The organism is Shewanella sp. 0m-6, from assembly GCF_052977325.1.
This window is the reverse complement of record NZ_JBRIMD010000027.1, coordinates 1-55843: the sequence shown is the minus strand read 5'-3', so window position 1 is coordinate 55843 and position 55843 is coordinate 1. Positions and strand designations below refer to the sequence as shown.

Here is a 55843-nt window from a genome sequence, read left to right as displayed (position 1 = left end):
TTTAATGATGGCGACACCGTGACCCTGACGATCAACACTGTTGAATATCAAGGCACTGTGAATGCACAAGGTCAATTTAGTATCTTGGTTGAAGGCAGCGACTTAGCCGCTGACGCAGATCAAACCATCAATGCCAGCGTCACCAGCACTGACTTAGCAGGCAACAGCGCCACCGCGACCGATACTGAAGATTATGACGTTGATAACACTACACCAAACACCCCGACTGTAATTATTCTGGATGACAGTAACCCAATTATTGGTAATGCAAACCCTGGCGATGGCTGGTTAAACCCTGATGAAATAGTCAGTGGTGGCGCGAACATCCAGTTAAAGGTAGAAGTTAACCATACTGACTTATTAGCAGGTGGTTCAGTTTCTCTCAGCATCACTAATGGCACCTCAATTTCGACCGTGGTTCTTAGCTTAAGTGCTACTGGAGAGTTGATTGTTACAGGTGCGTCTTCAACCGCTACCAGCCAATTTAGTTACGATAATGGAGTGATTACGTGGTCTGAAGAGACACCAAATGAAACATCAAGCATTACTGTTGAAGCGACTCAAGCTGATCTTGCTGGTAACGAGTCCGGCCCTGGAAGTGATACGGCAGCGATCAACACTGTCGACGCCAATGATGATGCTCAAGGTAGCTCATTTAGTGCAAGTGCAAGCTCTAGCGATAACTGGGGAACCGAAAACGGTACTAAAGTTAATCCACTATTCACTATCAGCGCAATAAACGCTGATGGCTCTGAAGGAACGGTTAATTACGCAACTGGTGATAACAACAAACTTGGTGTTTCTGGCACTCCCAGAACCGAAGGCGCGACAGTAGGTCAAATAGAGTTCAACGCTGAAACGGGTCAATCTGAAGGATTAGTCTTTAGCTTTAATGGCCTCGTCAATAAGGCAACCTTCAATGTTAGCAACATGTTCGACACCGAAGAGGGCGGCGAACAAGGCGTTTGGAAGGCTTATTATCAAGGCCAACTCGTTGCTATGGAAACCTTTAAAACCGAAGGTAGCAAGAGCGGTGAGTTCAACATAGATACTGGCAACTTGGTATTTGATACTTTAGTGTTTGAAGCCACCTATACGCTAGGTGAAGAGTCACAGGCTAACCCAGGTGATGACTCATCCGATTACTACCTGACTTCAATTGTCGTTTCGGGTCCAGAACTAGGCGGCGATGCACTAGTTGTAAATGAAGGCGAAGTACTAACAGCATCAACTATCGAAGATGGATTATTGTGGAATGATAGCGATTTAGATCATGATACTAATGGTCATAACCATCAACATACTGACTCTTTCTCTATCACTGCGGTTAATGGTCAAGGGATCCAGGCTAGTAGCACTATTATCTTAGATAGTGGCGCAAAGCTCACAATCAATACTAATGGAACTTACAGCTACGATACCAATGGCGCCTTTGCATCTCTCGCCGCAGGAGAGGTTACTAAAGAAACCTTTACCTACACCATTACCGATGAGCACGGCGCGACTGATACCGCCACTGTCACCATTAATATTATTGGTACCAATGACGCTCCAGAAGCGTTTGCTAATCGCTACCAAGTTAATGAGAGCGAAACCATTACTGGTAACATCATCACTGACGATAATGATAATGACAGTACAAATGGCAGTGGTGTTGACTCCGATATCGATGGCAATCCTCTAAGCATTACCCATATCGATGGCGTAGAGCTGACATTTGTTAATGGCGCAGCAACTGTGTCTGTTAAAGATGGCAGCCTAACCATCAACCAAGATGGTAGCTTTAGCTATACCCATGATGGCTCGCAGACTGTACCGACTAGCTTTACCTATACAATCAGTGACGGCCAGGGTGGCAGCGATACGGCGAGTGTAAACTTCGATGTAGTGCAGACTCGAGATTACGGTTTTGTGGGCGGTACCGACGGCAACAACACTTTACAAGGTAGTGATAACCACGACATTATCGTTAGTGACACTAGCGGCTTACAGATTGTTGCTGGTGAAGATTATAATCTGGCCTTTATTCTCGATTCTTCTGGCAGTATGTCTGATGAAATCACTCAAGCAAAAATGCAATTAACGACTGTTTTCAACACGCTATTCAATAGTGCTAATGGCGAGCATGCTGGCACAGTCAATGTGCTGTTTGTTGATTTCGCAGCAAATACTAAGACAAATATTTCAGTCGATTTATCTAACGGTGATTCTCAAGCGGCACTTACGCAGTTACTCGCAGCGGTTAATGCAGTTAGTGCAGGCGGAAGCACAAATTATGAAGCATCATTTGAGAGCGTCATAGAATGGTTTGATAGCGCTGACATTGCTGGTAATGGTGCCAACAACCAAACATTCTTCATTACAGACGGGCAACCAACAGCAGATACCCACAGTGAGATAGACTCCCTATACGTTGGTGTCGATCCTCAAACTGGCAACTTCCTAACCTTAAGTGAAGTTCTCATCGCGAATTCTTATAGTTTTGGGGAAACAATCACATTAAATGGCAAGGTGTTAGTTGATTCAAGTGGCGATGTATATTCAGTCTATACCGATGTTCATGAAAAAATAGGCAGCATCGAACAAGATGGTAATACATTGAAATATGACGACGACCACAGTAATTCAGGCCTACATCAATTCAGTCTATTAAATGCCGTATCGATTGTTAATGCCATTGGTATTGGGAGTGGTGTTACAACTGATGTACTTAAGCTTTATGACACAGACGGAAACGTTCAGGCCGCTGTTGATGTCAGTAATCTTGCAAGTGTTATTTTGGGGAATACAGTCGAACTAACTCAAGGGCGAGACGACGCACTAGGTGGAGAAGGCAATGATATTATCTTTGGCGACCTTGTCCAATTAGATAATATTACTGGCCAAGGATTTACAGCCTTACAGAACTATGTAGCAATAAAAACCGGAACAGATACTGGCAGTATTGACTTGCAAGATATCCATAGTTACATCAGTACTCATATTGATGAATTTGATATATCAGATGCCAATGATGGCAACGATATCTTAAACGGTGGTGAAGGTAACGATACCTTATTCGGTCAAGGTGGTAATGATACCTTAATCGGTGGTCTGGGTGCAGATACGATGATTGGCGGTCTAGGGGACGATGAAATGACAGGTAATGAAGGAGCGGATACGTTCGTTTGGACCAGTGGTTCAGTAGATGGCTCTGATACCACCGACCATATTACCGACTTTGACTTAGCTGAAGATAAGCTTGATTTAAGCGATATCCTGCAAGGTGATACTGTCAGTGAACTTGCTCAACACCTGAGCTTTACAGATGAGAATGGCTCTACCAGTATCAATATTGATACTGATGGGGATGGCAGTTTTGATCAACACATTGTGCTCGATGGTGTCGACCTAATTGGTCAGTTCGGTAGTAATGAGGCCGACATTATATCTGGTCTATTAGGTAGTAACGGAGAGGGACCACTCATCGTCAGCACATCAACAGGAGATCCTGTGACTCAGGCGGTTAATCCCGATCCTTTAGATGATCCATTCAATCCAAATGGCTTTGCTATGCTGCCATAAAAAAAGAAGCAAGATAGTGGCCTGTGGAAAAACAGGCCACTATGACCGATACTTTTAATAATAAATATAAATAATAAAATCTTAAGGATAAGTCCCCAAGGTGTCAGTTTCAGATTCTAAGAACACTGAGCAATGGACGATTTCAGCCTCTCAACGAGTGATGGTCGACCCACTGCTAGACAGTTTAGTGTTACTCACCGAGCATTTCGGTAGCCCGTGCTCCAGCGACTCGCTGGCAGCAGGCTTGCCTATGCAAGGACACGTATTAACACCAGAATTATTGCCTCAAGCTGCCAGTCGCGCCGGACTAGCGGCTAAGTTGTCGCGCAAGGGCTTAAACGAAATATCCCCTATCCTGCTGCCCTGCATCTTATTGCTAAAAGACAAGAAAGCCTGCTTACTGCGTGAATTTGATATCGAACAAGATAAAGCGGTTATCCAGCTACCTGAAACCGGCGGCAAAGAAACGCTTTCGATTGAAGAGCTCGAAGCACTCTATGTGGGCTATCTGTTTTTAGTGAAGCAAGAATATCGTGGTGATATGGGCTTAGATGTTCATCTACACGAGAACAAATCCCACTGGTTACTACAAACAATTAAAGACTCAGCCCCCATTTACCGAGATGCCCTTATCGCATCGGTATTGGTTAACTTATTTGCCCTAGTGTCACCGTTATTTATTATGAATGTGTACGATAAAGTCGTACCGAATTTGGCATTCGACTCTTTATGGGTACTGGCTATCGGTGCCGGTATTGCTTATATCTTTGACTTAATCATGCGCCAACTTAGAAGCTACCTTATTGACGTTGCAGGTAAGAAAGTCGACATCATCGTATCTTCTCGACTATTTGCTAAAGCTATCGGTATCCCGCTTGAAAAGCGCTCTCCTAGCGTCGGCGGCATGGCTAAGCAACTTGGTGAATTTGATAGCATCCGCGATATTCTCACCTCGGCCACTATCACCACATTGGTTGATCTGCCTTTCGCGCTGTTTTTCTTAACCATTATCTATCTTGTTGCCGGCGATCTCGCCGTTATCCCATTGATTGGTAGCTTTATTATTATCGGCTACACCTTGATTATGCAGCCAAAGCTTAAGGCGGCAATTGATGAGAGTAATAAGTTTTCTGGCCTAAAACACGGCCACTTAATCGAGTCATTAGCCTCAATTGAATCAATCAAATCCAGCGGCGCCGAAGGTCTAGTGCAGAAAAGCTGGCAACAGATGATTGGCCATACGGCGAACTGGCAACTGAAATGCAAAAAAATAACTACCTCTGTGACCAATGTGGCGACATTTGTAGTGCAAACCTCCGTTATTTTTGTGGTGATTTTAGGGGTATACCGAGTCTCTGAAAATGAAATATCCATGGGTGGCATCATTGCTGCGGTGATTTTATCTAGCCGCGCAATTTCTCCCATGGCGCAACTTGCAGGCCTAATGACCCGTGGTAATCAAACCGCTAGTGCCCTGCGTCAACTTGATGAACTGATGACGCAAGAAGATGAATTTGAAAACAAAGGCCACCTGGTTAGCCGCCAACGTTTATTAGGCCAAATAACCGCGCACCATATCGGTTTTAGCTATCCAGGTTCAGAGCGCCCCATACTGCACCCATTATCGATAAATATCGCTCCCGGTGAGCGTGTAGCGATCATTGGTCGCAACGGTTCCGGTAAAAGTACCTTAGCCAAACTATTAGTCGGCCTATATCAGCCAACTAAAGGCAGCTTAACCTATGACGGTATCGATTCTGCGCAGATCCATCCTAGCGACTTAAGACGAAACTTCGGCTACTTGCCGCAAGATATCACTTTGTTTCATGGCACGATTCGCGACAATATTTTATTTGGTACCCGCCAAGTATCTGAGCACCAATTGATCCGAGCAGTGCAGCTTTCTGGGGTTAATTTATTTACTAACCTAGAAGCCGAAGGCCTAGATCAGCAAGTGGGTGAAGGTGGACGCGAGCTCTCACGCGGACAGAGACAAACTATCGCCCTCGCCCGTGCAACATTGAATGACCCGCCAGTATTGTTAATGGATGAGCCGACTGCCAGTCTCGATGCCCGTGCAGAAAAGCAGTTTATTCATGCCATGCACAATGTCAGTAAAGATAGAACCTTACTGCTCATTACTCATAAGATGCACCTACTCAACCTCGTCGATCGCATCATCGTTCTCGATCGCGGCCATATCGTTGCCGATGGCCCTAAGGCCGAAGTACTAAAGAAGCTAAATGATGGCTTATTAGCGGGAGCGGCGAAAAAATGAGTAAGCACTTAACTACACATGATTTAGAGATGGTCGATGACGTTTATGGTGCAATGATGACCGATGCACCTGCCAGCCATCGATTAACTATTTGGGCATTATCGGCACTGATTATAACCTTCCTGCTATGGGCCTACTTTGCAGAGTTAGATCAAGTCACTACTGGTTTGGGTAAAGTTATCCCTTCTTCTCAAGTGCAGGTTATCCAAAGTTTAGACGGCGGGATCTTACAAGAGATGTATGTCCAGGAGGGATTAATTGTCACCAAGGGGCAGCCTCTTGTTCGCATCGATGCCACCCGTTTTCAGTCTGACTTCGCTCAACAAGAGCAAGAAGTGAATAGTCTAGTCGCCAATGTGATCCGCTTAAATTCAGAGCTTAACAGTATCACCATTTCGTCAATAACCAATGATTGGCGCGAGCAGGTAAAAATCTCTCCTCTGGCATTAATATTCCCATCTGCTTTAGAAGAAAACGAGCCAGAGCTTACCAGCCGTCAGCGTGAAGAATATATTGGTCGTCTTGATAACCTAAGTAATCAACTCGAAATTCAAGCCAGACAGATCCAACAACGTAACCAAGAGATCCAAGAACTCGCTTCAAAAATCAGAACACTCACAACCAGCTTCCAGTTGGTCTCACGAGAGCTTGAACTGACTCGGCCATTGGCAGATAAAGGGATTGTTCCTGAAGTCGAGTTATTAAAACTACAGCGAGTCGTCAACGATATTCAAGGCGAGCTCTCTTCATTGCGCTTATTGCGCCCTAAAGTTAAGTCCACCATGGATGAAGCCATTCTTAAAAGGCGGGAGTCAGTACTTATTTATGCGGCTGATACCCGTGCCCAACTCAACGAGATGCAAACTAAACTCTCACGCATGAACGAGGCGCAAGTCGGTGCACAAGATAAAGTCAGCAAGGCCGAGATAGTATCTCCAGTCAATGGCACAGTCAAAACAGTGCATATCAATACCCTAGGCGGCGTTGTCCAGCCCGGTGTCGATATCATTGAAATTGTCCCGTCTGAAGACAAGCTATTGATTGAGACCAAAATTGTCCCTAAGGATATCGCATTCCTGCACCCTGGTTTACCCGCTGTCGTTAAAGTCACCGCGTATGACTTTACCCGCTATGGTGGTTTGAACGGTGTGGTCGAGCATATCAGTGCCGATACGACCCAAGATGAAGAGGGAAATAGCTTTTATATTGTCAAAGTTAGAACAGAGTTTTCTAGCTTAACGAAGGACGACGGCACCCAAATGCCTATCATACCAGGGATGTTAACCTCGGTTGATGTAATTACAGGGCAAAGATCCGTTTTAGAGTACATACTTAATCCAATATTACGGGCTAAAGATACGGCGCTCAGGGAGCGTTAAGCCCGATAAAAAACGACCAGGAGGGGTTAACATGGATAGCAGCACAATACGGCAGTTAAAGCGCAGTGCACTTGCACTTGCTGTCAGCGCGCTGATAATACCGGCATCGGCTTCTAGCCAAACACTAGAGCAAGCGGTAGCACACACACTGGATACCAATCCAGAGATAAAGATAGCATTTAACCGCTTTAAAGCGCGAGAGGAACAAGTCAATCAAGCAGTGGCAGGCTACATGCCAACGGTTGACATTAGCGCTGGCTATGGTTGGGAGCAAACCGATAGCCCATCGACGCGTCGACGCGCAGGTCAAGGTGATGTTAACGATGACGGTGTGATTGAACTCAAACGCGGTGAAGCGGGCTTTAGCATCAAGCAGATGCTATTTGATGGTTTCTATACTAGTAGTGAAGTTGATAGATACAGTTTCGAAGCTAGTGCTGAGCAGTGGGCACTATTTGCTGCAGCTGAAGATATGGCGCTAGATGTTGCTAAGGTCTATATCAACTATATTCGCAGCGAACAGGTACTGACTTTGGCAGAGAAAAACCTTCAAAGCCATAAAGAGATCTATGACCAAATTAAGCAACGTACCGATTCAGGCCTAGGGTCTACGGCAGATTTATCACAAATCACTGGCCGTTTGGCACGTGCTAACGCTAATGTTATCTCAGCCCGTAACAACTTCTATGATGCTAAATCTCAGTTTGTTCGTATCGTTGAGCAGCAACCTGAAGATATGATAGTACCAGTGCCTGATGCTGATATGCTACCAGCAGATCTCAGTACCAGCATTATGATGGCTCAAGATAATCACCCTATTCTCAAGTCTGCAGCAAGCGATATCAATGCTGCAGAAAATGAGAAAGACTCTGCACAGTCAAACTATTACCCGAAGCTCTCACTAGAGCTTGATGGTAACTGGAACAACAATGTCGATGGTGAAGATGGCTACTCACCTATTGTGACTAATAGTGTTGGTGGATATAACAATGACCTTGTTGCCATGGTGCGCCTCAAGTACAACCTATTTTCAGGTGGTAGTGATCTCGCACGCGAGAAAGAAGCCGCATATAAAGTAGGCGAGGCTAAAGAGATCCGTCAACGTGCCCACAGACAAGTCGTTGAAGGCGTCAATTTAGCGTGGAATGCTTACGAACTGCTTACCCCACAAAAAATGTATATCCGAGAACATGTTGTTGCGGCTAAAGACACCCAAGTTGCTTACAGCCAGCAATTTAACTTAGGTCAGCGAACTTTATTGGATCTACTCGATACAGAAAACGAGCTTTTTGAAGCTAGAAAAGACTATTTAGAATCTGAGTATGATGAAATCATTGCCCAGTATCGCGTATTAAATGCGACAGGCCAATTGCTCAACTCATTGCGCGTAACCAGACCAGATGTCTGGCAAGGTGAGAGAGACTACGAAGGAGGAGTCCCACAATGAAGACCATGATATTTATATTAAGTCTCGCTATGCTTGGCGGCTGCTCAATGCGTGACATAGCCACTATGGATCAACCGACAACGCAAGTTTACGATCTCAATGATATCGACCATGATGGGGTTATTGTTGCCAGAGAACGCTGCACAGAAACGACACTTGGTGCAACCATCGACAACTACGGCTGCGGTAAAATCAAGCCAATTAATGAGCGCCAGGAACTCAAAGTGCTATTTGCCAACGACTCTTACTATATCGATCCTCAGTATTATCCGCAGGTAGAAGTTATCGCAACCTTTATGCGCGATTATCCAAATACCCAAGCTGTCATTGAGGGACACTGCAGTAAGACAGGAAGCCATGAGCATAACCAAACACTATCTCAAAACCGTGCCAATGCAGTAAGTTCTTTGCTTGCTGAGCGTTTTGGTATTGAATCAGATAGACTCAGTGCGATAGGTTATAGCTTCGACCGCCCAATTGACCCGACTCATACCAAAGCGGCTCATAAGGTAAATCGTCGAGTTATCGCCGAACTAACAGGCGATGACACCACTGCAGACATGAAGTGGCACATCTATACGGTAGACGAAGAAGTTAATTAGCTGTAATAACGGAGCACCATGGTTGGCAGGCTTTATCAATTAAAAAAAATACGAAAAGTCTGCCAATTAAAGTTGACGGTGCTGGCCCTGTCCGTCTCCTGCCTTTATGCTGCCCCAGTTCAAAAGTTAGATTCAGTCCATATAACCCAAACCATTGAGTCGCAATATGGCGAACGTGCGGGTAAACGGATTAGGGCCTGGTTTAAGCTTTTAGATGAAGCAAAAGACTTACAAGATAGCGATAAAATACTAATGGTTAATAATTTTTTTAACCTATTTCATTTTATCGATGATATAAAACTTTGGGGAAATAAGAACTACTGGGCAACGCCCATGGAGTTTATTGGAGTCAGTGGTGGCGACTGTGAGGACTTCTCAATCGCTAAATACTTTACTCTACTTCAACTCGGTATTTCTGAGGATAAATTACGCATTACTATGGTTAAAGCGACCAGCGTAAATCAGTATCATATGGTACTAGCCTATTATGAAACGCCCTCTTCAATCCCCCTCGTTTTAGACAATCTTGATAAACAGATTAAACCGGCAACCCAACGAAAAGATCTGTTGCCAGTCTATAGTTTTAACGGTCGACAGCTGTGGTTAAACAAAGAAAAAGGACGAGGTGTTCTAGCAGGTTCCTCATCTAAACTTGCGAAATGGAATGACCTAAAACATCGCTTGGGTGTAGAGCGACTTAATCAACCCAAGATAAAACTGGAGTAGTTAACAAGATGACACTGTTTCGACAGATATACACACTACTGTTTGTGCTGTTTTTATTGGTTGTTGCGAGCTTAGGTTATGTACAGTTTACCGAAACTCAAAGCTTCCTTACGAAACAAATGGAATCAGATCTCAATAATACCAGTCATTCGCTCGGTATTATGCTGGTACCCGATCTCGAAGCGGGTGACATAGTCGGTGCAGAAACACTGATCAATGTGATTTTCGAGGGCGGTTACTATCAACAAGTCAAACTTACTTGGCTCGTCGATGGTAAACAGCAGGTATGGGAAAACCCGATGATAATCGAGGGGGTTCCACAGTGGTTTATCGACCTAGAGCTGTTCAATACGATCAAACGAGAAAGCATAATCACCTCAGGTTGGATCCAGTTAGCTCGCTTAGAGATTACTGCCCATCCGGGATTCGGATACCATGAGCTCTGGCGCACCATGACCAACGCCATCATCGTCTTTTCTATCCTATTTCTTATTGCGATTATTTTGGCCCGTGTCGGTCTCACTTGGATCTTAAAACCACTGCATGATATTGCCGAACACGCCAAAGAGGTAGCCAACCGTAAATTTGGTCCAGACATGAAAGTACCTAAAACTGTAGAACTTAAATCAGTGGTGCAAGCGTTTAATAGCATGTCTGAACAGCTAAAGCAGATCTTTAACTCTCTCGATGAAGAAGTGGGTGAATTGAGAAAGAAGAATCTTGTCGACCAAGTATCAGGTTTGCCTAATCGCCAATATATGATGGGGCGCTTAAACAGCTGGCTAAGCGAGCCTAAAAGTGGCGCACTGATGATGGCTAAGTTTGACTGGTTAGAAGAGGTCCATAGCAAATACGGTTATCAAGTCCGTGACGAAACCATTAAGTTGCTAGCAGATAAAATGAAGCAACATTTAGATGGCGTAACACCGTCAGTGATTGCGCGCATTGCAGCTTATGAGTTTGCTTTTCTCATCACCAGTTCAGAGCATGAGCAAACCAGTAAATATCTACAAACCCTGATCCGCACCATCAACCAGGAGATCTCAAAAGCTGGTTGCAAACCAAATGAAAGCTTTGCTATTGGTATTGCCGAGCGTATTGGGCAGATGTCTGTCACCGATATTCTCGCCCAAGCTGATAATGCACTGCAGAAGTCACTACAGGAAAATAAGGTATTCCATTGGTTTGAGACTAATGAAAAACAGTTATTTACCCGAGAACAGTGGCGCGAGCATTTAAGTAGCGCGATCACCGAAGGGAAATTCAAGTTTAAGTGGCAACCTATTTTATTAAATGATTCAGGCTCAATTTTACAAAGAGAGCTCTACTGCCAACTTGAGATCCACGACAAGATGGTACCCGCTGGACAGTTCATGCCCTATGTCGAACTGCTCTCATTGGGTAGCCTGTTAGATAAGTGCTTGATTGAAACAATCCATAGTAAGAAGCTACTTGAAAGAAACTTCGAACCGATTGCGATTAACTTAACCTTCCAGAGTATGGGGGATCCTGAATTCCATAAGTGGCTCAATAAATTCCTGCGCTTATCGCCACTACGTGAACGGATCTGTTTCGATATACCTGAAGCGGCTGTTTATAGCGATGCAGAAGCCTGTCAGGCACTTTGTGCTGTGATTCGGGATAATGGGGCGCATTTTGGTATTGACCACTTTGGGCGCCAGTTTGGCTCAATGTCATACCTACAAAACTTACGCCCAAGTTACGTCAAACTCGATCAGTCTTTCGCTTATTACGATGACAGCGAGCACAGCAGTGAGCTATGTCGTGCGCTCATTAACGTCGCAAAGGGATTAGATATCGAAGTGATAGCGACAGGAATAGAAGAAGAAGCCCAGCTTAAACGTTTCATACCGTTAAAGACTAACGCTTACATGGGCTTTATCTCACCGCCTATCGCAGTAGAATGATATAAGCAGTTAAAGGTGAAATAGCTAAAGGTCTCTCAGGAGGCCTTTTTTGATTTTTGATTCTAGGTTCTAGGTCCTAAAGAATCTACCTAACCTTCCATTTTCTAATTCGTTAACCTGAGATATCGTTCTCAGTTTCATTTATAGATCTTAGGTTCTAGAGCCTGCTTTGCTTTCTTTGCCTCAGTGAGCTTGCAAACGTTCCGTTATCCGTCAGCGAAGCGTTCGTCTTAGCTTTAGGCTCTCTAAAACCTGATATCAAAACCTCATTGACGGGCTAAAGCCCGACCTACAATAACCAAATCTTGTCCGGCCTTTCCTTCAGTGAGCTTGCAAACATTCCGTTATCCGCCAGCGAAGCTTTAGACTCTCTAAACCTGATATCAAAACCTCATTGACGGGTTAAAGCCCGACCTACAATAACCTAATCTTGTCCAGACTTTCCGTCAGTGAGCTTGCAAACGTTCCGTTATCCGTCAGCGAAGCGTTCGTCTTAGCTTTAGGTTTCCTAGGATCTAGTACCTTTCTCAGCTTTCCTAGGACCTTTTAAAACAAAAAAGCCTCTCGATTTCTCGAGAGGCTTCATGTAAAAGTGGTCGCATGAACGAAAGAGTGAGGATTCGAACTCTCTTTCAAACCATAAACGAAAAAAGCCTCTTGATTTCTCAAGAGGCTTTTCGAAAAGTGGTCGGTGATAGAGGATTCGAACCTCTGACCCTCTGGTCCCAAACCAGATGCGCTACCGGGCTGCGCTAATCACCGAAAATCTTTTATCTTACTTAACTTGCTAAATATCGAGTAAACTCGCTATTTATATATATGGTCGGTGATAGAGGATTCGAACCTCTGACCCTCTGGTCCCAAACCAGATGCGCTACCGGGCTGCGCTAATCACCGAGTCTTAGATGTTTAAAGAGGGTCACCCTCTGGTCCGCTTCTTATCACAATCCTGATACACTACCAAGTTGCGCTAATCACCGAGTCTTTACAACTTTAAAACGTTAGGAAAATGGGGTGACTGATGGGGTTCGAACCCACGACAACCGGAATCACAATCCGGGACTCTACCAACTGAGCTACAATCACCACTGATATTTCCTACTAACAAAACTGCCGTTTCCATTCTGGTGCACCCAGAAGGATTCGAACCCTCGGCCTCACCCTCCGGAGGGGTGCGCTCTATCCAGCTGAGCTATGGGTGCCTGCCTTGTTAGCGGGGCATATAATAGGTTTTAAACGCCCTGCCGTCTACACTTGTTTTGCTTTTTTTATGTATTTAATGTCCGTTCGCTCAAGATTTGAGTCATTCGCTCGGTTTTATACCAAAAAGCGTCAAAATAATGACTTGGATATGAGCTTATTTCATGTTATCAATATGCATTAGTCCAAATCCTAACCAAATTTAAAAAATAGTGATTGGCGGAAAAGCATGTTTAGGGAAGATTTATCTCAGTCTAAAAGCACACTGAGGTTACATAAAAGGATTACTCGTTTAAAAGCCTTAGCGCTAAAATACAAACGAGCTGAAATTACTCAAAATGCTCTACTGGAGCTCTCCAACTTTGCGGCGAGTGTAACCACACCTGCAGAGTTCTATTCGGCGCTACATCAGTCGATCAATAAACTGATCCCTGCTGATAATTTTTTCATCGCAACCCTAAATTCGAAAACATCAAAGATCGAAGTACCATTCTTTCTAGATGAAAAAGATCACCATCCAAATGATTGCTACCCAGAAGAAGACCTCTCCGATACCTTATACAGTGGGTTAACTGGCTATGTACTCAAGACTCAGCAGCCATTGATCTGTAATGATGAGACCTTCCAGCATTTGATTGAATCAAAGCAGATCACTGCTCGTGGTAGTGATTGTCACCAATGGATTGGCACCCCGATTAAAAGTGCCGAAAGCACCATAGGTGTATTGGTGGTACAGAGTTACAGCCCAAATATCATCTATAGCGAAATAGAAATAGAGCTCATGAATTTCATTAGCCATCATATCTCGGGTGTGATTCAGCGTTTAGAAAATCAAGAGCAGTTAGAGCTCGCGATTGATACTCGCACCCAAGAGTTGAGCATTGCTTATAACAAGCTTAAACAAGAAGTGTATGAGCGCCGCCGTGCAGAACGATTACAAAAATCACTATTTGAAATCGCTGATCTCGCTAATTCCAATATCGACAGTCAAGAATTCTACAGCGAAATTCATCGCGTCATTAGCCACTTATTACCAGTGAACAACTGTTTTATCTCATTGCTAAACGAGCAATGCGATGAGTTAACGTTCCCGTATTTCGTCTCTCAGTTTGAAATCCCCGAACCAAAGCCCCGTAAATTAAGCGATGGCTTAACTGAGTATATCTTACTGAATCACAAGCCTAGGTTACTCGATAGAGAGGATATCAAAGCACTTATAAAGACCGGAGAGCTATACAGCGAAGCACCTGAACTCAATGATACCCAAGAGATCAACCAGTGGATTGGTGTACCGCTATTTATCCACGGCAAGGTGAGTGGTGCGCTGACAATTTACAGCTATAACTATAACCAACATTACCAAGAGAAAGATCTAGAGCTACTCACCTTCGTTTCCCAGCATATTGCGACAGCAATAGAGAAGAAGCATTCGGCTGAATCACTCAAGCTCAGCTACGAACAACTCGAAGACAAGATCAATCTGCGAACACAAGCGCTAGCCAGTGCTAATAGTGATCTTGAAAAAGAGATTAGTCAGCGAAAACGCATTGAGCGCCAGCTCGTTCATGATGCAAAACATGACAACCTAACCGGTTTACCCAATCGTTCCATGTTTATGGAGCGCTTAACCCAAGCAATAAAACATATACGTAGGCACAGCCTAGAGAAGTTTGCCGTGTTATTTATCGATATGGACAGGTTTAAGCTGCTAAACGATACATTAGGGCATCTTGAAGGCGACCGCTTTTTAATTGAAACCGCCAAGCGCCTGAACCTGTGTATCCGTACCAACGATATGTTGGCCCGCTTAGGTGGAGATGAATTTGTGATCTTACTCGATACCATCAATGGCCAGGAAGATGCTAAAGATGTCGCAGAAAGAGTGCTTGCTGAACTCTCTCGCCCATATCAGCTTGCCAATCAACAATTCAACTCAAGTGCCTGCATCGGCTTAGCCATGAGTGGACAAAGCCGTTCCGACACCAGTGAATCGATATTGCGTGATGCCGATACCGCGATGTATCAGGCAAAATCTCAGGGGAAAAACTGCTACGCCATATTCAATCACGGTGCAGATAAGCAGCTAATCAAAGATATTAAACTCGAAAACGAACTGAAAAGTGCGATCAATAATAAGCAGCTGCAATTAAGCTATCTGCCCATTATGGCGTTAGATACTAAGCAACATATTGCGTTTGAGCCAAGACTCTTCTGGCATCACCCAAGCTTAGGCAAGGTAAAGCAGGCTCAGCTGCATAATATTGCAGAGCATTGCAATATGGTCATTGAACTCGATAATTACCTGCTAGCACAAGTGAATCAAAGTGCAGAAATGATGGAGCAAACCTATGGTGATGAGTTTCAACTGCAACTCCCTATATCAAGCCAACATCTAAACCATAAACACGCACTAAGGGCACTTAAAAACAAGCTCAAACAGTGCCGCTTCAATAGCAAAAAAATCACCCTGTTTTTTAACGAAAAGGCCTTTGTTCAAAATACCAATAATCATATTAGTGCCTTCGAGAGTCTGGCTAAACTTGATATTAACTTGGGGATAGAAGCTTACGGTAGCGCCCATAGCGCCATTAGCAGCCTCACCTTCCTACCAATAAAAGCGTTAAAGCTTGACCCTAGCTATACAGCCCACTTAGAGAGCAGCCAGCATATTAAGTTAATTACGGCTTATTTTTATGCCGCGCAAGCGCTAGAGCTGGATGTGTTCGCGGTTGGAGTCAATACCCTACAGCAGTGCCAAATATTACAAGATATCGGCTTTACCAAAGGGCAAGGTGTCGCATTAGGTCAGGTCATTGAGTTGGCTAAAAACACTATAACAATCAATCAAGCTAAAGTGTGCGCATAGCACTAGTATAGTGCCCATGCGCGCAGTGATTGATTAGCAAGTTGTAATAGCCAAAGTGTAATCGTTCAGTTACTTGTTTTTAAACATATCCCTAATATTGGCGATGTTGGTTTTGCCTGACTGCTGACGCTGCTCTACCGTTTGTGCCGGTTTGCGATTTTCCCAAATCAAATCATCTTGAGGCAGTTCCATCAAGAAGCGGCTCGGTTCGCAGCGAATCGTTTCACCAAACTGGCGTCGCTCACGGCAGATCACAAACCACAGCTCTTTTTGTGCGCGCGTAATACCCACGTAAGCTAAACGCCTCTCTTCCTCAACGTTATCTTCATCGATACTACTTTGATGCGGTAAAATCCGCTCTTCTGCGCCCACCATAAACACATAAGGGAACTCCAAACCTTTAGAGGCATGCAGTGTCATTAACTGTACTTGATCGCCCCCCTCATCCTCACTATTACGCTCCATCATGTCACGCAATGTCAGACGAGTGACCACCTCAGGTAGCGTCATGCCTTCATCCAGTTCATCACCTTCGAGCATTTCTGTCACCCAACGATACAGTTCTGAAATGTTCTTCATCCGCATTTCAGCCGCTTTAGCACTCGTGCTGGTCTCGTACAGGTAATCTTCGTAGTTAATCTTACGGATTAACTGCTTAACAGCCTCAACAGGGTCGCCACGCTCGGCGCAGTCACCCGTTTCAACCACAAAACGGCCAAATTGATACAAGCTTGACATGGCTGCAGGCGGTAACTCATGGTTTAAATCCGCCTCAAAGATCGCAGCAAACATAGAGATCTGCTTCTTATTGGCAAAGTTACCTAAACGCTCAAGTGTTGCTGGGCCAATCCCTCGCTTAGGGAGGTTAACAATACGCAAAAACGCATTATCGTCATCAGGATTCACGATTAAACGTAAGTAAGCCATGATGTCTTTAATTTCAGCACGACCAAAGAAAGAAGTACCACCACTTAACTTATACGGAATACGGTTGGTCATCAGTGCACGTTCAAGTAAACGTGACTGATGGTTACCACGATACAAAATCGCATAATCGCCAAAGCTTGTTCGCCCAACGAACTTATGACGGATCATTTCGGCTATGACTCGCTCCGCTTCTTGCTCTTCATTGGCAGCTATCAATACCCTAATGGGCTCACCATAGGCTAACTCACTGAATAAAGCCTTGTCGTAAACGTGAGGGTTATTAGCGATCAAGATGTTGGCGGCGCGCAAAATTCGTTGGCTAGAGCGATAATTCTGCTCTAGTTTAATCAGCTTTAATCTTGGAAAGTCTTTACCCAAGAGCACCAAGTTTTGCGGCTTAGCACCACGCCACGAGTAGATAGATTGATCATCGTCACCTACCACAGTAAACCGCGCACGCTCACCCACCAGTAACTTCACCATCTCATACTGACTGGTGTTGGTGTCTTGGTATTCGTCCACCAGCATGTATTGAATACGGGTTTGCCAGCGGGTTCTAACCTCTTCATTTTGCCTAAGCAGTAAAGTAGGTAATAAGATCAAATCATCAAAATCAAGCGCGTTATAGGCCTTCATATGCTGAGCATAACGTTGATACAACAAGGCAAAAAGTTGCTGTTGCTCGTCTTTAGCTATTTTTCGAGCTTGCTCAGGAATAACAAGATCACCTTTCCAATTAGAAATGGTACTGGCTAATAACTTAAGCAGATCTTTATCTTCGTCTAACTCATCTTGAGTCAGCTCTTTTAGCAGTGCAAAGGTATCTTGGTCATCAAACAGTGAAAAGCCAGGCTTTAAGCCCACGACTTTATGTTCGCGCTTGATAATCTCAAGCCCCAATGTGTGGAAGGTCGAGATCCATAATCCACGCGCCTCTTTGCGCCCCATAGACTGCGACACACGCTCTTTCATCTCGCGCGCCGCTTTATTAGTAAAGGTAACGGCAGCAATATTGCGTGCTTTGTAGCCACACTTTTCCACCAGGTAAGCAATTTTATTAATAATTACTCTGGTTTTGCCACTGCCAGCACCTGCAAGAACTAAGCAAGGGCCACTAACATAGTGAACGGCATCATTTTGTCCGGGATTGAGCTTCATGGGTGCGTTATAACCAAGATATTAAGGAAGGCTGTAAAACAGCAATAATAGCAGAAAGGCTTCAGGGATCGGAAAAGTTATCGACAATATCTCGACTGTGTTTATTAGTCACTCTGTTTTTCATTAATGTACTTATGAGCTTAATCACATAAAAGACAAAGTACTTAACACTGCTCTATTGCCAAGTTTTTGGATGAAGATTACACTAATGAATGAACGTTCATTCATTTTAGGCAATACCATGCACAATAAATACGATCTCATTCTTCGCGCAGCAGAAAAAATTATTGCAGCAGGTGGTATTCAAGGCTTATCCATGCAATTGGTAGCCACCGAAGCTGGCGTAGCAGCAGGCACTATCTATCGCTACTTCAAAGATAAAGACCAGCTTATCCTTGAACTCAGAAAAGATGTGCTATCACAAGTTGCTAGCGCCATATTGGAAGACCATCACATAGGTACGATTGAGCAAAGATTCAAACGGATCTGGATGAAAATGTACAACTACGGAAAACAGCCCTCTCCAGCCAATTTAAGCTACGAGCAATATGCCAATCTTCCGATGATCAATACCCAAGAGATCCGCCAGTTAGAGATGCAGCTTTTCGCACCACTGCAGCAACTATTTGAACAGGGAAAATCCCAAGGGCTAATCCAACCATTACACCCACGCATGCTTTACGCACTCGCGATGGAACCCGCGATGACCATGGCACGAACTTGCAGACGCGGCCTTATTGATTACCAACCTCAAGATATTACTTTCGCTTGCGATTTATGCTGGCGAGCCATACTCATCCCAAATACAACTACAGCGACAATCTAAAGGAGTTTCAGGACATGAAAAAATGGAGCCTAGTGATGATTATCATCGCAGTACTGGCCTTCGGTTCAGTCATTGGTTTTAATCTTTTTATAAAAGGAAAAATCGCCAATGCCATCGCTAATATGCCTGAAGCGGTGGCCCCAGTTACCGCAGTGGATGTCAAACAAAGTAAATGGCAACCAACAATCAACGCCATTGGATTTGTCGAGCCTAATCAAGGTGTGACCATTGCTAACCAAGTCTCTGGTGTGGTGTCTGCTATCCGCTTTGAAAATGGTAGTAAAGTTGAAGTCGGCCAAATGCTTATCGAGCTAGATTCTAAGGTAGAAAAAGCTAATCTTAAGAGCAAACAGGTTCAACTACCAGCAGCAGAAGCTGACTTTAAGCGCCTGAGTAAACTCTACAAACAGAACTCAGTCTCTAAACAAGATCTTGATAATAGCCAGTCTAAGTACTTAGCCTTAATGGCCGACATTGAAAGCTTAAGTGCCACAATAGATCGACGAGAGATCCAAGCTCCTTTTACGGGCTTAGTCGGTATTCGCAACGTCAATCTAGGTGAATATCTACAAACGGATACCGATATCGTCCGCCTTGAAGATATCAGCACCATGAAGCTGCGCTTCACCATTCCACAAACCCAGCTATCTCGCATTGAGACCGGCCAAAAAGTACACGTCTATGTGGATGCATACCCTACCGAGACATTTGAAGGCATTATCACAGCCATTGAGCCCGCAGTCTTCTATCAAAGTGGCTTAGTTCAGGTACAAGCTCAAATCCCTAACTCTGACCGCAAACTACGTAGTGGTATGTTCGCAAAAGTCGACATACAGCTGCCAGAACTTACTCAGCAAGTAGTACTGCCGCAAACGGCAATTAGCTTCACCCTTTACGGTGATTCAGTTTACGTGATTGAAGAGATCACTGAAAATGGCGAACAAGTAAAACGCGTTAAGCAAGTCAACGTCAAAGTGCTTGAGCGTAACGATGTCAATGCATTAGTCAGTGGAACAATAAAACCTGGCGACGTTATTGTTACCTCTGGTCAAGTCCGCTTAAGTAACAATAGTAAAGTCAAAGTGACTGAGGATGATGCACTCACCCCTCCAGCCACATTGCCAATGCTGTAAGCGGAGGATCTAGCGATGCGCTTTACAGATATATTTATACGTAGGCCAGTATTGGCGGCCTCAATTAGTTTTCTGATATTACTGCTGGGATCCTATGCCCTTAAAAGCATGCAGATACGTGAATATCCAGAAATGACCAATACCGTTGTGACGGTAACCACCAGCTACTATGGTGCCGACTCTAATTTGATCCAAGGTTTTATTACTCAACCGTTAGAACAAGCATTAGCTCAGGCTGACAACGTTGATTTCATGACATCAGACAGTTTTTTAGGAAGCTCAAAAATTTCTGTCTACATGAAGCTCAATACCGACCCCAATGGGGCTTTGGCGGATATTCTGGCTAAGGTAAATTCGGTACGTTCTCAGCTGCCAAAAGAAGCCGAAGACCCAACAGTAGAGATGTCTACTGGTGCGCAAACCTCAGCGCTTTACATCTCTTTTTATAGTGAGCAGATTAACTCAAGCCAGATAACCGACTACCTAGAACGTGTCGTTAAACCTGAGTTATTCACTATCGATGGGGTGGCTAAAGTTAACCTATATGGCGGCATAAAATACGCTATGCGTATATGGTTAGATCCAGCGCGGATGGGAGGTTTTAACCTATCATCAACTGATGTCATGAACGTCTTGCAGGCAAATAATTACCAGTCTGCTGTTGGCCAAACCAATAATACCTTCACCTTACTCAACGGCACCGCTGACACTCAGGTTGCTACCGTTGATGAGTTAAAAAAGCTGGTTATTGGTAGCAATAACGGCATGGTGATCCGCCTAGGTGATATCGCGGATATTAATCTAGAAAAGAGTCACGATGTGTACCGCGCATTAGCCGATGGTCAAGAAGCCGTTGTAGTCGGCCTTGACGTTACCCCAACAGCCAACCCATTAATCGTGGCTGCCGATGCACGAGCAATGATGCCTCAAATCGAACGCAGCCTACCTATTTCGATTAAGGCACGTATTCTTTATGATTCATCACTGGCTATTGATGAATCGATTAACGAGGTGATTAAAACCATTGCTGAAGCTGCATTTATTGTTATCGTGGTTATCACGCTGTTTTTGGGTTCATTCAGAGCGGTTATTATTCCAATTGTAACCATTCCACTGTCTTTAATCGGTGTCGCCATCATCATGCAGATGTTTGGCTTTACCCTTAACTTAATGACACTACTCGCGATGGTGCTCGCCATCGGTTTGGTGGTCGATGACGCTATTGTGGTGGTTGAAAACGTCGACCGTCATATCAAGCTTGGCGAACCGCCTTTTAGAGCTGCAATTATTGGTACTAGGGAGATTGCAGTTCCCGTTATCTCAATGACCATTACCCTAGCCGCAGTTTATGCGCCTATTGCCTTAATGGGCGGAGTGACAGGCTCGCTGTTTAAAGAATTTGCGTTAACACTAGCTGGCGCGGTATTTATCTCGGGGATCGTCGCGCTGACGCTGTCACCGATGATGTGCTCTAAAATTCTTAAGCCTCACTCAACACCTAACCGTTTTGAGAGTAGCGTTGAGAACTTTTTAGAAGGCTTAACCAGCCGCTACAATCGTATGCTTACCGCTGTACTTAATAAGCGCCCGGTCGTCATCGCCTTTGCTGTTATCGTATTTGCTTCACTACCTGTCATGTTTAGCTTTATTCCATCAGAACTGGCTCCCAGTGAAGATAAAAGTGTGGTGATGATGATGGGCACCGCACCATCGAGTGCCAATCTTGATTATATCCAAGCAAATATGAAAATCGTCACCGACATGATTAGTGCGCAGCCAGAATCTGCGGCATCGCTTGCATTCGTCGGTGTACCAAGTGCCAACCAAGCCTTTGGTATTGCACCTCTTGTGCCTTGGAGTGAGCGAGATAAAAGCCAGAAGCAGATGCAGGAACTCTTCGGCAAAGAGGTGAAGAATGTTCCCGGCATGGCGGTAACTACCTTCCAGATGCCTGAGCTTCCTGGTGCATCCAGCGGACTGCCGATTCAATTTGTGATCACCAGTTCCTCGTCATTTGAGAACTTATTCCAGATTGGTTCTGGCGTGCTTGAACAGGTGCAAAAAAGTCCACTTTTCGTCTATTCAGTAATCAACCTTAAATTTGATTCTGGCTCGATGAAAATCCACATCAAACGCGATGTGGCTGGTGCTTACGGTATTACCATGAAAGATATTGGCCTAACATTAACCACCATGATGAGTGATGGCTACGTTAACCGTATCAACTTAGATGGTCGCTCGTATGAGGTGATCCCGCAAGTTGAACGTAAACTACGTGCCAACCCTGAAGCGCTGGCCGGTTATTACTTAACCGCAGCCGATGGCCGCTCTATTCCGCTATCTAGCTTAGTCGATATCGAAATCGTGTCAGAGCCACGTTCACTGCCACACTTTAACCAGATGAATGCGGTTACTATCGGGGGCGTAGCAGCACCTGGCGTTGCAATTGGTGATGCTATCGCTTTCTTGCAGAATATCGGTGATAACGATCTTCCTAAGGGGTATAGCTATGATTTCCTCGGTGAAGCGCGTCAATATGTCACCGAAGGCACAGCACTTTATGCCACCTTCGGTTTGGCATTGGCGATTATCTTCTTAGTACTAGCGAGTCAATTTGAGAGCCTTAGGGATCCACTGGTGATCTTAGTCTCTGTACCGCTCGCCATTAGTGGTGCCTTGGTCGCTTTAGGTTGGACCCATGTTTTCGGCTTATCGTCGATGAACATCTACACTCAGGTGGGTCTTATCACCTTAGTCGGTCTTATCACTAAGCACGGTATTTTGATGTGTGAGGTTGCAAAAGAGGAACAGCTACATAATGGCTTGAATAAACTCGATGCCATTAAGCATGCGGCAACTATTCGTCTTCGTCCCATCCTAATGACGACTGCCGCGATGATAGCGGGTCTAATTCCGCTCCTATTTGCATCGGGTGCAGGCGCTGCAGCTCGCTTTAATATCGGTCTAGTGATTGTGTCAGGGTTAGCTATTGGCACTGTATTTACCCTGTTTGTACTGCCGGTTATTTACACCTATATCGCAGAGAGGCATCAACCTCTACCGGTATTTGATGAAGAGTTGAATAATACTGACCAGACTAAAGCACATGCTTAACATCTAAGCGCTAGATATTAATCTTAAAGAGCCTGTATTAATTGCAGGCTTTTTTATGCTAATTAGCCGCCTCAGCAAAAGCGGCGAATATTTTGGCAATATCAATTGCCTCAGGTACAATCACTGCCATAAAGCATTAAGCACTTGAGCGGATACAGACAATGATTAACCCAAAGAAAATTGAAGAAGTCGCAAAGCAATTGAGCGAGAATCTTCCTAGTGGATTAAAGCAGTTTGCTGGCGAATTTGAAGAACGCAGTAAGCAAGTTTTGCAAAATCAACTTCAAAAATTAGACGTAGTATCACGTGAAGAATTTGAAGTTCAGCAACACGTTTTGATTAGAACTCGTGAAAAGCTTGAAGCACTTCAAGCTCAAGTTGACGCACTTGAAGCCAAACTCAATTCAGCTGACTAACCACAACTAAACTGATTTAACGCCACGTTTACAGCGAATGGCGAAATCAGCAATAATAAAAAAGGGCATCTCTTCAGATGCTCTTTTTATTAATACTCCTCATGTAATCAGAGATATCGCTGCGAGTACTCACCGTTTCATAACCGTAAAACAATCACAACTAGGGCGTATTTAGGTACTGCTAGTATGGTAACTCACAATTAAACAAAAGCTATTCACCACGGAGATCACGGAGAAGAGCCACAGCTAGTTCTACATCTTTTCCTCTGTGTTCTTCGTCAAAGCACAGCCTTCCGTAGTGAGTGCAGTGCTTTGTCAAAAGCTAACACCAATCCAAAAAATGAATGCAATCAGCCTTCATTCGAAAGTCAGCACTGCTCACTTTCACTGAAGAATCGCTAATATGAATTAGGATTAATTTACACTTCATGCAAGTGCTCTAGTATAGCTGCGCACTGGCAGGTAACCTTGCCCAAACCATCTGCTTGTTAATCATCTACTCGTTAATTATCGACGGGTAGTCATTCACATACTGTTTTGAGGCCCTGCTTTGAACAAATCCTCTTTTCCGCCTCATCACACTAACAAAGCGCTCTTGGCTGCTTGGGCTGTGTTACTGGTCATTCCCGCTACCATCTACTTTAGTGCGGCGAGCTTATTTCCGACTATCGCCTTAAACTCAAATTTGGCTCAAGCGCTATATTGGCTAACCAGTACAGGTACTGCGCCCTATGGCATTATTACTGGGATACTTATTCTGCTTGCCTGCTATCGCAGCTTAAACCGTCAGCAATTTATGCAACTGGTGCTAGCGGTGTCCATTAGCATGGCTGCAACGCTTAGCCTCAACCACTTTCTTAAGCCCTACTTCGCCGAGGCTCGGCCCAACGCCGCCTTACTAGAACAAGAATACCTGCTTAATACCCAAGATTTTTATCAACAATCTAAAGCCGATAAAAGACAGCGAATTGGCACTGCCATTCATCAGTTAGAAGTCGCCCGCCCAGATCTAAGCTTAAGCCCTTCAATCAAGCGCCATTGGCAACATGAAGTCGGTTATGCCTTCCCTTCTGGACATACACTCTTTGCCGTCACACTGGCATTAACGGTGAGCTTCTATCTACTCGTAGCAGGGCAAACCTTACTGCCGTTGATATTATTTGGTTGGGCGATTGCGATGGGACTTAGCCGTATGCTACTGGGAATGCACTGGCCCCAAGATGTTCTCGCTTCAACTGCCATAGGTGGCAGCATCGCCTTTAGCAGTATCTATTTAACTCAAGCGCTATGGCCAAAAATAAATAATCGACTTGGATCTCGCCTAAAAACAGCTTAACAAAACCTATCAGTATCGACAGAGTTAAACCCTACCGAGCTGTAGGGTTTATTAACCTGCCCGCTTGCGCTTGCGCTTGATCTCAATTGCGGTATTCTGCCAGCAAACAAAATAATACTTTGAATAAACCCAAACTATTAACTCAAAACGATTAACCCAAACTTTGATGAGACCCAACCATGGCTGAACTGCAATTAGACAAGATTGACCTGAACATTCTCAAACTGATGCAGCAACATGGCAAATTGTCTAATCAGGAGCTGGCCGAAAAAGTCGGCTTGTCGCCTTCTCCTTGCTCAAGAAGGGTAAGATCCCTAGAAGAGGCTGGCTACATTGCAGGTTACGCCACCTTGCTCAGTGCCGAGCACTTCGATCTCGCACTTACGGCCTATATTCAAATTCGCTTAGAAAAACACTCCACCGATATTCTCGATGCCTTTGAAGAGAAAATAAGTAGCTATGATGAAGTACAAGAGTGCTGTCTACTCACGGGTAGCGATGCCGACTATCAAATCAAAGTGCTGGTTAGCGATATGAAACAATTTAAAGTCTTCCTGCTCGATAAGCTGACCTCCAACGATCATATCGCTGGTGTACGCTCAAGCTTCGTGTTGAAACAAGTGAAAAACCAAACCAGCATTCCACTGCCTATTTAGCTCTCTTTTTGTTTAACCTCGCTAGTTATCGTTAGTTATCGGCGGCAACATCTGCCGCCAAGCCCTCGCCATTACGACTATAATCTGTGCATTCAGTCCCATTTTCCTAATTAATCGCAGCATGATTTTATTGCGCACAGAGATAGATAAATCAGACGTCACGCAACCAGATATCAATAAAAAGCAAAAAATAAATAAATTACGTCAAAATAGTTCAACAATAAGAAATAAACTACCAACAAACTATAATAAAACGAGAATTCAAAGCGTTGACGTGTCATTTTAAAGCACTAGTATGCGCGCTCTTCTATCAGAAAGAGAGCTCCAATGAGTACAGTAAAACAAGGGCATTTTAGCTCGAAGATTGGCTTTATCATGGCCGCGGCAGGATCTGCTGTCGGTGTGGGTAATATCTGGGGGTTTCCCACTCAAGCTGCAACACATGGCGGCGGAGCTTTCTTGCTTGTTTACCTATTTCTGATCTTAGTACTCGGTTACCCCATGCTAATGGCAGAACTGATGATAGGTCGACATGGGCAAACCAATCCCGCCGATGCCATGGCCAATTTAGCTAATCGCCCTCTGAGTAAGAAAATAGGTAAGGCAATCGGCTTTATCTCTATCATGACCGCCACTCTAATTTGCACTTTCTACAGCATTTTATCGGGCTGGTTTGTCAGCTTTGCTATCGCCCCCGTTGCCGAATTAACAGGCCAAACTCAAGCCGCCGCATGGTTGATGGACTTTTCATTATCGCGCAACATAGTGTTCACGCTTATCTTTATTGCCATGGTCATTTTAGTGATCCGCCAAGGTGTACAAAAAGGCATTGAACGCTGGTCAAAACGTCTCATGCCGATGCTATTGCTTATCTTAGTCGCTGGGGTGATTTATATCTTAATGCAGCCAGGTGCGATGCAAGGTTTAGAGGTGTTATTAATCCCCGACTTCTCCCGCGTGTTCGAAGCAGATGTATTGATTGGTGCCCTAGGACAAACCTTCTTCTCTTTAACCATAGGCACAGCGGCTATGATGGTTTATGGCGCTTACTTAAGCCAAAAAGAAGATCTTGCAAAGCTAACCGCCTACGTGACACTCACCGATACCTCTGTGGCCTTTCTAGCGGCGCTAATGGTGATCCCAGCGATGTACGTTGCGCAGCATAACGGCGTACAAATTTTTGCAAAAGACGGTAGCCTATTAAACTCTGACACCTTAGTGTTTACCGTTCTGCCAGCCCTGTTCGACACAATAGGTGGCCTAAGCCAGTACCTGCTAGCCATTATCTTCTTTATTTTAATGACGATTGCAGGACTCACCTCTGCCATCTCAATTGTCGAGGTGCCCACCAGCTACTTAGTTGAAAAAACCAACTTAAGCCGTGATAAAGCCACCTTGATAGTGGGGAGTGTCATTGCGCTGTTATCTCTGGTTGTTGTATTTAATTTTGAGACACTATTTAGCTTTATGATCACCCTCACCACAGAACGGGCTCAGCCATTAATTGCTCTTGGTATCGCCATCTACTTAGGTTGGGTATGGAATCGAAATCAATTGATTAACGCTATTGCCCAGCAAGAGGGCGTCAATCCTAATAGCCTGTTTTGGAAGGTATGGCCTTGGTATGTTAAGTACATCTGTCCGTTGCTTATTATCCTGATCATTGTGCAGCTGATTAGCTAAGCTCAATTGAAAGCTTAAATACAAGTGATAACTTAAGTTCAACAGTAATAATCACTGATATCAAGGGGCGAGTTAATCGCCCCTTTTTTGTACGCCCCGCCCTGAAATAGTGAGGTGAGTCACACCCACCTGTGACCCTTTGTCGCACCTTGGTACAAATTGGTTTGCCGTCTTTATAAAGCCCTGTAAAACAGGCAAAAAATAAATAACGATAAGCAAACTATGATGAACAAGAAAAACATATTGGCGATCCCAGTCGTCACTTTAGGGTTGATTTCAAGTCCCGCTTTCGCCGAAAGCACCGCAAAAAGTACCGAGTCAGAGCCCGTTGAGCGCATTATTGTCACTGGTGAGCTGATGAAAGATCCCACTAAGACTTATACCGACCCCAAAAAGCCACGCCTACCGCTACCCGCTTATGATGGCGCGGGTTTTTTAAAGACCATTCCAGGTTTTAGTATTGGCCGCAAAGGGGGAGCTGGCGGAGATCCAAGTCTGCGAGGACTCGGTGGCTCACGCTTAAGTATTGTAGATGATGGCCAACATGTTTATGGCACCTGCGGTGGACGAATGGACCCACCAACCGCCTATATTTACCCAGAAGCCTACGACAATATTACTGTGATTAAAGGCCCGCAGACGGTTAAATATGGTCCAGTTGGCAGCGCGGGGACAGTGCTATTTGAAAAAGACCGTCACAGTTTTGATGAGCCGGGTTTAAATGGCCGCGCCAGCATGACGGCAGGAAGTTTTGGCCGATCAGACTATCTCGTCGAGTTAAAAGCCGGTGATGAGCAACACTACTTTGATATGGATGTTAACCAGTCATCGAGCGACCATTATAAAGACGGTGACGGCAATAAGGTGCAATCCAGTTATGACCGCTCAAACTATAACTTAGCCATTGGCTGGACGCCGACCGAAGAGACCGTTCTAGAGCTCGCTTATGGCAGTTCATCAGGTGAGGCCGAATATGCCGACCGCGCTAATAAGGCCCGTGAGATCAGTAATGAAAATCTCACGCTTTTGCTGCAGCATGAGTTTGATAGTCAATGGATAGATGCCATCGAATTCCAAGCCTACGCTAATGAAAATGACCATGTAATGGATGAATTCGATCAAGGCATAAATTCAGGTACCAACGTTAGGCGTGGCACTAAAGGCGGACATTTTTGGGCTGAATTCACCTTAGCCACAGACTGGTCCTTAACAGCCGGTACTGACTACATGGATAGCCTTCACAAAGGTCGCAGTATTAATCCGGCAGTTCCTGCTGTTCCTGGAAATAATGGCTTAGACGATCTACTCAACAAGCCATTTAAAGACAATATGCGCTATCAGGCTACGGGGCTTTTCCTAGAGTCGGCTTACAAGATGGGCACAGGTGAGCTATTTGCTGGTGTACGCTATGACCATTGGAAAACTGAATTGATGGTCGGACAAACAGGTGAGCGTAGCGACGATCTGTTCAGTGGCTATGGCCGCTATGAGCTCGCTTCAGGAAACAGCCAATACTACGCAGGTGTTGGTCATGCCCAGCGCATGCCTGATTATTGGGAGATCATGAAGTCGGATATTAATAATCTAAGCCAAAAAGCATTTGATCTCGCACCAGAAAAAACTACCCAGCTGGATATTGGTTGGATTTACGAAGCCGATATCGCTATTTCAACATCGCTATTTTACGGAGAGATCCGCGACTACATCTTAATCGATGCCAACACTAAGCCCACTTCAGCTTACAACATCGACGCTACCGTTTATGGCGGTGAGATTGCAGCAACAATTCCGCTAACTGAGCATTTCTCAACTCAAACAAGTGTCAGCTACAGCCATGGAGACAACGACACTGCCGGCACACCACTTGGGCAAATTCCTCCACTTGAAGGCCGTATCACTCTTGATTACCAATACGACCAGTGGACAGCAGGTCTGCTTTGGCGCTTAGTCGCAGCCCAAGATAGAGTTGCCATTGGCGAAGGTAACATCTCGGGTCAGGATTTAGCTAAAAGCAGCGGATTCGGCACGCTCGCCTTTAACGCTAGCTGGCAGCACAACGAAGCATTATTAGTGAGCTTCGGCGTAGAGAATCTATTTGATATCACCTACGCCGAGCATATTAGCCGCTCAGGTGCTGGCAACGATATTCCAGGAAGCTCTCCGATGTTTCAGGTCAATGAGCCTGGCCGCACCGCCTGGATAAAAGCCGATTACACCTTCTAGTACAGCTAATAGCGATCAGATTGAAGCTAAACAAAAGTACCTAGCAGGTTTAAGCGAACAGAAGGCCGCTCATTAGAGCGGCCTTCTGTTCGCTTGTTGTTAGTCTACAAACTAAGCTAATACTTCTTCTAATGCTTTAAGGCAAAGAGCGACGTTTTCGCGGCGCGCACCATAACCCATCAAGCCGATACGCCAGGCTTTACCCGCAAGCGCACCAAGACCAGCACCAATCTCAAGGTTGTAGTTTTCTAATAACAGCTTTCTAACCTTAGCGTCATCAATGCCATCTGGAATATAAACAGCATTCAGTTGAGGTAAGCGCTCAGCTTCTGCCACCACAAATTTAAGCCCTAAACGCTGCAAGCCGTGACGCAGCACTTGATGCATATCGGCATGACGCTGCCAAGCAAGTTCGAGCCCTTCAACTGACAATAAGCGTAGTGACTCATGTAGTGCATAAAGCGCATTCACTGGCGCTGTATGGTGGTAGCTTCGCTTACCATCACTCGATGCATCCCAGTAACCCATCACTAAGGTTTGATCTAAGAACCAGCTTTGTACTGGTGTCTTACGTGCCTTTAACTTGGCAACAGCTGCAGGCGAAAACGACACTGGCGACAAGCCCGGCACACAAGATAAGCACTTCTGGCTACCAGAATAAATAGCATCTATGCCCCACTCATCTACAAGTAGCTCAACTCCACCTAACGAGGTCACCGCGTCGACTATCGATAGACAATCATGCTGTTTTGCCAGCGCACATAAGGCTTTAGCATCTGACAATGCACCGGTTGAGGTCTCTGCATGCACAAAAGCTAAGAATTTTGCATCTGGATTTGCCGCTAATGCACTGGCAACTAAGTCGGTATCTACCGCCTTACCCCACTCATTATCAACAACAACCGCAACGCCGCCGACACGCTCAACGTTCTGACGCATACGCTCGCCAAAAACGCCATTACGGCAAACAATTACTTTTTCACCGGGCTCAACCAGATTAACAAAGCACGTTTCCATACCGGCACTACCAGGCGCAGAGACAGCAAGCGTCATCTCATTTTTAGTCTGAAAGGCATACTGGATAAGTGCTTTAAGTTCATCCATCATCTCGACAAATAGCGGGTCTAAGTGACCAATGGTCGGCTTAGATTGAGCAGCGAGCACCTCAGGATATACATCTGAAGGCCCTGGCCCCATCAAAGTGCGACGTGGCGGATTAAATGGCTCGATAAAAGGTGCGGGTAACATGATATTTCCTCTAAAACTTCTCGTTTTGATAAGGTTAAGGTGTGACCGCTGCCATGCTGCTATAACGATACATATCGCCAAGCCTAGGTGTTAGTCAGTCTTTAGTGGAATATTATTATTGTTCTATCTTAATCAGCGTAAAAAACGACTCGAACAAAAAGCGAGTTAAGCAACCATACTACAGAATATGTTCCAATATTATCAACTTACTAACCGATAAAAATTATTTCCTATTTCCCAAGGTATACCCGCCCATAAAAAAGGCAGCATCATAGTCAATGAGGCTGCCTTTTTGTTACCTAACCCGCTAATTACGATTATCTAAAAATAAGCGGTAGGCTGGGCTATGGGTTTCCTCTTGATAGACGAAACCTAACTCAGTTAAAAACTGCTGAAAAGCCAAAGCATCACTTTGTGGCACTTCAAAACCCGCTAAGACTCGACCGTACGCCGCGCCGTGATTACGATAATGGAACAAACTGATATTCCACTTACTCTGCAAAGTCGTTAAAAATTTAAACAGCGCACCTGGGTGCTCTGGAAATTCAAAACTAAATAAACGCTCCTCTAATGGCTCCGGCGGATGCCCACCGACCATATAGCGCACATGCAGTTTAGCTGTTTCGTCTTGCGACAGGTCTTGCACTTCAAAGCCTTCAGACTCGAGATTCGCGATAATCTCATCTAGCTCAACTTGCCCTTCTGTCAACCGAATGCCAGCAAACACCACCGCCTTGTCACGACTGCTAAAGCGGTAGTTAAACTCGGTCATGGCGCGCTTATCCAGCAACTCACAAAAACGCAGGAACACTCCCGGACGCTCTGGCACTTTAACCGCTAAAATTGCCTCTTTTTGCTCGCCTAATTCACAGCGCTCTGACACATAACGTAAGCTGTGAAAATTCACATTAGCGCCACTTAAAATAGCGCCCACTTTCTCGCCTTTACCCTTAGTGCCAATGTATTTTTTCAGCCCCGCTAGCGACAACGCGCCGGAAGGTTCAGCAATCGCACGGGTGTCTTCGAAAATATCTTTCACCGCCGCGCAGATTTCATCAGAGGTCACGGTGATCACATCATCGACATACTCACGGGCTAACCTAAAGGGCTCAGCGCCGATTTGTTTAACCGCAACGCCATCTGCAAATAGACCTACTTGCGGTAAGATCACCCGCTCATCAGCCTCAAGCGCCGCTTTTAAACACGCTGAATCTTCAGGTTCAACACCAATAATCTTTACCTGGGGCATCACCGCTTTGTAATAAGCAGCAACACCGGCAATCAGGCCACCGCCACCAACTGGCACAAATACCACTTCGAGATCGCGCTGCTGTTGCACCATCTCTTGCGCTACCGTGCCTTGGCCAGCAATCACAGCTTCATCATCAAAAGGCGCGACATACACTCGGCCTTCATTCTTAGCAAGGCTCTGTGCATAAGCGTTGGCTTGATCGAACGCTTGCCCATGAAGTACCACCTCACCGCCTAAACGCCTTACCGCATCCACCTTAATATCGGGGGTCGTTTCAGGCATCACGATAACCGCACTAATACCACGCGCCGACGCCGACATCGCCACGCCTTGAGCATGATTACCGGCAGAGGCGCAAACCACGCCGCACTCACACTCCTGGGCAGTTAACTCAGCAATTTTATTGTAAGCACCACGCAGCTTAAACGAGTGCACAGGTTGCAGATCTTCACGCTTTAAAAAGACCTGACAGCCCAAACGCGCCGACAACTTATTAAGGCTCGACAGCGGGGTGACTTTAGCCACGTCGTAAACCGACGACAGTAAAATTTTCTGCAAATAATAATGGGCTAAATCCAGTTGCGATTGTGATGCTAGAGCCAACATAAACTACCTCTTTTATCCGGTAAAATTGCTTAAACCAATTTGCTGGCATCGCGCACAGCGCCTTTATCGGCACTGGTTGCAAGTAACGCATAGGCTTTAAGCGCCAAGGAAACTTGTCTTACACGACCAAGTGGCTTCCACGCATCTTTGCCAAGCGCTTCCATCGCCGTACGGCGCGCCGCGAGTTCAACATCGCTTATCGCAAGCTTGATTGAACGGGCTGGAATATCAATCTCAATGCGATCGCCGGTTTGCACCAAACCGATAGTGCCCCCCGCCGCCGCTTCTGGTGAAACATGGCCGATAGATAAACCCGAAGTGCCACCCGAGAAACGGCCGTCGGTGATCAGCGCACATTGAGTGCCTAGGCCACGAGATTTTAAGTAACTGGTTGGATACAGCATCTCTTGCATACCTGGGCCACCTTTAGGGCCTTCGTAACGAATAACCACCACATCGCCAGCAACCACTTCACCGCCCAAGATCCCAGCAACGGCGTCATCTTGGCTCTCATAAACCCGAGCACTACCGATAAAGGTGTGGTTTTCAACTTCAACACCCGCGGTCTTAACGATACAGCCATCAAGGGCAACGTTACCCGATAGCACAGCCAAACCACCTTCTTGGCTAAAGGCAAACTCACGGCTACGAATACAACCTTCTTTACGGTCATCATCAACACTGTCCCAGCGGCAATCCTGGCTAAAGGCTTTAGTGGTTGGGATACCTGCAGGCCCTGCTGAGAAGAACTTACGCACCGCGGCATCATCGCTTTGGGCAATGTCATATTTAGCTAATACCGCGGCAAGGTTTTCGCCTGCAACGTGGTAGGCGTCATTATGCAATAAGCCCGCACGATCAAGTTCGCCTAAAATCCCCATAACACCACCCGCGCGGTGTACATCTTCCATGTGATATTTAGGCGTAGACGGCGCCACTTTACAAAGGTGGGGGACAAGGCGAGACAGACGATCGATATCTGCCATAGTGAAATCAACTTCCGCTTCATGCGCAGCTGCTAACAGGTGTAATACGGTATTACTTGATCCGCCCATGGCGATATCCAGCGTCATCGCATTCTCAAACGCGTTAAAGTTGGCGATATTGCGTGGCAATGCCGATTCATCATCATGCTTATAATAACGAGTCGCTAAATCCATAATACGGCGACCCGCCTCAAGGAATAACTCACGGCGATCAGCATGAGTTGCAAGCATTGAGCCGTTACCCGGCAAAGATAAACCAAGCGCTTCGGTTAAACAGTTCATCGAGTTGGCGGTAAACATGCCAGAGCATGAGCCACATGTTGGGCACGCGCTGCGCTCAATCTGTTCACTATCTTCGTCGGAGACGCGATCATCTGCCCCAGCCACCATGGCATCGACCAAATCGAGTTTAATGATGTTGCCTGAAAGCTTAGTTTTACCCGCTTCCATTGGTCCACCAGAGACAAATATCACTGGGATATTCAGTCTGAGTGATGCCATCAACATGCCAGGGGTGATCTTATCGCAGTTTGAGATACACACTAATGCGTCGGCGCAGTGTGCATTAACCATGTATTCCACACTATCGGCAATGAGTTCACGTGATGGCAAGCTGTACAGCATACCGCCATGACCCATGGCAATACCGTCATCGACTGCGATGGTATTAAACTCTTTTGCAATACCACCCGCTTCTTCAATTGCGCCTGCAACCAAGGAGCCCATATCTTTTAAATGCACATGGCCTGGTACAAACTGAGTAAAGGAGTTAGAGATAGCGATAATCGGCTTACCAAAGTCGTTATCTTTAACACCCGTCGCGCGCCATAATGCACGAGCGCCTGCCATATTACGGCCTTCGGTACTGGTTGCTGAGCGTAGTTTTGGCATTGCTTTATCCTTGTTTTAAAGAAGGGTTGAGGTCCTAGGTCCTAGGTCCTAGGTCCTAAAAAATCTGTCACACCTTCTATTTTCTAATTCGTTAACCTGAGATATCGTTCTCAGCTTTTATGTTTCGTCTAAGCTTTCCGGCTCTTTACCGTCTTGGTTCGTCCGGCCTTTCCGAACGCGGTTCATCTTAGCTTATGCTTTCCTAGGACCTTTCTTAGCTTTTCCTAGCACCTAGGTTCTAGGTGCTAGGTGCTAGGTTCTGCTTTTCCATTTTCCGTCAGTGAGCAAGCGAACGTTCCGCTATCCGTTAGCGAAGCGTTCGTCTTAGCCTCTGCTTTCCTAGGACCTTTCTTGGCTTTTCCTAGCACCTAGGTCCTGCTTTCCCGGCCTTTCCGTCAGTGAGCAAGCGAACGTTCCGTTATCCGTTAGCGAAGCGTTCGTCTTAGCCTGTGCTTTCCTAGGACCTTTCTTAGCATTTCCTAGCACCTAGGGCCTGCCTTTAACCTTCTAAAGCCTCCAACCAACCCCATTTATCTTCGGTTTCACCGCTAAACAGGCCGAAGAAACTCTGCTGGATCTCTTTGGTGATCTCGCCGCGTTTACCACTGCCCACTTCGATGCGATCAACACTGCGCACCGGTACAATTTCAGCTGCAGTACCTGTCATAAAGATCTCATCAGCAAGATACAAAAACTCGCGTGACATCTGCTCCTCCACCACTTGATAACCTTTATCTCTGGCAAGGGTCATAATAGTGTCTCGAGTCAGCCCCATCAGAATAGCGGCTGTTGCTGGCGGGGTGTAGATCTTGTTCTTTTTTACCACAAAAATATTGGCACCAGCAGCTTCGCTCACTAATCCATTGGTATCAAGTGCAATACCCTCATCGAAACCATTACGCTTAGCTTCAGTAGAGATCTGCAAAGACGATAAATAGTTACCACCAGCTTTGGCACCGGTTGGAATGGTATTGGGCGCGAGACGATTCCAAGAGGTTACCGCCACATCCACCCCGGCATCCATGCTGTCTTCACCTAGGTAGGCTCCCCACGGAAAAGCGGCCACTAATAAATCGCACTGAGCATCTTTCGGTGGAGTGATCCCCATGCCCACATCGCCATAAAAAGCTAAAGGACGAATGTAGGCACTCTTTAAGCCATTATCTAATACTGCGTCGCTACATGCCTGCATGACATCCTCGAAGCTGTAAGATATTGGCATACGGTAAATTTTTGCTGAATCAAACAGGCGCTGAACATGCTCTGTTAAACGAAACCCTGCAGGGCCACGGTGAGTATCATAAACTCGAATGCCTTCAAAAACTGACGTGCCGTAGTGCAGCGCGTGAGACATAACATGAACCTTAGCATCACCCCAAGGCATCATTTCACCATTGAACCAAATTAACTCTGCTGTTTTAGCGGCCATATTCTCACCCTTTATGTTGTTCTAATGCTGCTGTGGTATTGCTTACCAATACTTGGCAATCAATCACATCAATAAGCTTATTTATTTGATTAGTTAGTAAGCCGATTTCACGCTCACTTTCCACCAGCATATCGATGCTGGTACTGTTATTACTATTGAGCTGCATGCTCAAGTTAGCGACCTTAAAGCCACGATGGCGAGCTACGCGTAGCACGCGCTCTAACACTTCAGGTTGTTGCTGCACGTTTAACGCTAATGAGTAGTTGTTCATATTCAGGCTCTCCATCTTGCTTTATCGCTCATGCTCTTATGCTCATGCTCTTATGCTTATGCTAAATGCTTAAGTGCTTTAGTGCTTTGTTTCAAACTCACCGCTTTTTGCCGTTAAGTTTGCTTATCCATCTCTTCCATCATGTCCTGGTTTGACGCCCCTGGTGGCACTAATGGCCAAACGTTATGGGCATCATCAATCGATACATGCAGTAAAAAAGGCCCTTGGCTATTGAGCAGTTGATCCAGCCCTGCTTCGACCTCACACGCTTGAGTAATATTACGACCCGGGATATCAAATGCCGATGCCATCTTGACGAAATCAGGGTTGTCAGACAGATCCGTTTCACTGTAACGCTCTTCAAAAAACAGCTGCTGCCACTGCTTCACCATGCCTAGTTTTTGGTTATCAACCAGTAAGATTTTGACCGGTAAGCGCTTACGCTTGATGGTGGTGAGCTCTTGCACATTCATCATAAATGAGCCGTCCCCCGAGACCACAACAACAGTCGCATCTGGGCGCGCCACTTTAGCGCCTATGGCAGCTGGCAAGCCAAACCCCATAGTGCCTAGACCCGCACTGGATAGGTGATCTTCTGGGCGATTGAAAAACATGTGCTGCGCTACCCACATCTGATGCTGGCCGACATCACAGGCCACTACACTATCTTGGGGCAACTTATGCGCAAGACGATTAAGCATAGCAGGGGCGTAAATAAGCTCGCCCGGACGGTCATAACGCCATTGATGCTCATGCTTCATCTGCTCAATCTTGGCTTGCCACGGTGCAAACTGCTCGCCTAAATGTTGAGTTAACAGCGGTAAGATCTGGCGTAGGTCACCCGCAATTGCCACTTCTGGTAGACGTAACTTGCCTAGCTCCGCAGCATCGATATCAAGATGGATCACCTTCGCGTTTGCAGCAAAGCTGGCTAAACGCCCTGTCACTCTATCGTCAAAACGTGCCCCCACCACTATCAGCAGATCGCACTCTTGTACCGCAAGGTTAGCTGCCTTTGAGCCATGCATGCCCAGCATCCCCAAATAACCCGGAGTCTCTAACGTGATTGAGCCTAACCCTTTTAGGGTGGCTACCGATGGGATCCCGGTGACCTTGATAAACTCACGAAGTGGCTCAACCGCGCTCGCCATGCCGACACCACCACCCACATATAGCATGGGCTGCTTTGCTTGTTCGATAAGTTGGCGCGCTTGCTTAATCTGTTCTGCAGTGTGCTCTGGCTCCACGCTAACCGCTTGCAATGGCGTCTTGTATTCAAGCATGGCGATTTGCACATCTTTAGGAATATCAACTAAAACAGGGCCTGGGCGACCCGATGCGGCTATCTCGAAAGCTTTATAGAGTGTAGGAACTAACTCATCGACATGGGTCACCATAAAGCTGTGCTTAGTACACGAAAGTGACAGACCTAAAACATCGATCTCTTGAAAGGCATCGGTGCCGATAACCGCAGTAGAAACTTGCCCCGTAATGGCAACCACTGGCACAGAATCTAACAGAGCATCAGCCAATGAGGTCACCAGGTTAGTCGCACCTGGGCCTGAAGTGGCAAAGCACACACCGGTTTTGCCACTCGCTCTAGCGTATCCCACGGCAGCAAACGCCGCGCCTTGCTCGTGTCGGCTTAGAAGGTGCTCTACTGGGCTGCCGTAGAGGGCATCATAAATCGGCATAATCGCGCCACCAGGGTAACCAAACACAGTGGTCACGCCGTGTGCGGCAATCGCCTTTATGACTGCATCTGCGCCTCGTATCATCTGCCCTTGCTCCATCTGCCTCTGTTCCATCTATCAGCGCTCCATTACAATTAACTTATTTCTTAAGGGATTAGATAGAAGCTTTGCTTTTCCTAAGCCCTTAAACGAAAAAACCCCCGTTCCTTTCGGAGCGGGGGTTTTTGCAATCTTAAACCTAGTTTAGGTGTGTCGATTCCATATGCGCGGCCCCCACTGTGATTTAATAATCACCACGGTAATAATCACAATAATGAGCTGGGCAGCTTGGTTAAACATATTCGACTGGCTTCCTAATCAGGGTCTTTGCTTAAATTCAGTACATTAAGGAATAACACAAAGCCTATAAAAAACACAATAAAAAACTTTTATCATCAAAAATTATCATCTTGTATAAGCGGTTTAGGCCGCCAACTGCATCGAAATAAATGATGTTCTGCCTGACGTAATTAATGTCATTAAGGTATTAATCGTTAATGATTTATAGAAAAAATTTTTGCCTCTAATGCCGATTTAAGACACCAAGAGTCTGCACAAACCTATGTGTAGACTCTTAGTAAAAAGTCATTAGCTTTCTTCTACGATACGCTTCATTTCAGTCATGTAACCGCGAAGCTCTGCACCCACTTCTTCAACTGCTGTGTAGCGAATTGCCGCGTTGACTTCAATTAAACGTACGTTATCGACGCCATTGCTGGTGTCTTGCAAACCACCACCTAGGTACTCGGCAGACATATTAGCAACGTAGTCTTTTAGCAATGGTAATGCCGCATGGTTGAATAGGTAACAGCCGTATTCAGCGGTGTCTGAAATCACCACGTTCATCTCATACAAACGCTTACGTGCAATCGTATTAGCAATCAGCGGTGTTTCGTGCAGTGACTCATAGTAAGCCGACTCTTCGATGATGCCCGCTGCAACCATGGTATCGAACGCCAATTCCACACCGGCTTTGATCATCGCAACTAAGAAAATACCTTTATCGAAATACGCTTGCTCATCGATATGTTCATCGCATGTTGGTGCATTTTCAAAACCTGTGTCGTTGGTTTCGCTACGCCACTTAAGCAAGTTCGCATCGTCGTTAGCCCAATCAGCCATCATGGTCTTAGAAAATTCACCGCCAATGATGTCGTCCATATGCTTTTCAAACAATGGCTTAAGAATAACCTTCAACTCTTCAGCCATATCAAACGCTTTGATTTTTGCAGGGTTTGATAGTCGGTCCATCATATGAGTGATGCCGCCATGCTTCAGTGCTTCAGTGGTGGTTTCCCAACCTTGCTGAATAAGCTTGGCCGCGTAACCAGGTTCGATACCGTCGGCAACCATCTTCTCGTAACCTAAGATTGCGCCCGTTTGCAGCATGCCGCACAGGATAGTTTGCTCACCCATCAGATCTGATTTCACTTCAGCGATGAAAGAAGAATGCAGTACACCAGCGCGATCGCCACCAGTTGCACTGGCATAAGCTTTCGCGATATCAAAACCTTCACCCTTAGGGTCATTCTCTGGGTGAACGGCAATCAGTGTTGGTACACCAAAGCCGCGCTTATACTCTTCGCGCACCTCAGTACCAGGGCACTTAGGAGCAACCATGATAACGGTGATATCTGGGCGAACCTGCATGCCTTCTTCAACGATGTTGAAACCGTGAGAATAAGACAGGGTTGCACCTTGCTTCATCAATGGCATCACAGTGTTAACAGCGTTAGTGTGTTGCTTGTCTGGCGTCAGATTTAACACCAAGTCCGCCTCTGGGATTAGCTCTTCGATAGTGCCAACACGGAAACCATTACCCGTCGCTTTCTGGTAAGAATCACGTTTTTCGCTAATGGCTTGCTCACGCAATGCAAAAGAGATATTTAGACCTGAGTCACGCATATTCAAGCCCTGATTAAGGCCTTGAGCGCCACAACCAAGAATAACGATGTTCCAACCCTTGATAAAGTTGCAGCCTTCGCTAAATTCACTGCGATCCATAAAGCGGCATTGAGCCAGCTGCTGTAATTGTTGACGCAAATTCAGAGAGTTAAAATAGTTAGCCATCTGATATACCACCTTGATTCTGGACAGTTAAACGGGCCGACTCGATAGCGAGTCACGCTGTGATTGAACTCACTATAGCGCAAGCATTTCATTGCTTAAAATGATATATTCGAAACATCACGTTGCATTTTTTGCAACATAAAGCTTGTCGGCACTACTAACGGAGAGATCACTTTGGATATTCGAACCATCAAGCTATACCTGCATCTTGCCGATAGTTTGCACTTTGCTAGAACAGCCCAGGCCATGCATGTGAGCCCATCGACCTTAAGCCGTGCCATGCAAAGGCTAGAAGAGGAAGTGGGGGCGCAGCTGTTTCAACGTGATAATCGCAGTGTGACGTTAACCAGTGCAGGCATAGAGTATCGACACTTTGCCGAGTTAACCTTAGATCAGTGGGCAAAGCTTAAAACTAAGATCGATCCTAAGCAGGACATACTCAGAGGTAAGCTCAATCTGTACTGCTCAGTAACAGCCGCCTATAGTCATCTCCCCGGATTACTGGATCGCTTTAGACGTGAGCACCCGCAAGTTGAGATAGCCCTCACCACTGGTGATGCCGCGAATGCGGTTAATGAAGTGCGCAACAACCGCGCCGATATCGCCATCGCCGCGCTGCCCGATCCGTTTCCCGATAATCTGCACTTTGCCAAGATTGATGATGTGCCTTTGTCTATTATCGCCCCCACCTTTAGATGCCAAGTGCAAAAGTTATTAACTGAATCATATATCCCTTGGGACAGGCTGCCCTTTATCGTGCCGGAGCATGGACCTGGGCGAAAGCGTATCGATAACTGGTTTAAGTCATTAGGCTTAATCCCCAATATCTATGCTCAGGTATCAGGACAAGAAGCGATCGCTTCTATGGTGGCGCTCGGTTGTGGAGTCAGCATTACGCCAGAGGTGGTGATCAATAACAGTCCAGTACGCGACCGTATTCAGCTGCTAACATCACCCATAGACATCCCACCCTTTGAACTAGGCTGCTGCTGTAAGAGTAAACGGCTCGATGAACCGGTAATAGCAGCCTTTCTGCAAGCGATATAACCGAGTACACCATTGATATTAGAGTCATACGCCATCAATATCTGCTCATATTGAATTAGGTTGCTGTTGTAAGAGTAAACGCTTACAACAGCAACTGATTAAGTCATGTAGGCAAGTTAAGCCCAAACCTGATTCAAAACAAAAAACTAAGGCTCCAGCACAAACGGGGTTCTTTGCGTTAACAGCCATACACCACGAAGCGCTCACTTCGTTTGCTACACAGAGGACTCGAAGAAAAGCAAAAGCTCGGCATTGCTCTTCTCCGTGCTCTTCGTGTTCTCCGTGGTTCATTCTTGTCTTTCGAAGTCTGCTGCGGCTAGTCTTTTCGATTGTCACGAACGCCATCAATAATCAGGTTACGCAGCCAGCGATGGCTTGGATCCAGATTAAAGTGTTTATGCCAAACTAACACATAGGCACCGGGCTCAACATGCACTGGCACATCGAGGCACACCAGATCATAGTTAACCATCATCTGCTGGATATACTTTCGTGGCGCGCACAAGATCAGATCGCTGTGCTCACATAGATCCATTGCGCAATTAAAGTCGGTCATGTTAACCGCGATATCACGCTGCAGATGCTCTAAACGCAGTACATCATCAAGCAACCACTGCTCCAAACCACCAAAGGCCACCTGCAGGTGACGGTATTTGAGAAAAGTCTCTAAGTTCCATGGCTCTTTTAGCGCAGGGTGATCGCGTCTTAACAAACACACTGGGTAGTCACGAATAAGCTCTGCCGCGCCTAACTCCTCCGGCAAGTTATTCATATGCAGCAAAGAACGTTTATCCCACTCACGGCAGATAATGCCCATATCAATTTCACAGCGTAATAACTGTTCCATACTAGAATGCGACCAAGTATGGCCATTAATGCTCACCTGCGGCGCTTGTTTTAGCAGCTTTGGCATAAAATAGGGGTAAGTCAGTGAGTAAGCCGTTTCAACAATATGCATTCGAAATCGACGTTGACTCTCAGCGGGCTCGAAGGTGCTAGGACGAGTAAATTGATCCAGTTTTTGCAGCACATCCCGCAGCTCAGGGGCTAATTGCAGCGCACGAGGCGTGGCCTTTAAGCCATAAGCTGTGCGTTCAAATAGTTGATCGTCGAAGGTTTCTCTCAGTTTACTCAACTGCTTACTCACCGCAGACTGACTCAAATGCAGTCTCGATGCCGCCGCAGTAACACTCTGCTCTTCAAGCAGCACTTCTAATACTCGGAGTAAATTGAAATCCAGCTGTTTCACAATCAACCTTCTAGGGATAGCCTAAGATATATCTGGCTATAATAAAGAGTTTACAAACTAACGCTATGGATATTCAGCCCAGTAACATTTTACGTGCCATCTCTGCAAATACAGGCAATTAAAAAAATGGCAATTTAAAAACAGGTGATTCACTATCCAATCGGCTTTGATAAAACGTTGGCATAAATAGCAGATACAAAAATGCCTTCCAATTAGGAAGGCATTTTCATCGGCTAATCTAGTATCAACTCTACACTAGCCTACAGGACTCTTTTCAACAGTAGCTTTCAAACAAAAGCCGAGGCAACAAAACGCTTAGTCGTTATCGTTATCAGCTTCGATTTCGCGAGCAATGTTTTTGCCGTTCATCACCACACCTTCAACTTCGATGCGTTGCTGGGTAATCGTATCAAACGTAATTCTGTCTTCATATTGCGTACTTGCATCTACGAAAACGGTAACGCCATTGATAACAAAGCTTTGGGCCACAGAATCAGTAGTTGTAGCAAAACCTTCTTGCTCAAACTCTTTCCAGTTACCCGTGTTGTCGTTACCCGTTGAGCTGTCATCATCGAACTCAACTTCGGTCGCCACTTGCTGCGTACCTTGCTTAACTGAAGTCACTTCAACTAAGGCACCTTGTTTAAGATCAGCCTTCAAGCCATCTTCAAACTTAGTCTGGTTGTTAACAACAAAACGGCCTTGGTAGTTAAGTTCAAACGCAGTTTGTTGTGCGTCAACCCAAGTCACAATACCTTCAACTTCGGTGTCGTTAGCGAGATCGCTATAGTTTTCAACTTCAACACTTGTTGCTTCAAGTGTATTAAGGTTCATTGTGCCTTCTACTTCAACCCACTGGCCATTAGCAAGCACGCCTTCAATGTTGTGAGCTGCAGTGCCAGAGTAATCAACTGTTAGTGCTGCACCAAGCTTGAAGCTTTTAGCGCTATCATCTAAACCCGATAACAGACCTTCCACTTCATAGTGGCCAACTAGGTCTTCATTTTCAAACTTAACGACAGATAACACTTTATAACCAGCATCAGCGGTTGGTAATGAAGACACCATCACCCAATCACCTAACTCAATTTCGTTAGGTAACTTGTAGGTTAACGTCATACCGTTAACATCAAATGTACCGGCAGCAGGGTCGATTGCTGTCACTTTACCGGTAATGGTTGGCTCAAGACTTACTTGAACAGCTGCCGCTTTTTGCGCAGCACCAACTTGCACCATCATATTAGGCTGCAAATCGTTAATATTTAGTTTAACGTCACCGTAAGATACGCCAGCAACATCATAGCTATAACCGTTTACAACAACTTTATTTTGCGCAGCATCGACTTTATCAATCGTGCCTTTAACCGCTGCAGGAGCCGTAACTACACCGCCGCCGTTATTATTATCGCCACCAGTGTTACCATTGTCAGAAGAGCTATCGCTTCCACCGCCACAAGCAGTTAAAATCAGAGCAATTGTTGAAACTAAAGCTATTTTTTTCATCTAAATACCCTTATTTTGTAAGATGATTATCAAATATGGCTGTATGTTAAAACTTGAACCGTGAAGCGATCGTGAAGAAAGATAAAATAATTTATGAAAGTGCTAATTGTTGATGACAGCCATAACCTAAGTGAAACAATCGCCGACTACTTGGAACTAGAGGGCATGGTGATTGACTGTGCCTATCACGGTGAAGCGGCAATCAATTTACTATCTGAAAATAGTTACGATGTGATTATTATGGATATCATGATGCCAAAACTTGATGGCATCAGCGCAGTGCGTAAATTACGCGAAGACCTATACTGCAACACACCCATTTTGTTCTTAACAGCCAAAGACAGTCTCGAGGATAAAGTCGCCGCCTTTAAAGCGGGAGGTGATGACTACTTACTCAAGCCCTTTGCCATGGAAGAGCTCAGCCTACGATTACACGCGCTTAGTAATCGCGGTCCACGCCAAGATATAGGCACACTGATGTTTGCCGACATCAAGATTAATACGCAAACAGATATTGTGACTCGCTCAGAGTTACCCATTAAGCTCAGCCGTATTCAGCTGAAGATATTAAAAGTGCTGATTAAGCGGGCACCGAGTATTGTTAGCCGGCAAGATGTGAGCGATGCGGTTTGGGGCGATGAATCCCCTCCAAGTGATGCACTGCGTAGCCACATATACGGTCTAAGAACAGCCCTTAATAAAGGCTTCGAACACTCACGATTAGAGACAATACATGGACAAGGTTACCGCCTTAAAGCATAAGCAGTTCCCTAGCATCTACCGAAAGATCCGTTGGAGTTTCGGCTTGATGACTTTTGCCATGTTCAGCTTATTTTGGTCGCTTATTTATATTGCTGAAAACCAAATTGAAAAGATCAGCCTGAATCACTGGTTAGACACAGAAGTATATCGCTATAAGCAGGACTACAAGCTTTATGGTGATAAAACCGTCCTGCCCAATACCAATGAATTCACCACCTATTGGAGTGAGCAAAACATTCCTGAATGGCTCAAAGCTTATACTTCTCCAGGTCTATATGAAAAGTTAATCGGCGAAGAAGACAAGCACTTTATTGTGACCCTGCACCCGTCGAATAGAGGGTTAATGTATGTTGTGTTTCAAGATGATGCCGATGACTATCTTGATGAGTACGAGGAGCACTTACACGATTACATTCTCATTCTAGGGCTACTTATCGGTCTATTAATGACGATATATAGTTTGTACTTTATCCGTACCCTATCCAAGCCGCTGACGATAATTGAACACAAAATCACCCAAATGGCGCCAGATGACCCCGACTTTAGCGTTGATACCCGTTTTGTCGAAACCCGCAATATCGAGCAAACACTGCTAGATAGCCGCAACGATATCAATGGCTTCTTTCAACGTGAAAAGGAGTTCAGTCACTTTGCCTCCCACGAGCTAAGAACCCCTATCACTGTGATAAAAGGTTCAGCCGAACTCTTGGCAAAAATCCCCGACCAGCACCCACTGGCCGTCAATGCGGTAAAGCGTCTACAGCGAGCCAGTGACGAGATGCAGGTACTCACCGACACCTTTCTACTTTTGGGTAAAGAGTCGATTAGCCAACGTTACTATGCCGATGTCAGCCTAGAGGACGCGCTACGTAAACAGCTGCTCGAGATGAAAGAGTTATTTGCCAGACAAGATACTTGTTACGACTTAAGTGTAAACGACGCCGAACTCATCCATGCACCACAGAGCTTTATTGCCATCGTGCTTAACAATGTCATTAAGAATGCTTTTAGTTACAGCGTTGGCGATATCGAGATAGTGCTCACAGGACATACGTTAACGATTACCAATCGCCATGAAGGTAATGAAACTTACAATGCCGGCTACGGTGTTGGATTGGTTATTGTCGAGCGCATCTGTGAACGCATGGGGTGGGATTATCAGCCTCAAGATAATGGGGTTGAGTTTTGCACAACGTTGGTGTTTTCTGCCAAAGGGGATGCCCTTTAGCAATTCCCTTTTTGGTGGTTGGTTTGGCTATGGGGTTAACTGTTCAGGTTTAGAACCTGTTAGCTCAGTAGCTAGCTGACACATCAAAGTAATCTTCCCACATTGGTGGTTCCAATGGCCTGCGGCCAGCGTATGTGCAGAGGTTAAGGGTTCCATTTGCGTGAAACTAACGCAGGCTTTCAAGCTAAAGCATGCGAACCTTTGGCTTCATCGCCATTTGACGCTATGTAACAACTTCCCGCATAAGTGGTTCCAATGGCCTGCGGCCAGCGCATGTGCAGATATGACTGAGACACGCTGCAAGCACATCCGTGTGAGCTCTACGATGGCATCCATGCCATCAAAGGCCTCAGACATATCTACACCAAGTTAGAAAAGCGGAGTCGTTTGGTTCAAGAGTCACGCCTAAAGAGCTAAGGATTATAAATTATACTCTACCCAAATTACTTACATCTAAATTGCTAATTTCGAAATATTAACTTCTGAACCAATGGTTATCTCATCACTAACAACAAGCAATTCAGTGCCTTTTCGCTTAGAACCAGCACTATAGTTAAGATTAAATAGATATTGATTTTTAGTTGGATAAAGTGATTTTATTTCAGATGCATTATCGTATGTAAGTATCCACTTTGTTTCTAACTTTGATATTTTACTTGCAAGTTCCACATGATCGCCATGTTTATAGAAGTTTGCATACAAAGTATGACCTTTCTTATAGTAAGGTGGATCAATACAGTAGAATCCGTCTTTAGCTAGCAAGCCATCCGTTGCCTCAAAAAAATCTAAAGCATCCAAGTTATAAAGGAAAATCCTATCCTTAAAATCTTGAATTCTCTCGATTCTTTCAACTAATCCCTTTTTCCCAAACCGACAATCTATTTTATACTTTCCATCTTGCGCAGCACCACCAATAAAGCCAGCTTTTATTATTCCAGAACGATTTGTACGGTTAAGAAATAGCGTAGAAAACCCGCGATCCAATGTGCTATATTCATCTGGTGTACTATAAATACACCGCTGTTTTTTCCACTCGTCTACAGTAACAGGCGTGTCTAAGATTTTTTTTATCAGCTTATCAGGCGCCTCTAAAACTGAATGCCAAAAACTCCAGATTGAAGAATCGTAATCATTAAGATAAATCTTATCTACATGGCCTTTTAGAAGTAAATTTAGTGCAAGTCCGCACCCTCCAGCATAAGGCTCTGCATATGAGCAACCAGATAAATTATTGGTGTGAATAATTTCAGAGACCATCTTTAGCACTGAAGATTTACCACCCGGATATCTTAAAGGAGAAGGAGTTGAAGGCATTTTTTACCGCAAAATATTTAAAGTCAGCATGCATTATACCTATTGAAATTTTTTATGGCCACTCTATGCTTGAATCCCGTATTCTTTTGCTACCAATTTGTATAACTTTTCAAAAGAGTTTAAGAAGTCTTGTTTTGCTTCAGGGTTGTCAGCAAACCACTTTTTAAACACCTTACTAGCATTTCTTGATCCCCAAGCACCTGTATTTTTTTGTTCGTTATACCATTCTTTAGCCTTTACTCTATCAGACTTAATCACATCTAATGGATAGTTTAAAAAGCAAAGCTGTTTTGTATAAGTCATAACAGAACTAGTAGGGGTCCAAAAACTATCTGTATCGTCTAATTCACTCAGGTATTCCGCAAGTACGGTTTCAGGATTAACGGTTCCAGGAAGTAACACAATATTTTTAGTTAGTTTTTTGTTAAGATACCGTTTATAGGCTTTTGTCTCAATAACATCACCGTCCAAAATTATGATTGAAGACGGAAATAAAAATGAATCAACTTTACGCTCGATCAAGTCTAAAAATTGACTACACCCAATTTTACAATCCTTAAACTCAATATGCTGAAACTTATTTCCTAATGCTGCCTTTGCGAAGTCAATGGCCTCAGGATCTTCAGTATAAATTGGAATTTTAGGTATTTGCTTAGAACCTAAAGAAACGTTTAGGTTATTTTTCATTGCCGCATAAGGAAGATTAATATCAGCTACGATGTTTGAATTCACCCTACGAAGGAAGATATTAGTTGCTTGATTTTTACGCTTTGGGTCATTAACTAACTTATCCACCTCTTTTATCATTGTTAAAGAGTGAGTTGTTGCAATAAATTGAATATCAAAGTTTGCAGCAAACTTGAATAAATTTTGCATCAATTTAATCTGAGAACCAGGATAAAGTGTGGAATCAATTTCATCAATTGCTATGATTCCTCCTTGATAATCATTAGGGTAATTATTTTTTAAACGCCTAAAAGACAGTATAGCAAGAAGTATTTTACCTATATTATCTTGACCTGCTGAGTTAGTTTTCCAGTCATAACTTTCACAAGAGACTCCAGCTGTATTCTTGTGCGAACTAGCTAGAGCATCGATCGACTTAATATTGTCGGTGCTAATGAGTATATCTCGATATGCTTTTTCAAAGAGCTCTCTTTCTTTAACATCTAATGTAATTTTAGAGTCTTGTGAAAGACTTTTATCCTCACCAATAGGAATCAGTCTTTTTAAACTTAGATATATGACTGGTAACTGAAAATAACCATCTCCTTTTCCGCGTTTTCCTTTTTGCCAAAAGCGAATTGCTCCACTAGTGCGATCCCTTGTCATGCTTTCCATAACAAAAGGTTCTTCTTGTAGTGATAACTTCAACGTCCATTCATGTTCTTTAGCTTTATCAAATTTATCGGAGAGTTTAAATTTATCTGCAAACATTGAACGATAAGTCCCACCACATAAAGGCTTTTCACCTTTAAGAGGAGAATCCTTACCAATTGTAAATGCTTGAGTTAATATTCCTAAGACCGTAGTTTTTTGAGTACCATTTTGTCCAGCAATTAAAGTTAACAGCTTCCCTAACGGAAACTCTACATTGTCAAAAGCTCTAAATTTTCTAACATGCAAATGCTCAATAATCATAATTACTTTTCATAATGCTCATACAATCCAATAATCTTCATATAATCACATATTTATAATTAAAAATCATTTAATTATCTCACTAAAAAAACCTAGCTAAAGCAATGTGCTCTACGATAAATACCAGCAAAGCTAATCATTCTCCCGCCGTTATCAGTTGCGCCTCTCCCTACAGGAAACACCGGTTCCCCATCGAAGTTGCCGAAGTGCGTTGGAATAAATTGCGTGATGCCGACAGGGATGTCGGCGTAGCTTTCGCGGGGCAGGATGCCCCATCGGAAGCGTTAGCAATTTATCCATAAGCATGAGGTTCAACAACTTCGTCGGGGCGCTGGGGGTTTGTTAAGGGGGACAAGCGCTTTCCCCCTTGGCTCGGGTGTGGGCGAAGCGCCACGACGTTAATTGTTAGACGCAGTCTAACGTAAGCTCAAGCGCAGCTTGGTACTCTTATTGTGGGATGGAATCCCACGACTTTAGTTGTTAGACGAAGTCTAACTTAGAGGTCAGGCGCAGCCTGATGCATTACCAATGTGGAGCGAAGCACCACGACCCTTTATCAAACGAAGTTTGATTGCTAACAACAAGTCACCGTTTGCTACGTTAAGCAAACCCCAAAACTTTAGCTAAACTAAAACAATCCATAAAACAAAAGGATTTGTTTATGCCCATCGCCTGTGTTGCCACCCGCGCTAGCCTCGGTGTCCAAGCCCCTGCAGTACAAGTCGAAGTCCACCTTAGCAACGGACTACCAGCATTTAGCCTCGTCGGACTGCCCGAAGCTTCAGTCAAAGAGGCCAAAGAACGAGTGCGTAGCGCACTTATCAACGCCGGCTTTGAATTCCCCATGCGCCGCATCACCGTTAACTTAGCCCCTGCGGATCTACCCAAACATGGCGGCCGCTACGATCTGCCTATCGCTATCGGCATACTCGCCGCCTCAAAACAAATTCCACTCAAATCTATCGAGCAACATGAGTTTGTCGGTGAACTGGCGCTCTCTGGCCATGTTCGCTATTGCCAAGGCTTGCTGCCTGTCATCGTCGATGCCAGCAAACAAAACACCACCTTAGTTCTTCCCGTTGATAACCGTGAGGATGCCGAACTTGTCGGCTTTGAAAAGGTGCTATTTGCTACACATTTGCAGTCACTCGTCGCCTACCTGCACGGCCAATCACAACTGCCCAGTATCGACCTTAACCTTGAATGGCTGACACAAGATAAAACTGAACCGCTATCTTGTATGAGTGAAGTTGTTGGTCAACATCAAGCAAAGCAAGCGCTTGAAATCGCAGCGGCGGGCAATCATAACTTATTGATGCTGGGGCCACCTGGCACAGGTAAAACCATGCTTGCCAGTCGCATGATGCAGCTGCTGCCGCACTTAGCGTATAACGAGGCCTTAGAGGTCGCTGCGATTCACTCTGTTGCAGGGCATAATATTAAGCCTGATAGCTTTTATCAACGTCCCTTTAGAAGCCCACACCACACCTGCTCAGCTATCTCTTTGGTCGGCGGTGGTGCTCAGCCCAAACCCGGTGAGATTTCGTTAGCTCATCGAGGCGTGCTCTTTCTTGATGAGGTGGCGGAGTTTCCAAGAAAAGTGCTCGATTGTTTGCGTGAACCAATGGAGACAGGTGAGGTGAGTATTTCGAGAGCTGCGGCAAAATTGACCTTTGCCAGTCGATTTCAGTTAATTGCCGCGATGAACCCTAGCCCTTGCGGTGATAGCGACAATGGCAGATCCAGTAATGAACAGATCCTGCGTTACCTTTCTAAGTTATCTGGCCCATTTATCGACCGCTTCGACTTAACCATAGACGTGCCTAAGCTGCCCTTAGGTGCACTCAATAGCCAAAACAGCCAGGCAGAAACCAGTGCCACGATAGCTAAACGCGTACAACAAGCCCGCGAGACGCAACTCGCTCGCTCGGGGGTACTTAACAGTGAGCTGTCGGGTAAACAGCTAAAACAAGATGCTAACTTTGATGATAAAGACCTGATTTTTTTGGAGCAAAGCGTCAATCAGCTCGGCTTATCGGTACGTAGCTACCATCGTTTACAACGTGTTGCCCGTACTATTGCCGATTTACAGCAGGAAGTTAACGTAAGCCGCTCTCACATAGCGCAAGCCTTAGGGTATCGCGCCATGGATAGGTTACTGGCCTCATTATCGAGGCAATAACCACTAAATATTAGTTGCTGTAAACTTTGTCGGTTTAATAGGTTGAAATCCGCCCCTTAACCTTTTACTGCAATTTGTTGCAGTGCTGCTATGAATAAGTCGCCACATACATTTAAGCTGTGCTTTTGAAATACGAAAGTTAACTAACAAGCACTTAAGTTAGGGTTACATAAAAATCTGTTATTATTTGCACAAATCAGTTGTATCAAACCCCAGATTCCAGTAAATTCCGCCAGCTTCGTTAACGCGATGATATTGAAGTCGCAAACATTTGCCTACTTAGATCATATCTAACAGCTTTTTTATAGCATTCACGCCAACAAGAGTAACGTTCAGAACCGAATGAGGTAGAGATAAGTTTATCTGCCACCCCGGTAAACTCACTATTACCATCATTTTTAAGATATTAATGACCCATAACATGCCAAGTAAATTCAAATATAACAGTCAATATGCCGTTAAATCCCTTGCTGCGGGGCTCATTTTGATCGCATTGCTGGCAACGTCTCTTGGTTTAAGCCATTACCAACTCACTCGCCAGCTTACCGCAGTGGCCGTACAACTGGATAATGAGTATCAAACACGCTTGCTCGCTGCAAAAACGCAGATGAAAGAAGTGCAAGCGATGCTCAATAAAGAGCAAGAAACACACTGCTCTGAAGCAACCATAAATTCGCTGAAACAGAAGCTGTTCGAACAAAGTGATCAACCTGTTCCCTGGGTTAAGTTTAACGATGAAACACTTATTTGCTCGGCGATTGGCCGCTGGCCAGTTCCTAAAGGAAGTCGGTTATTAAGCCGCGATATAGACGGCCACGCCCTGTTTGATGGCGAGGACAACCGTACCTTTAACAGACAAAAAACCATTTATGCCAGCGCGGCAAGCAGCACTGCTCATATATTTGTGCCAGTACAATCGGCTGATGCTATCAATACTATTTTAACTAACTGCAAGATATGCGGTGGCATCGATATCAAGGTTAATGGCCATGATTGGGTAAGCCGTAATACCGATTGCAACCCGTTTGCCAGTATCGAATATCAAGCCAAAGACTCTGAGTTTAAGTACACCTTAATCGCCAATGAAACCGCTAGAAATCACTTATGGTTGATCATATTCCTGTTATTACTCATTCCAACCTCGCTGTTAGCGGGGATCCTCTACCTCTTTCGCGAACGCATATTTAAATTATATTGGCACCGTCGCTTTGTGTCTGCGTCGAATCAAGGCGATTTTTACCTTGCCTATCAGCCGATTATTGATACTAACAATGGACGTGTTTTTGGTGTGGAAACCCTATTAAGGTGGCGCACAAAAGGCACTAAACATCGAGAGACCAGCAGTTATATATCTATGTTAGAGCAAGACTCGATAATGCCAAAACTGACGCAATGGATGATAAAAACGGCTCTCAGTGAATTAAAATCGTTACTGAAAAGTAATCAGATCGCTAGATGCAGTATCAATATTAGCGCCAAGCAAATAGAGCAAGGCCGGGTACTCTCTTACCTGCAACAGTTAGCCAATAATGGTTACCCGGTTGATCAGTTATGCTTTGAGTTAACAGAGCGTCAGCCTATCGAATCCTGGCAGGCGATGCGTGAATTTATCGCTGGCTGCAAACAGTTAGGCTGTCGGATTAAGTTAGATGACGTGGGCATAGGCTACGGCGGCGGTATACTTCTTCAACAATTGGAGTTCGATTGCCTAAAGATTAATAAGGCCTTCACCAAGATACTCTCGAGTGAAAATAATCAACCGTTTTTGATCCGCTCCTATGTCGCCATCGCCAAAGAGATGAATATTGCTCTTATCGCTGAAGGAGTTGAAACCCAGGATCAAGCCGAGCAACTTAAGAAGCTCGGGATTCATTTGCATCAAGGCTGGCTCTACTCAAAAGCCTTACCTGCAACGGAACTCAGATCTTACCTTCTCAATCATTAATATAAAAATCTAAGCCCTGGCATTGCCGGGGCTTAACCTTTACTGGTGACGACTTTTCATAAACAAGCATCACTCATGCTGACAATTAATCACAAACGTCCCCTAAATACTAATAGACTGCACCGTTAATCGTCGAAATTTAACATCTAGATTGAGACCAAACCTGACAACGAGTACTATAAGTCTCCAATTTTTTTCTTGAGGTTGTTAATGGGCGCGATAGTGTCACGCATTAGAGGAAGCTTTGCCTTCTTGTGTTATTTTATTAACACGTTATTTTGGGTTACCCCAATTTTTATTATGAGCATTTTTAAGCTCATTCCTTTAAATGTGACTCGCAAGGGCTGCACCTATTTCCTCGATTTTTGTGCCAGCGCCTGGATCAGCGTCAATGGCTTTATCGAAAACCGACTGCATCCGATCAAACTCACGATTGAAGGTGATAGCGAGCTGTCTACCAAAGAGTGGTATATGGTTATCGCTAACCACCAGTCTTGGGTAGATATCCTCATCTTGCAGCGAATTTTTAACCGTAAAATCCCCTTTTTGAAGTTTTTCTTAAAACAAGAATTGATCTTTGTACCTGTACTGGGGCTCGCCTGGTGGGCGCTGGACTTTCCATTTATGCGTCGTTATAGCAACGCACAATTAAAGAAAAACCCTAAATTACGTGGCAAAGATATCGAGATCACGCGTAAGGCCTGCGCCAAGTTCAAAAGCAAACCTGTCAGCGTAATGAACTTTGTTGAGGGTACCCGTTTCCATCCTAGTAAGCACAACAAACAGAACTCACCTTTTGCTCACCTGCTTAAGCCTAAAGCTGGCGGAATGGCTTTTGCCCTTTCAGCAATGGGCGAGCATATTGATAAATTAGTCGACGTTTCTATCTATTACCCCGGCAAGGTGCCAACCTACTGGGAGTACATTAGTGGCCAAGTCAAAGAAGTTAGAGTTCATATCACGGTTAATAATATTAGCGATGAACTGCGCGGTGATTATATCAAGGACCGTCAATTTAAAATTCAATTCCAGCAAGAGTTAAACCTTATCTGGCAGCAGAAAGATCAGGTTCTAGCCCAATTAGCACAAGCAGAAAACACCCGAGAAGAGGCATAAGAGCAAGATGTTAAACTTTTTACCTGCACCCATCTTATATTTTATAAGTACCCTGTTATTGATCATTAATACAGCTTTTTGGGCATCACTTATCAGCATAGGTGGCATCATTAAGCTGCTACTGCCTTTTACCGCTGCTCGTAACGGTTTAACCCATATCATGAATCGCTTCATGTGGGCCTGGGCTACCTGTAATGGAGGGATTTTATATCTACTCGCCGACATTGAATGGGATGTAGAAGGGCTAGAGAATCTCGACAAAAAGAGTTGGTATCTGCTGATCAGTAACCACCTCAGTGGTTTTGATATTGCTGCGCAAACTTATGTGTTACGTAACCATATTCCCATGCTCAAGTTTTTCCTTAAAAAAGAGCTTATGTATGTGCCGTGCTTAGGCTTGGGTTGCTGGGCACTGGATATGCCCTTTATGAGCCGTACTAGCCCGGCTAAGTTAAAGAAAAATCCTAAGCTCAAGGGTAAGGATTTAGCCTCTACTCGCAAAGCCTGTGAAAAGTTTAAAACCATGCCCACGTCTATCATCAACTATGTTGAAGGCAGCCGTTTTACAGAAGAGAAGCATACACGCCAAGATTCGCCTTACCGCTATCTATTACGCCCCAAAGCAGGCGGGATTGCTTTTGCCCTTTCGGCAATGGGCGAGCAGTTCACCAATGTCCTCGACGTGACGGTTCTTTACCCCGAAGTATTTAAAAAAGATGCCTTATATGAAGTAATGCATGGCCGCATGAAGAAAATTGTCGTGCGCGTAAAAGTACTACCTGTGCCTGAAGTGGATAATAAGCGTTATTTTTCTGAAGCTTCTTACCGCGTCGACTTTCAACGCTGGCTCAATGAACTTTGGGAAAGGAAAGATGAAGAGATCCACCAATTGATGCTTAAGCATAATAGCTCTAGCGAACATATTGTTGTTAAGCCTAAACAATAACTATCATTTTCTGCCCATCAATAATCAGGCCGCATTTTAAATGCGGCCTTTTCTTTATTTTGAAATCAATTGCAAGTCACAAAAACGTCAATAATACCAATGCAATATACTCATAAACCAATAAAAACGATATCGCTATAATTGAGCGTAAAAATAGTATGTTCCTCTACCCAGATAGATATACTCCCTTCCTATTCAAACCAATTAACAATATTGCCCTATAAAGCCCTAATGAAAAATAGTCACGGTCAAATTATTGACTGGATTTATAGCCAATAACTGGATAAGTTAACCTCGACTTTAAACATTGATGCAACAAGAGAAACCAAATGTATCACAAGAATCATTTAGCCAGTGTGTTGTTCATTTTCTTATCCGTTTTGGTAAATACCGCCTGCGCCACTCAAGGCGTAGATCAAAGTCGCCAACAAATTATTGAGCTCAGTGGTAGTGATATGGCCCGCTACTGGGTAACAAGAGACAAGCTTATTGATTGGCAGCAACTACTCCCAACAGACACTCATATCAACACTGGCAAACATAAAGCAGTTTATGAGGTATCGTTTGTAGTCAATACTCACGGACAGATGAGTCAAGTCACCATGAAAAATACTGCCAATGGCACTAGGGTTCCTGCTGAGTTATTGGTCGGTGTAGACGACTATCAATTTTTTGCCACGGCATACAACATCACTCGCCAGGCTGTAAAAGTAAATGCCACGGTAGAGCTGTAAATTTACTGCTGTCGCCAAATAATATGGTGGCTATTGTAGTCTTATGCTAATCAGTGCAATACCAATTTGTACAAGCCCAATCTGTATAAGACTGATTTGTATAAGACTAATGAGTATTGCTTTAAAAATAACAAAAAAGGCTCCTATCTAGGAGTAATGCCGATCATTTAGCAGTTTATTGATCGGTTGACCGATCTTTATAAGATGGCAAAATCCGAGTGTTTTTAA

36 protein-coding genes and 4 tRNA genes are annotated in these 55843 nt (G+C 44.8%); 24 read left to right on the top strand and 16 right to left on the bottom strand.

The window, feature by feature from the left end; genetic code table 11:
* Positions 1–18: 18 nt before the first annotated feature.
* The 7 genes from ACVBJC_RS17060 to ACVBJC_RS17030 all read left to right on the top strand — a co-directional run bounded on the left by ACVBJC_RS17060 (position 19) and on the right by ACVBJC_RS17030 (position 11924).
* Positions 19–3564, top strand: coding sequence for an Ig-like domain-containing protein (locus ACVBJC_RS17060; protein ID WP_447170519.1), 3546 nt, complete (start codon positions 19–21; stop codon positions 3562–3564).
* Positions 3565–3724: 160 nt separating this feature from the next.
* On the top strand, positions 3725–5842 hold the full coding sequence (locus ACVBJC_RS17055; RefSeq protein ID WP_447162152.1) for a type I secretion system permease/ATPase: 2118 nt from the start codon (positions 3725–3727) through the stop codon (positions 5840–5842).
* A complete protein-coding gene (locus ACVBJC_RS17050) occupies positions 5839–7221 on the top strand; it encodes an HlyD family type I secretion periplasmic adaptor subunit (RefSeq protein ID WP_447162121.1) in 1383 nt (460 codons plus the stop codon). The genes ACVBJC_RS17055 and ACVBJC_RS17050 overlap by 4 nt, the downstream gene beginning before the upstream one ends.
* A 31-nt stretch (positions 7222–7252) precedes the next feature.
* A complete protein-coding gene (locus tag ACVBJC_RS17045; protein WP_447162122.1) occupies positions 7253–8668 on the top strand; it encodes a TolC family outer membrane protein in 1416 nt (471 codons plus the stop codon).
* On the top strand, positions 8665–9270 hold the full coding sequence (locus ACVBJC_RS17040; protein WP_447162123.1) for an OmpA family protein: 606 nt from the start codon (positions 8665–8667) through the stop codon (positions 9268–9270). Before ACVBJC_RS17045 ends, ACVBJC_RS17040 begins: the two co-directional genes overlap by 4 nt.
* An 18-nt stretch (positions 9271–9288) precedes the next feature.
* Positions 9289–9996 (top strand): transglutaminase-like cysteine peptidase, encoded by a 708-nt coding sequence (locus ACVBJC_RS17035; protein ID WP_447162124.1) that lies wholly within the window; start codon positions 9289–9291, stop codon positions 9994–9996.
* An 8-nt stretch (positions 9997–10004) separates the two neighbouring features.
* The gene (locus tag ACVBJC_RS17030) at positions 10005–11924 is read left to right on the top strand and encodes an EAL domain-containing protein (protein WP_447162125.1); all 1920 of its coding nucleotides are present in this window, start codon (positions 10005–10007) and stop codon (positions 11922–11924) included.
* A 685-nt stretch (positions 11925–12609) separates the two neighbouring features.
* On the opposite strand, the gene ACVBJC_RS17025 is transcribed toward ACVBJC_RS17030, so the two are convergent.
* The 4 genes from ACVBJC_RS17025 to ACVBJC_RS17010 all read right to left on the bottom strand — a co-directional run bounded on the left by ACVBJC_RS17025 (position 12610) and on the right by ACVBJC_RS17010 (position 13126).
* Positions 12610–12686 (bottom strand) — tRNA-Pro (locus ACVBJC_RS17025).
* Between the two features lie 58 nt (positions 12687–12744).
* Positions 12745–12821 (bottom strand) — tRNA-Pro (locus ACVBJC_RS17020).
* Positions 12822–12934: 113 nt separating this feature from the next.
* Positions 12935–13010, bottom strand: a tRNA-His gene (locus tag ACVBJC_RS17015).
* Positions 13011–13049: 39 nt separating this feature from the next.
* Positions 13050–13126 (bottom strand) — tRNA-Arg (locus tag ACVBJC_RS17010).
* Between the two features lie 227 nt (positions 13127–13353).
* Here ACVBJC_RS17010 and ACVBJC_RS17005 point away from each other — a divergent pair.
* Positions 13354–15990: a sensor domain-containing phosphodiesterase gene (locus ACVBJC_RS17005; RefSeq protein WP_447162126.1), complete on the top strand. Its 2637-nt coding sequence runs from the start codon at positions 13354–13356 to the stop codon at positions 15988–15990.
* A 69-nt stretch (positions 15991–16059) separates the two neighbouring features.
* Here the strand turns inward: ACVBJC_RS17005 and rep are convergent, their stop codons facing one another.
* The gene (gene rep, locus ACVBJC_RS17000; RefSeq protein ID WP_447162127.1) at positions 16060–18075 is read right to left on the bottom strand and encodes a DNA helicase Rep; all 2016 of its coding nucleotides are present in this window, start codon (positions 18073–18075) and stop codon (positions 16060–16062) included.
* Positions 18076–18283: 208 nt separating this feature from the next.
* Between rep and ACVBJC_RS16995 the strand changes: the two genes are divergently transcribed.
* From ACVBJC_RS16995 to ACVBJC_RS16960, 8 genes are all read left to right on the top strand, one after another.
* Entirely contained in the window at positions 18284–18901 is a 618-nt protein-coding gene (locus ACVBJC_RS16995; protein ID WP_447162128.1) for a TetR/AcrR family transcriptional regulator, read from the top strand.
* Positions 18902–18915: 14 nt separating this feature from the next.
* The gene (locus tag ACVBJC_RS16990; RefSeq protein ID WP_447162129.1) at positions 18916–20034 is read left to right on the top strand and encodes an efflux RND transporter periplasmic adaptor subunit; all 1119 of its coding nucleotides are present in this window, start codon (positions 18916–18918) and stop codon (positions 20032–20034) included.
* 15 nt (positions 20035–20049) lie between these two features.
* Positions 20050–23148 (top strand): multidrug efflux RND transporter permease subunit, encoded by a 3099-nt coding sequence (locus ACVBJC_RS16985; protein ID WP_447162130.1) that lies wholly within the window; start codon positions 20050–20052, stop codon positions 23146–23148.
* Positions 23149–23309: 161 nt separating this feature from the next.
* Positions 23310–23564, top strand: a complete 255-nt coding sequence (gene ubiK, locus ACVBJC_RS16980; protein ID WP_447162131.1) for a ubiquinone biosynthesis accessory factor UbiK — start codon at positions 23310–23312, stop codon at positions 23562–23564.
* A gap of 550 nt (positions 23565–24114) precedes the next feature.
* On the top strand, positions 24115–24900 hold the full coding sequence (locus tag ACVBJC_RS16975; RefSeq protein ID WP_447162132.1) for a phosphatase PAP2 family protein: 786 nt from the start codon (positions 24115–24117) through the stop codon (positions 24898–24900).
* Between the two features lie 179 nt (positions 24901–25079).
* Positions 25080–25556, top strand: coding sequence for an Lrp/AsnC family transcriptional regulator (locus tag ACVBJC_RS16970; RefSeq protein WP_447162133.1), 477 nt, complete (start codon positions 25080–25082; stop codon positions 25554–25556).
* A 327-nt stretch (positions 25557–25883) separates the two neighbouring features.
* Positions 25884–27239: a sodium-dependent transporter gene (locus tag ACVBJC_RS16965; RefSeq protein WP_447162134.1), complete on the top strand. Its 1356-nt coding sequence runs from the start codon at positions 25884–25886 to the stop codon at positions 27237–27239.
* Positions 27240–27464: 225 nt separating this feature from the next.
* A complete protein-coding gene (locus ACVBJC_RS16960) occupies positions 27465–29462 on the top strand; it encodes a TonB-dependent copper receptor (RefSeq protein WP_447162153.1) in 1998 nt (665 codons plus the stop codon).
* Positions 29463–29573: 111 nt separating this feature from the next.
* Here ACVBJC_RS16960 and ACVBJC_RS16955 read toward each other — a convergent pair whose 3' ends face one another.
* From ACVBJC_RS16955 to ilvC, 7 genes are all read right to left on the bottom strand, one after another.
* Positions 29574–30710, bottom strand: a complete 1137-nt coding sequence (locus tag ACVBJC_RS16955; protein WP_447162135.1) for a pyridoxal-phosphate-dependent aminotransferase family protein — start codon at positions 30708–30710, stop codon at positions 29574–29576.
* 307 nt (positions 30711–31017) lie between these two features.
* Complete coding sequence (ilvA, locus tag ACVBJC_RS16950) at positions 31018–32568, bottom strand: threonine ammonia-lyase, biosynthetic (protein ID WP_447162136.1); 1551 nt, start codon at positions 32566–32568, stop codon at positions 31018–31020.
* Positions 32569–32597: 29 nt separating this feature from the next.
* Entirely contained in the window at positions 32598–34445 is a 1848-nt protein-coding gene (gene ilvD, locus ACVBJC_RS16945) for a dihydroxy-acid dehydratase (RefSeq protein WP_447162137.1), read from the bottom strand.
* 499 nt (positions 34446–34944) lie between these two features.
* A complete protein-coding gene (locus tag ACVBJC_RS16940; protein WP_447162138.1) occupies positions 34945–35874 on the bottom strand; it encodes a branched-chain amino acid transaminase in 930 nt (309 codons plus the stop codon).
* A gap of 4 nt (positions 35875–35878) precedes the next feature.
* Positions 35879–36145 (bottom strand): acetolactate synthase 2 small subunit, encoded by a 267-nt coding sequence (gene ilvM / locus ACVBJC_RS16935; protein WP_447162139.1) that lies wholly within the window; start codon positions 36143–36145, stop codon positions 35879–35881.
* Between the two features lie 113 nt (positions 36146–36258).
* Positions 36259–37938, bottom strand: a complete 1680-nt coding sequence (gene ilvG / locus ACVBJC_RS16930; protein WP_447162154.1) for an acetolactate synthase 2 catalytic subunit — start codon at positions 37936–37938, stop codon at positions 36259–36261.
* Positions 37939–38466: 528 nt separating this feature from the next.
* Positions 38467–39948 carry a ketol-acid reductoisomerase gene (ilvC, locus tag ACVBJC_RS16925; RefSeq protein ID WP_447162140.1) on the bottom strand — a complete coding sequence of 494 codons (1482 nt, stop codon included), beginning with the start codon at positions 39946–39948 and terminating at the stop codon, positions 38467–38469.
* A gap of 174 nt (positions 39949–40122) precedes the next feature.
* Here ilvC and ilvY point away from each other — a divergent pair, with 174 nt between their 5' ends.
* A complete protein-coding gene (gene ilvY, locus ACVBJC_RS16920) occupies positions 40123–40995 on the top strand; it encodes an HTH-type transcriptional activator IlvY (RefSeq protein ID WP_447162141.1) in 873 nt (290 codons plus the stop codon).
* A gap of 316 nt (positions 40996–41311) precedes the next feature.
* Here the strand turns inward: ilvY and ACVBJC_RS16915 are convergent, their stop codons facing one another.
* Both ACVBJC_RS16915 and ACVBJC_RS16910 read right to left on the bottom strand, forming a co-directional pair.
* Positions 41312–42247: a LysR family transcriptional regulator gene (locus tag ACVBJC_RS16915; RefSeq protein ID WP_447162155.1), complete on the bottom strand. Its 936-nt coding sequence runs from the start codon at positions 42245–42247 to the stop codon at positions 41312–41314.
* A 312-nt stretch (positions 42248–42559) separates the two neighbouring features.
* Positions 42560–43747: a DUF5666 domain-containing protein gene (locus ACVBJC_RS16910; RefSeq protein ID WP_447162142.1), complete on the bottom strand. Its 1188-nt coding sequence runs from the start codon at positions 43745–43747 to the stop codon at positions 42560–42562.
* Positions 43748–43840: 93 nt separating this feature from the next.
* On the opposite strand from ACVBJC_RS16910, the gene ACVBJC_RS16905 reads away from it, so the two are divergent.
* Together ACVBJC_RS16905 and ACVBJC_RS16900 are read left to right on the top strand one after the other, a co-directional pair.
* Entirely contained in the window at positions 43841–44509 is a 669-nt protein-coding gene (locus tag ACVBJC_RS16905; RefSeq protein WP_447162143.1) for a response regulator transcription factor, read from the top strand.
* Complete coding sequence (locus ACVBJC_RS16900) at positions 44481–45737, top strand: sensor histidine kinase (protein ID WP_447162144.1); 1257 nt, start codon at positions 44481–44483, stop codon at positions 45735–45737. The genes ACVBJC_RS16905 and ACVBJC_RS16900 overlap by 29 nt, the downstream gene beginning before the upstream one ends.
* A 453-nt stretch (positions 45738–46190) precedes the next feature.
* On the opposite strand, the gene ACVBJC_RS16895 is transcribed toward ACVBJC_RS16900, so the two are convergent.
* Both ACVBJC_RS16895 and ACVBJC_RS16890 read right to left on the bottom strand, forming a co-directional pair.
* Positions 46191–47051, bottom strand: coding sequence for a DNA adenine methylase (locus ACVBJC_RS16895; protein ID WP_447162145.1), 861 nt, complete (start codon positions 47049–47051; stop codon positions 46191–46193).
* A 63-nt stretch (positions 47052–47114) separates the two neighbouring features.
* Positions 47115–48692: an AAA family ATPase gene (locus ACVBJC_RS16890; protein ID WP_447162146.1), complete on the bottom strand. Its 1578-nt coding sequence runs from the start codon at positions 48690–48692 to the stop codon at positions 47115–47117.
* 661 nt (positions 48693–49353) lie between these two features.
* Between ACVBJC_RS16890 and ACVBJC_RS16885 the strand changes: the two genes are divergently transcribed.
* The 5 genes from ACVBJC_RS16885 to ACVBJC_RS16865 all read left to right on the top strand — a co-directional run bounded on the left by ACVBJC_RS16885 (position 49354) and on the right by ACVBJC_RS16865 (position 55615).
* The gene (locus ACVBJC_RS16885; RefSeq protein WP_447162147.1) at positions 49354–50874 is read left to right on the top strand and encodes a YifB family Mg chelatase-like AAA ATPase; all 1521 of its coding nucleotides are present in this window, start codon (positions 49354–49356) and stop codon (positions 50872–50874) included.
* A 421-nt stretch (positions 50875–51295) separates the two neighbouring features.
* The gene (locus ACVBJC_RS16880) at positions 51296–52819 is read left to right on the top strand and encodes an EAL domain-containing protein (protein WP_447162148.1); all 1524 of its coding nucleotides are present in this window, start codon (positions 51296–51298) and stop codon (positions 52817–52819) included.
* Positions 52820–53029: 210 nt separating this feature from the next.
* Complete coding sequence (locus ACVBJC_RS16875) at positions 53030–53935, top strand: acyltransferase (protein ID WP_447162149.1); 906 nt, start codon at positions 53030–53032, stop codon at positions 53933–53935.
* Between the two features lie 7 nt (positions 53936–53942).
* A complete protein-coding gene (locus ACVBJC_RS16870; RefSeq protein ID WP_447162150.1) occupies positions 53943–54881 on the top strand; it encodes an acyltransferase in 939 nt (312 codons plus the stop codon).
* Between the two features lie 329 nt (positions 54882–55210).
* Entirely contained in the window at positions 55211–55615 is a 405-nt protein-coding gene (locus ACVBJC_RS16865) for a hypothetical protein (protein WP_447162151.1), read from the top strand.
* The last annotated feature ends 228 nt before the right edge of the window (positions 55616–55843 follow it).

Excerpts from the sequence above, each read along its gene's own strand:
- ACVBJC_RS17055 (WP_447162152.1), top strand. The coding sequence starts at position 3,725 with ATGGTCGACCCACTGCTAGACAGTTTAGTGTTACTCACCGAGCATTTC.
- ACVBJC_RS17050 (WP_447162121.1), top strand. The coding sequence starts at position 5,839 with ATGAGTAAGCACTTAACTACACATGATTTAGAGATGGTCGATGACGTT.
- ACVBJC_RS17045 (WP_447162122.1), top strand. The coding sequence starts at position 7,253 with ATGGATAGCAGCACAATACGGCAGTTAAAGCGCAGTGCACTTGCACTT.
- ACVBJC_RS17040 (WP_447162123.1), top strand. The coding sequence starts at position 8,665 with ATGAAGACCATGATATTTATATTAAGTCTCGCTATGCTTGGCGGCTGC.
- ACVBJC_RS17035 (WP_447162124.1), top strand. The coding sequence starts at position 9,289 with ATGGTTGGCAGGCTTTATCAATTAAAAAAAATACGAAAAGTCTGCCAA.
- ACVBJC_RS17030 (WP_447162125.1), top strand. The coding sequence starts at position 10,005 with ATGACACTGTTTCGACAGATATACACACTACTGTTTGTGCTGTTTTTA.
- ACVBJC_RS17005 (WP_447162126.1), top strand. The coding sequence starts at position 13,354 with ATGTTTAGGGAAGATTTATCTCAGTCTAAAAGCACACTGAGGTTACAT.
- rep (WP_447162127.1), bottom strand. The coding sequence starts at position 18,075 with ATGAAGCTCAATCCCGGACAAAATGATGCCGTTCACTATGTTAGTGGC.
- ACVBJC_RS16995 (WP_447162128.1), top strand. The coding sequence starts at position 18,284 with ATGAATGAACGTTCATTCATTTTAGGCAATACCATGCACAATAAATAC.
- ACVBJC_RS16990 (WP_447162129.1), top strand. The coding sequence starts at position 18,916 with ATGAAAAAATGGAGCCTAGTGATGATTATCATCGCAGTACTGGCCTTC.
- ACVBJC_RS16985 (WP_447162130.1), top strand. The coding sequence starts at position 20,050 with ATGCGCTTTACAGATATATTTATACGTAGGCCAGTATTGGCGGCCTCA.
- ubiK (WP_447162131.1), top strand. The coding sequence starts at position 23,310 with ATGATTAACCCAAAGAAAATTGAAGAAGTCGCAAAGCAATTGAGCGAG.
- ACVBJC_RS16970 (WP_447162133.1), top strand. The coding sequence starts at position 25,080 with ATGGCTGAACTGCAATTAGACAAGATTGACCTGAACATTCTCAAACTG.
- ACVBJC_RS16965 (WP_447162134.1), top strand. The coding sequence starts at position 25,884 with ATGAGTACAGTAAAACAAGGGCATTTTAGCTCGAAGATTGGCTTTATC.
- ACVBJC_RS16960 (WP_447162153.1), top strand. The coding sequence starts at position 27,465 with ATGAACAAGAAAAACATATTGGCGATCCCAGTCGTCACTTTAGGGTTG.
- ACVBJC_RS16955 (WP_447162135.1), bottom strand. The coding sequence starts at position 30,710 with ATGTTACCCGCACCTTTTATCGAGCCATTTAATCCGCCACGTCGCACT.
- ilvA (WP_447162136.1), bottom strand. The coding sequence starts at position 32,568 with ATGTTGGCTCTAGCATCACAATCGCAACTGGATTTAGCCCATTATTAT.
- ilvD (WP_447162137.1), bottom strand. The coding sequence starts at position 34,445 with ATGCCAAAACTACGCTCAGCAACCAGTACCGAAGGCCGTAATATGGCA.
- ACVBJC_RS16940 (WP_447162138.1), bottom strand. The coding sequence starts at position 35,874 with ATGGCCGCTAAAACAGCAGAGTTAATTTGGTTCAATGGTGAAATGATG.
- ilvM (WP_447162139.1), bottom strand. The coding sequence starts at position 36,145 with ATGAACAACTACTCATTAGCGTTAAACGTGCAGCAACAACCTGAAGTG.
- ilvG (WP_447162154.1), bottom strand. The coding sequence starts at position 37,938 with ATGGAGCAAGGGCAGATGATACGAGGCGCAGATGCAGTCATAAAGGCG.
- ilvC (WP_447162140.1), bottom strand. The coding sequence starts at position 39,948 with ATGGCTAACTATTTTAACTCTCTGAATTTGCGTCAACAATTACAGCAG.
- ACVBJC_RS16910 (WP_447162142.1), bottom strand. The coding sequence starts at position 43,747 with ATGAAAAAAATAGCTTTAGTTTCAACAATTGCTCTGATTTTAACTGCT.
- ACVBJC_RS16905 (WP_447162143.1), top strand. The coding sequence starts at position 43,841 with ATGAAAGTGCTAATTGTTGATGACAGCCATAACCTAAGTGAAACAATC.
- ACVBJC_RS16900 (WP_447162144.1), top strand. The coding sequence starts at position 44,481 with ATGGACAAGGTTACCGCCTTAAAGCATAAGCAGTTCCCTAGCATCTAC.
- ACVBJC_RS16895 (WP_447162145.1), bottom strand. The coding sequence starts at position 47,051 with ATGCCTTCAACTCCTTCTCCTTTAAGATATCCGGGTGGTAAATCTTCA.
- ACVBJC_RS16890 (WP_447162146.1), bottom strand. The coding sequence starts at position 48,692 with ATGATTATTGAGCATTTGCATGTTAGAAAATTTAGAGCTTTTGACAAT.
- ACVBJC_RS16885 (WP_447162147.1), top strand. The coding sequence starts at position 49,354 with ATGCCCATCGCCTGTGTTGCCACCCGCGCTAGCCTCGGTGTCCAAGCC.
- ACVBJC_RS16880 (WP_447162148.1), top strand. The coding sequence starts at position 51,296 with ATGCCAAGTAAATTCAAATATAACAGTCAATATGCCGTTAAATCCCTT.
- ACVBJC_RS16875 (WP_447162149.1), top strand. The coding sequence starts at position 53,030 with ATGGGCGCGATAGTGTCACGCATTAGAGGAAGCTTTGCCTTCTTGTGT.
- ACVBJC_RS16870 (WP_447162150.1), top strand. The coding sequence starts at position 53,943 with ATGTTAAACTTTTTACCTGCACCCATCTTATATTTTATAAGTACCCTG.
- ACVBJC_RS16865 (WP_447162151.1), top strand. The coding sequence starts at position 55,211 with ATGTATCACAAGAATCATTTAGCCAGTGTGTTGTTCATTTTCTTATCC.